This is a genomic window from Silvania sp. (assembly GCF_051656365.1).
GTDB lineage: Bacteria > Pseudomonadota > Gammaproteobacteria > Enterobacterales > Enterobacteriaceae > Enterobacter > Enterobacter hatchlandensis.
The window spans coordinates 55,764-113,434 of record NZ_JBOGBT010000040.1; the positions used below are offsets into that span (position 1 = coordinate 55,764).

Here is a 57,671-nt window from a genome sequence, read left to right on the forward strand (position 1 = left end):
CGGCGGGCAGACGTTTGATGTAGCCGTCCTGCTTGTAGTTTTTCGGCTCCGGAGCCACCTCAGGTTTGCTGAGGAGCGCCTCTAAACCTTGTTCGGTAGTGGGATAGCGGCTGTTGTCGAGGCTGTACATATCCAGCGCATTTTCGAGCGCCACGATATCGGTCACCGCTTTCTGGCGATCGGCCTGTTTTTTGTTACCCATCAGATTCGGCACCACGATACTGGCCAGAATCCCCAAAATGACAATCACAACCATAATTTCCAGCAGGGTGAAGCCCCGCTGCTGTGTCTTATGCATAACTGCTCCTTTTCAATGACTTATCATGTTGTTTAGCTGAAGAATGGGCTGGAGAATGGCGAGCACGATAAACAGCACGACGCTGGCCATACTGACCACCAGAAGCGGTTCGAAAAGGCTTAAGGCGAAGGTCATCTCCTGCTGGAGGGCGGTATCCTGGTTATCCGCAGCGCGGGACAACATGATGTCCAGCGTGCCGCTGCGTTCCCCTGACGCAATCATGTGCAACATCATCGGCGGAAAAAGCTGTGTCTGGGCCAACGCGACACGCAGGGTGCTGCCCTCCCGCACCTGCTGCTGGGCCAGCGTAAGCCGCTGGCGGGCCTCTGCGTTTTGCAGCACGTCACCGCTGATGTGCATGGCCTCCAGCAACGGAACGGTGCTGGCATTGAGGATGCTCAAGGTGCTGGCAAAACGGGCGGTGTTGATGGCACGGCTCAACCTCCCGCACACCGGCAGGCGCAGCAGCAGGCGATGGTAGCGCAGACGGTTTGTCGGCTTTTTAACCCACTGCCGCCAGCCAAACCCGGCAGCAACACACAGCGCGAGCAAACCGAGGCCGTAGCGCTGCAGCAGTGCGCTACAACCCATCAGCAGCCGGGTGCTGAGGGGTAACGTTTGTTTCATGTGCATGAACTGCTCCACCACGTTTGGCACCACGGTGACCAGTAAGATGGCGATAACACCGACCGCCACGATGGTGAGTACGCAGGGATAGACCATCGCTTGACGGAGTTTGGTGTGCATCTGCTGGCGTTGTTCGGTGTAGTGGGCAAGCCGCATCAGGACGTCATCCAGATGGGAGGACTTTTCCCCTGCTGCCACCATCGAGCAGTACAGCGCATCAAAGGCTGCTGGGCTTTCCGCAAGACTTTTTGCCAGCGTCTGCCCTTTTAGAACACCGCTGCGCACCCCAGCGATCACCGCCCGGACCCGGGCCTTTTCCGTCTGCTGCGAGACCACGTTAAGCGCCTCTTCCAGGGGAATGGACGATGCTAAAAGCGTGGCCAGTTGGCGGGTAAAAAGCGTTAATTCACTGCTGCGCATGCCGGGCGATCGTCTGCGTTCCAGGGAGAATGCGGTTCGCGCTGAAGGGCTCACTTCACTGAGCGTGACGGGGAGCAGCTGCTTCTCACGCAGCTGTTGCCGGGCATGACGCAGGGAATCAGCCTCAAGCCGCCCCTGTTTTGCTTTGCCGTTACTGTCCAGCGCCTGCCATCGAAAATCTGCCATGGTTACACTTCCCGGCTCACGTTTAACACTTCTTCCAGCGTGGTCACGCCCTGCAGAACTTTCGCCAGACCGTCGTCGCGTAGGGCGGGCGTTGTCGTGCGGATCAGCATCTCAAGTTCATCTTCGCTGGCGTTGTTATTGAGGGCTTTACGCACGGCGTCATCGACGATCACCAGCTCGTGCAGGGCGCTGCGCCCCCGGTAGCCGGAATGGTTACAGCTTTCGCAGCCCACGGCCTGCCATAGATGGGTGACCTCCCGGCCAAACTGATAGCGCTGGCGCTGGGCGTCATCCAGCGGATGCGGGATTTTGCACAGCGGACAGAGCATACGAACCAGCCGTTGCGCCAGCACTGCCGTCAGCGAAGAGGCGAGTAAAAACGGCTCAACGCCCATATCCCGCAGGCGCGCAATGGCGCCAATCGAGCTGTTGGTGTGTAGCGTGGAGAAGACCAGATGCCCGGTCAGGGAGGCCTGTACCGCAATTTTTGCCGTCTCGGTGTCGCGGATTTCACCAATCATCACCACATCCGGATCCTGACGCAGGATGGCGCGTAACCCACGGGCAAAGGTCATATCGACTTTGTTGTTAACCTGAGTTTGGCCGATACCTTCAAGATCGTATTCGATGGGATCTTCCACCGTCAGGATGTTGCGTTCGTGGCTGTTAATTTCCGATAACGCGGCATACAGGGTGGTGGATTTCCCTGAACCGGTAGGGCCGGTGACCAGAATAATGCCGTAGGGCTTACGCACCAGCGCAGCCATGGATGTCTGTAATGCATCGGTCATGCCCAGATGAGAGAGCGCCAGGCGAACGGTATTTTTATCCAGCAGGCGAAGCACCACGCGCTCGCCATGACTAGAGGGCAGCGTGGAGACCCGTACATCCACGGCCCTGCCACCGATGCGCAGGCTAATACGCCCGTCCTGCGGAATGCGTTTTTCGGCAATATCCAGCTGAGCCATGATCTTAATGCGCGAAATGAAGACGGCGGCCAGCTGGCGCTGAGGCTGAAGTATTTCACGCAAAATGCCATCGATACGAAAGCGGATCGTAAAGCGTGTTTCGTAGGTTTCGATATGGATATCGGATGCCCCAAGCTTGATGGCCTCGCCAAGCATGGCGTTGATCAAGCGGATAATCGGCGCATCGTCTTCCATATCCAGTAGGTCTTCCTGTCCCGGCAAGGAGCCTGCGAGATCCACAAAGCTGATGTCGTTACCCAGATCTTCCATCAGCTGGCGCGCCTCGCTGGCATCACGCTGATAGTCGTTGTGCAGCTGCTGCCCGAATCGCACCTCATCCACGGCGCTGATGATGAACGGCTGGCGCAGGATGCGGCGAACTTCCAGCAGGATATGCAGTTGCAGCTCGCCATGATGCACCAATACCGGTGAATCATCGTGCCATTGAAGCAGCACGCGGTGATCGCGGGCAAAGCTAAAGGGCAGTTTTTGCCATGCGGACCCGTCACTCATTGAAGAACCCTCCTTTTGGCCGCGTGCCGGGCGTGACGGGCAGCGTGAGATCGGGCGTGGGCAGCGCAAGCGGATCGTGGCTAAGACGATCGCTGCGCTGTTCGTCACGGAACTGGCCGTATTTTTCGCTGGAAATACCGCGATAGCTGTCGCCATCGCGCAGGATCACCGGATGGATAAAGACCATCAGGTTCTGCTTGCTGGTGGTGGTGCTGTTGTAGCGAAACAGATATCCGAGTAGGGGAATGTCACCGAGAATCGGCACCTTGCTGACGCTCTCGGTGGTCTGATTATTCAGCAGTCCACCCAGCACCACTGTTTCGCCGCTTCTCACGATCACCGCATTATTGATGGTGCGGGTGTTGAAGGTGGCACCCAGGTTGCTACCGGCTGAAGAGGCGTCAACCGAGCTTGCCGAGGCGACGCTGGAGACCTCCTGCTCAATATTGAGCAGCACGCTTTCACCGTCGTTGATTTGCGGGATGACTTTAAGCCTGGTGCCCACCGTTTTACGTTCAACGGTGTTGTAGACGCTGCCCGTCGAACTGGCCTGGCTACCGGTGATGACCGGCACTTCCTGACCGACATTAATGGCCGCTTCTTTGTTATCCAGTGTGACAATACTGGGCGTGGCCAGAATATTGCTGCGGGCATTGCTGGCAAGTGCGGTCACCAGTCCGCCCCAGTCACCGTTATAAAACCCGGCGGCAATGCCATTGAAGCTGGTGAGTAATGACGCTGCGTTGCCGGATATCGACCCTTTATTGTTATCCGCCGCCACCACGGCGCTAATTGGCAGTCCGGTGCCGGTAAACTGCGTCGCGCCGCCGTTTTTATTAAACCACTGCACGCCGAAGTTCAGCGCGTCGCCATCCTGCATTTCAACAATCACCGCCTCAATCAATACCTGAGCCCGACGAATATCAAGCCGGTTAATGATTTGCTCCAGCGCCTGCAGGGTATCCGGCTGGGTGGTGATCACCAGCGAGTTGGTTTGTTCATCCGCAACAATGCTGACCTCTTTGCCATTAAAGGTGATGCTGCTGGAGCCTGTCGCGATTTGCGGCGCTTCGCCTTTGGCCTGCGGCGCTGTGGGCGTGCTTGAGCCGCTCAGGACCGAGACCAAATTTTTGGCCTGGGCATATTTGAGATAAAACACGCGGGTATTGCCCTGATTTTGTTCTTCCCGGTCGAGCTGGCGAACAATAGTGATTAAACGCTGGCGCCCTTGGGCACTGCCGGAAATCACCACGCTGTTGGTTCGCTCATCCGCCACTACCCCGGGCGTCAGGCTGGCAACCTTCCCGCCGCGATCGTTTTTATTCAAACCATTAAGAATGGCGACCATCTCGCGCGACGAGGCATACTTCAATTTGATGATATCGGACTGCTGATTACCGGCGCTGTCCACGCGGCGGACAATTTCTGCCAGCCGATTCACTACCGCCGCCCGGCCAGTCACCAGCAGCACATTGGCCGATTCGTAATGCACCACGTTTCCGGCACCGGCATTATCGTTAAGCTGGCGTAACAGCGGGGCGAGTTCTTTCACGTCCACGTTGGCAACGGGGATCACGCGGGTGACCACTTCATCTCCCGTACCGGCGTGATAATCATCGGCCAGGGGAATGGCGCCCGTTTTGGCTGCGGCGGACTTCACCACTTTCAGCACGCCATTGGCACCCGGCACCACGGCAAAACCGTACACATCCAGTACGCTCAGGAAGAACTGATAATATTGTTCATCATTCAACGCATCATAGCTGCGCACGTTGACGACTCCGCGCACAGCCGGATCGATGATGATCGTTTTATGCAGGTTTTTACTGACAATATTGATGAATTCCTGCACATCGGTGCTTTTAAAACTGGCACTGTAATTGGCTCCCCATGCGGCAGACATACACGCCGCCAGAAGCATGAGTCCATGGGCAACTTTTTTTATCAGTAATGACATACCTGCCCTACTCCATTGATTTCACTGTCAAATCCAGAAATATATTTTTCTCGGCATCCTCACGTATCACGGTAATGCTGAGCTGACTGATTTCGCCTGCCTGTGCCATAAACTTCGCGGCGTCTGCAGGGATGCGCAGGTCAAATCCATTGATGACAACTGCCAGATCGTTGGGTTGCAATCCGCTTTGCTGAAACAGTGAAGCATCTTTCCCAGGGTTGAGCCGGTAACCCTGCAGTGCACCGGCTTTGCTCACCGGCGAAACAGACACTAAATCCAGCAGCGTTGCGGGATCCGTTATGACCTGGCTGCGCGCGGACGAAAGCGTTGGCGGCGAGTGGCGGGCGCTGTCGTCATACAGCATCAGCACTTCTGCCCGCCCGTCGTTGAGCAGTTCAACCCTGTCCGCCTGGATTGCCTGCACCCTGGCCTGCGTACCGCGAATCACTTCCTGAATCCCGTAACTTGCCTGCTGGCCGCCTTGCTCAATAATGACCAGCGAATCGGCGGGCTGGCTGCTGACGATAACCGCCGCCAGACGCAGGTTGAGCGAAGAGAGCGCTGCTGTAGGAACATCTGCTTTTTCCGGTGCCATAAAGAGCCTGGTTAACGGCACCTTAGGGGGTATAACTGTTGCGGGAGCCTTATGCACTACGGGCTGGATTTGTGTTGGCGCAAACAGCATGTCGTCGATACGCCAGGTCAACATCGCCATCTGAGAGCCAAGCCCACAGAGCAGGATCGCCGTGACCATCTGAGCCCAAAATGGCTGATGTAGATTGAGCCGCAATACCGGTTTACTCATCACCCTGGATGACCTTATGAACGGGGCGAGTCGCAACTCGCCCCGATTTGCTTACTGACTGATGGTGACAAAATCGCTGGCGTTGACACCCACTGGCAGCGCAAGCGCGCCTGGCGTAGTGTTGCTGACCACGATTTCCTGGCTGACGTTGAAGGTGACAGGCTCACGTCCGGTTAAGTCAGAGGACGGGGAGATCCAGGCCTTGTAGGTACCCGGCTCCACGATCCACTGGTTTTTCTGCGGATCGAAGCTGGCAAGAATTTTAGCCGGGATGGTGAAGGTCAGTTTCTGGCTGCTGCCCGGCTGCAGGCTCGCGGTTTTATCGAAGGACTTCAGTTCAAATGCTGGTTTTTTCAGCTTCACTTCCGGGGCGCTGATGTACACCTGTGCGGCCTCTTTCCCGACCACGCTGCCGGTGTTGGTCACTGAAACGCTCAGCGTTACCGCGCCTTTTGCCCCCTTATCCAGCGTCGAAGACTCTACGCTTGGGTTGTCATAGCTGAAGGTGGTATAGGAAAGTCCGTAGCCGAATGGCCATGCCACTGGTTTGCTGAAGGTCCCGTAGTAGCGATAGCCGACATAAATATCGTCGTTATAAGCAATCTCATCAGGTTGACCGTCGCCGTTGGTATCTTTACCCGGGAAGGACGCGGCAGAAGGGACATCCGCATAGTTTTGTGGGATCGTCTGGGCCAGCTTCCCGGCCGGGTTGACGGCGCCGGAAATCACGTCGGTGATGGCGTAGCCCGCCTCCTGGCCCGGTAGATAGGACAGCAGGATCGCATCCACTTTATCTGCCCATTCGGTGGTGTCCACGATGGCTGAGACGTTCAGCACCACGACCACTTTCTTACCCACGGCATGGAACGCATCCGAGGTGTTCTGAATCATGGTCAGTTCATTTTCGGTCAGCAGATAGTCGCCGCGCGTATTGGTGCGATCGATGGCTTCGCCGGCAATACGGCCAATGGTAATAATTGCAGCATCGTTATTTTGTGCCGCACTTGCAATAACACTCAGATCGATGGCCGGATCGTCACAGGTAAAGTAGGTGCCGATAGCGGCAATAAAGCCCGGATGCTCAACTTTATTATTGGCGTAGTAATCACGATAAAATGCGGTCAGCGACTCATCCACGCTATATTGCTGCTGCAGGCCTTCTGCCAGCATGATGGTGGTTTCGTTATTAACCTGACCGCTCCCCGTACCCCCTTTGATGGTTTCTATCTGGCTAACCCCAAAGCTTGCTAGCTTCTGGCGAGGGGCTAATGGCAGGGCCTGGTTCTCGTTTTTTAACAGCACCATACTTTCAGCTGCCGCCTGGCGTGCCAGGACGCGATGCTGTTCGAGATCCGGTTTGTTGGACGCGACATAATTATTGTACGAAGGCGACTGGAAGACCTGCGAGAGAATATGCTCGACGTTAACCGTAATATCCGCTTCGGTAATGTCGCCTTTGTTGTAAGACGCTTTAAAGGCATCAAGCTGGCCACCGGGCTCAATTAAATCATTACCCGCCTTGTACTGTTTCCAGGCCGTTAATGCAGGCGTACCGGCAAACCAGTCGGACATCACCAGCCCTTTAAAGTCCCACTCATTGCGTAAAATGTCCGTCATCAGATCGCGACGTTCATTGGTGTAGGTACCGTTAAGTTTGTTATAGGACGACATAACCGCCCATGGCTGAGATTCTTCGACTGCAATCTGGAAGCCACGAAGATAGATCTCACGCATGGCGCGCGCCGAGACGATAGTGTCGATGGAATTACGGTTGGTTTCCGAGTTGTTGGCGACATAATGTTTAATAGTGGTGCCGACCTGGTTTGATTCAATGCCATCAACCATCGCAGCAGCAATGCGTCCGCTGAGTAACGGATCTTCTGAGTAATATTCAAAATTTCGCCCATTGAGCGGGTTACGCTGGATATTCATCCCTGGTGCCAGGATCAAGTCCACACCGTATTCTTTAACCTCTTCACCCATCGCTTTACCTACCTGGGCAACTAATTTGGTATCCCAGGATGATGCCAGCAGAGAACCAATTGGCCAGGCCGTAGCATAATAGGTTTCAGAACTCCCTTCCCGGGCACTGTTAATTCTTAAACCTGCCGGGCCATCAGCCAGTTTTGTTGCCGGAATATCTAGCTTATCGTTTTTAACGCCATTAATGTAACCTGCGACACCCGACACATCATTTTTTAAATTGACGATCGTCGGCGCGCCATTACCCATATTCATACCAGGCCCCATCAGCATATTGATCTTTTCATCAACGCTCATGTTTCCTGCCGCTTCTTTCGCCTTTTTTTGATAATACGCGGCGTCTTTTATTTCACTCTCGGGGGCATTTTCTTGCACATCGTCATCATCGTCGTTACAACCAGAGACCATGCCAGCCAACGCCAGCGTGAGGCAGAGGGTCAGCGTGTTTATTCTTCTTTTAGTGACAGAAGGTTGCATTGTTATTGTCCTTGTTTATGTAGGGTTACACTCGGGGTTTAACCCGATTTATAGAAATAACCAAATCAGTAACAGCGGGATAATAACCTGTAAAAATCAGATTCACTTTGCAATGGAAAGCTATTTCTGTGCTCTCGGGGGCAGAACTTTTTTTTGTGATGCCTATCTCAAATTTAAATAGAGTGTTACAATAAGGTAACATTACAAAAACAATACTACCGTTCAAATTTCGCAAGGTTTCAGATGTTTACTCGAAGCGTGTCTAATTTAATTTACAGGAAAAGTCTTGAAAACTTGCGTCAAAACGGAATTGATACTAACCGTATATTGGCTCAGGTCAGCCTGTCACATCATGAACTGCATATTGCTGAGGGGCGTATTTCAGAGTCACATCACTATGCATTAATGGGTAAAATCAGTGATATAAACAAAAGCATATTTGGCGATGCGATCCCGGAATATGTTTATATTAACAGCGTTGAACTTTCCCACGCTGTCTTTCCTGAATTCATTGGCCTGTGCCTTAATGAAAAAACGCTGGAAGCAGCCATATGGCGTTTCTACGAAAGCCGATTCCTGATGGGCAACTGCGACGATCTGTTGATCGAAAAGGGAACCTCGCACACGCGAATTAAATACAACAGTAACGCACCGAAATCGATTAATAACCCTTCAGCGATGTTTAATTTAATCTTGCTGGGCGGGATTATGAAAAGCTACTGTCCTTCCATGAGTATGCAGCTACAGCTGACGGACTCAGCCATTCAGCATCATTCTGCGGTAGGCGAATTTTTTAATAACACCTGCCTGCTGCAGCAAGCTGGTGACGCCATTATTGTTGAGAACCGCTATCTGGCGACGGAGAATGGTTCATTTAATGCGTTATTAAACCGCCTGCAAACCAATCACATTGTTGCACTCAAGAATAAAATGTTCAGCGAACCGCCGCTGACGGCGGCGGTCAATACGCTGATTGAGCAGTGTTATATGGCGGGTCAGGAAATTAGCCCTAACGCGATTATGGCAAAAGTCTGTCAGCATCTGCGTATCAGCCGATGGACGCTGAACCGGCGTTTGCAGGGAGAATCTGCTACCTTTAGTCAGCTGCTTGCCCGGAAGCAACTATCCCTGTCGATGCGCTTATTACGCCAATCGACGCTTTCCATTCAGGAAATCAGCGATCGTCTGGGGTTTTCCTCACACTCGGTTTACTCGCGTTTTTTTAAACAGCATACGCAGGTCACGCCGATGCAGTATCGGGATCGGGGGCTGGGGTGATGTCATGATCTACGGGCAGGTTCATCACCCTCTTTCCGTTTATCCTGTCCTGTCAGACGCCTGCCTGGCTCTCATTTTCTCTGGTGAGATCTATGAATGTCATTCATAACGCCTATTCATTTGACGTAATTATCTTTCACACCCCTTTCGCTATGCTGACCTAATCGTCTGAAGCGCCGCTACCGCGTTAAATATTCTTATCGAAGAAGGTATCCAGCTTATTCATCGCCTGTTCAACGTAGCGAGGAACCCAGTAGGTTTCGATATGCGTTGCGCCGTCGATCAGGAACAGCTCTTTATTCTGCGTGCCGGTGGCCAGCTTGTAGGCACTTTCGGTCATGTACAGCGAGTCGGCTTTCGTACCGGCCATCATGAGCAGCGGCTGATTGATGAGATCCATATTGCTCTGCGCATCAAAGCGCATTAAATCCAGCAGGCTGCTGCTGGTATAGCGGAACGTGGAGTTGGGATGGGCGTGCGTTTTCCAGTAATACGCGTAGCCCTGGCGGTAGAGTTCAAACGGCAGTCTGGCGATTTGTGCATCGGTCAGGTTGGCGTCACCGGAATAGCTGACGTCACCGGTAGCGGCTTCTTTGGCGCGCGCCTCGCTGGCCAGCTTCAGTCGTTCCTGAATCGTGGCGATCTGTGAGTCCTGATAACCATTGCGACGCACACGACCTGAGTCAAACATGCTCAGCGTTGCCAGGGCTTTAAAGCGCTTATCCGTCTGGGCGGCTTTCAGTGAGTACCCCCCACCACCGCAGATGCCCAGCAGGCCGATGCGGGCGGTATCCACCCCGGGGTACTGGCTGATGTAGTCTGCCATACCGTGAATATCCTCAATGCGGTTGGCGGGTTTATCCACGCTGCGAGGCATTCCACCGCTGGCCCCCTGATAAGCCGCATCGGCGGTAATGGTGATGTATCCGTGTTCGGCCAGACGCTGCGCATACAGTCCGGCGACCTGCTCTTTCACGCCGCCATTAGGATGGGCCACCACCACCGTTGGGTATTTTTTGGCGGGATCGTAGTCAGCGGGCGTATAGACATTCGCCGCAATCTGGACGCCATGCAGGTCGTACTTCACCGGATGGATGTTGACCTTGCCTGTGACGTTCTCGGTGATGGCGCCGTCGTAGACGAGGGTAAACGGGTTCTTCTTGTAATCCGCCGCGCTGGCGGAGGTGACGCTGGCCATTGCCGTCAGCAGCATGGCGGTGAATAGATTGAATTTCATGGGTTCTCCCGATAAGTGATGGTTCGTGGCCTCAGATTAGGGAGAGCGGACTGTCACCAGGGTGACGGCTGGATAACATTTTTGTCAGCTAACGGTCAGCTTGATGTTGGTGAGCAGAGGATAGTCTTACCAGGTAAAAGCACATACAGAGCGGGATGGGTCATACGGCATGCGATTACTTTTAGTCGAAGATGAAGAAAAAACTTCAACCTATCTCAGCCGCGCGCTGGGCGAGTCCGGGTTTACGGTCGATGTCTCAGCGGATGGGGCCGAAGGTCTGCATTACGCGCTGGAGTTCGACTACGATGCGATCGTTCTCGACGTGATGCTGCCGGGCATGGATGGCTACCGGGTGCTGGAAGGGGTGCGGGCCAGTAAACAGACCCCGGTGCTGATGCTCTCTGCCCGGGGGTCGGTTGACGAGCGCGTCAAAGGGCTTCGGCTTGGCGCGGATGATTATCTGCCGAAACCCTTCTCGCTGATTGAGCTGGTGGCGCGCATTCAGGCGCTGGTGCGCCGCCGCGCAACGGATGGCGCGGATATCACCCAGCTGCAAATCCACGATCTGCATCTCGATCTGTTGGCTCGCCGGGTGTTTCGTCGCGGCACGCGTCTGGAACTGACCGCCAAAGAGTTTTCACTGCTGAGCCTGCTGGCCCGTCATCAGGGGGAAATCCTCTCCAAGATGATGATTGCCGAGCAGGTGTGGGACATGAATTTTGACAGCGATGCCAACGTGGTGGAAGTCGCCATTAAACGCCTGCGGGCCAAAGTGGATGCCCCGTTCGACGTGAAATTACTGCATACCGTGCGCGGTATGGGGTATGTCCTCGAAGTCAGGCCAGGAGACAAGCATGGTTAAGCGCGCGATTTCGGTTCATCTGGCCCTGATGTTTGCGTTATCCGCGCTGCTGATCGTTTCCGTCATCGGCATTCTGCTGCGCAGCTCCCTGCACGACTCGCTGCAAAAGCAGATGCACAACGAGCTATTGTTCCGGGAATCCTTGATGAGCCCGTGGATCACCGCGCGCACCTCGGCGGAGGGTTGGTCGGTGCTGGCCAATAAATTCACCGTGTTAACCAACTCTGAAGGTGAGCGGGTTCGCTACTGGATAGTGAGCGATAACCCCCAGTTCAGCGTGGGCGGAACGCCACCGGTGGGCGTTGAGTGGTCGGCGTTGCAGGAAGGTTTTAACAAAGTGCCCGGGGCATCGGAAGGCGCGTGCTCGCTTTTCATCTTAGTGAAAACTATCCCGGCGAATGGCGAAAGGCCCGCGCTGCGCTACGTGGTGGCCATCGACTCCACGCCGTACATGGGCACGCTGGAGGCGTTCACCCGCACCCTGCTGATAATTGCCGCGCTGGGGGTGTTTATCGTCGCACTGCTGGGGTATATGGTTTCACGGATCGGCCTGCGCCCGGTGGGGGCGCTCAGCAAACAGGCGCAGCATCTTGCCCCGGGCGATCATGGCCAGCGGCTGGACACCACCGCCTTACCGGAAGAATTACAGCAGCTCGCCTCGTCATTTAACGGCGTGCTGGAGCGCCAGCAGGTCGCCTGGCGGCAGCTCGAAAGTTTTAACGCCGACGTGGCCCATGAGCTGCGCACTCCGTTGACCAACCTGATTGGACAGACGCAGCTGGGCCTGTCGCGCCGACGTTCGTACGACGAGCTGGAGGAGCTGCTCGGTTCCAACCTCGAAGAGCTTGAACGCATGACCTCGATTGTTAACGACATGCTTTTCCTGTCCCATGCTCACGCGGGGGAACATGCCTCCCAGCTGACGCGGGTCTCCCTGCGTGAAGAGACCCTTAAAACGGCGGAATACGTTGAGCCGTCCTTTGCGGAAAAACAGCTCTCGCTGAACGTTGAAGGCGACGTGACCGCCCGGATCGATCGCCGGTTGTTCCACCGCTCTCTCGCCAACTTACTGGAAAACAGCGCCCGACATTCGTCTTCCCACAGCACGATCACCGTGCGCTTAAGCGAGAACAACAATCAGGCCTGCGTTGAGGTGTCGAACCCAGGCGATCCCATTGCGCCGGGGCATTTACATCGGCTATTTGAACGGTTTTATCGGGTGGATTCTTCACGCGCCAAAAGCGATACCCATCACGGGCTGGGGTTATCGATCGTTCGCGCCGTCGCCATTATGCATCGGGGCGACGTCTTCGCGCGTAGCGAAGCCGGTATCAACACCTTCGGCCTGACGTTCGCGTTAACTGAGCAAACTGACACAATTGTCAGGGGGTCGTCAGCCTGACGACATCCCCCCGTCTTTAGAATCATGACAGGCCATCCCCTTTTAACGATAAGGACGCTTTGCATGACTCGACATTTAGGTTACCTCGGGCTGTTACTGCCCCTCTTTACGTTTTCCTCCTGGGCTGCAGAGCAAAGTGCTGCCGTCCACATTGCCCCCGCCGGCAGCCAGAATGCGCTGAATGGACCTGCGGAGAATTTTACCGGGCGCGTGCGGGTTGATCCGTTGTTCAAGACGGATAACGACATCAACGTTTCAGGGGCATACGTCACCTTTGAGCCGGGGGCGCGTTCCGCCTGGCATACCCACCCGGCAGGTCAGCGGTTAATTGTGACGGCTGGCGTGGGGCTGACGCAGCAGGAGGGCCAGCCGGTACAGACGATTCGTCCGGGTGACGTTGTCTTATGTCCTGCCGGGGTTAAACACTGGCACGGCGCGGCACCGGGCAGCGCGATGACGCATCTGGCCATTACCGGAAATGTGGATGGCAAAAACGTGATCTGGATGGAGAAGGTGACAGATGAACAATACCACGCCCATTAAGGCACTCACGGCCGCGGCACTGCTGACCTTCGGCTTTGCATTCCCGGCTCAGGCTGCACCCGCCACCAAAGGAGCCACAGAGATGACGACACACACCGTTTCAGACAGGCTATCGGCACGCCAGCAGGCGATCCCGCTGATTGCAGCCGCAATGGCCAGCAGCCAGATGGATAAACTGAATGCCGCGTTGAATCAAGGTCTGGACGCCGGGCTCACCCTCAACGAGGCGAAAGAGATTCTCGTCCAGCTGTATGCCTATACCGGCTTCCCGCGCAGCCTGAATGCGCTGAATGAGCTGATGAAGGTAGTTGAGGCGCGCAAGCAACGCGGCATTCAGGACGTTGCGGGCAAAGAACCCACCCGCCCGATCCCCGTCGGGGATGAACTGCGTCGCGTCGGCACCGCAAACCAGACCACAATCTCAGGCGCGCCGGTGCAGGGGCCGCTCTTTGATTTTGCGCCAGTGATTAATCAGTTCCTGCAAACGCATCTGTTCGGTGACATTTTTGCCCGCGATAACCTCGACTGGCAAAGCCGCGAGCTGGCAACGGTTGGCGCCTTAGCCGCCACGCCGGGCGTAGAATCCCAGCTGCTGTCGCATATGCGGGCCAGCCTGCGGGTCGGGCTGACGGCAGCGCAGCTGCGCCAGCTGGTACAGGTTCTGCGTGAACACGGCGAAAATGATGCCGCCACGCGGGCGGACAGTGCGCTGCAGCAGGCGCTGGCAAACAATTAGGAGCTCGGTATGGCACATGATCCCACCCGCAGAATGTTGATTACCGCCCTGGCTGGGCTGACGCTGGCGAATGTCTCGCTGGCGTCAGCGGCGACAGGAACCACAAACGTTCAGGGCACTAGCCGTAGTCTGGTAGCGTACTTTTCACGCAGCGGGAATACGCGGGTAATTGCAGGTGTCATACATCGCAGCCTGAAAACCGATCTGTTTGAAATCGAACCGGCCGCACCTTATCCGGAGGACTATTTTCAGACCGTTGAACAGGCGAAAAATGAGCGTGAGCGGGGAATAAAACCAGCACTAAAAAATAGCGTCGCCGATATCTCACGCTATGAGACGGTGTATTTAGGCTTTCCCATCTGGGGGACCAGCGTGCCACCTGTCGTGCAAACTTTTCTTAGCAGCCACAACCTGGCGGGCAAATTCCTCATCCCTTTCATTACTCACGGCGGCTACGGTAAAGGTGACAGCGACAATATCCTTGCAAGTCTGGCGCCTGCAGCGCGCCGCGAAAAACCGCTCGCCATTGAATGCGATCAGGAGCGGAGAACCACAGAAACAGTCACCCGTTGGTTAGAGACGCTACGCGGCTGATTTATTACTAAGAGGAAATCATCTTGAAGACGCTTTTAAAAACGCTGGTCAGTTGCATGATGGCGGGTGGCCTTGTGGCTCATTCGGTCTATGCCGAGCCATTGGTTATTCAGGAACAGGGGAGCTTTTCTGCTGGTGGCACTATCATGGCCGCACCGGGGAAATTTGACGCGAAAAAGCCGCTGGAACCTGCCGGTCAAACGTATCACGGCGATCATGCCTCCGTGGTCTATCAAATCCCGGTGAATCCGCACAAATACCCGATCGTCATGCTGCACGGTGCGGGCCAGTCGTCCCGCACCTGGCAAAGTACCCCGGACGGTCGTGAAGGGTTCCAGAACATTTTCCTGCGGCGCGGGTTCTCCACCTGGCTTGTCGATCAACCCCGGCGCGGCAATGCGGGCCGCAGTACGGTGGAATCCACCGTGACAGCAAAAGCGGATGAACAGCTGTGGTTTAATCAGTTCCGCGTCGGCGTCTGGCCCGACTATTTTAAAGACGTTCAGTTCTCGCACGATAAAGAAGCCCTGAACCAGTATTTCCGCCAGATGACGCCCAACACCGGCCCCTTTGATCTCAATGTGATTTCTGACGCCATGTCGGCAGTGGTAGATAAATCCGGCCCGGCTATTCTCTTCACTCACTCTCAGGGCGGCGGACCGGGCTGGTACACGGCGATAAAAAACGACAAGGTCAAAGCCATTGTCGCCTTCGAGCCGGGCAGCAGCTTTGTCTTCCCCGAGACAGAACTGCCCGCCCCGATGCCCAGCGCGTTCGACACATTGAAAGGTGAACCTGTTCCGATGGAACAGTTTATGGCGCTGACCAAAATCCCGGTGTTGATCATTTATGGCGATAACATCCCGGATAAAACGGTCGCCATGCCCGCCCAGGACAGCTGGCGCGTGCGGCTGGCGATGGCCCGGGAGTGGCGCGATGTGGTGAACAAACATGGCGGGGATGTGACCGTAACGCATCTGCCGGAAGTCGGGATCAAAGGCAATACCCACTTCCCGTTCTCCGATCTGAATAATGTGCAGGTTGCGGATGTGGTGAGCACATTCCTGAAAGAGAAAAACCTACAGTAGGAGGAGAGAAAATTAAGCCTTCATTAATGAAGGCTTAATCCTGGCAGAAAGCTGTTAAACGTGAGTGTCTGCTGTGAGCGAAAAGCAGAATTTGCTTTTCGCGCATTTATCAGCAATTGAAAAATGGTTTGATGGAAAATCTCGATATATCAGAGCAGTCTTTTGAGGAGCCAGTAATACGCTTTCCGGAATACGTGAAAAGCGCTCTGTGTAAACGAACAATATAATCGGCATCCGGGTTAGTGCGTTTATCACCCATACGCTCCTGTACTGCCTGAACTGCAATATCCCGACGCGCGGTTAATCGTACTTTTTCCGCTGAAGCGAGCGCAGATCTCATTTCATCATATGATAGGTCCGTACAGTAGAACGGAGCACCTGGCTGTTGGCGCCATGACTCCTTGAGGGTACCCTCATCAAAGGCATCGAATCCCGTTTCATTAACAAAACCCATAATCACTTTCTTGTGCTCTTCGATATTCCCTGCCACAGGAATTGCAATACGCCCTGGCGAGCCCGCTGCTGAACCTTTCCTGGCACCTATGGCATTCCATGCCTTAACCAGGGGGCGGTTCAGGAGATCTGCCACCCACTGACTTTCGACCTCACCATCTGAGAAAGTGTCAATGATGCCATCACGATGTGGGCAATAGTTGGAGGTAACCAGGTTGAGAAGCGCAAGTTATCAGCTGAATGCGAGATGAGCTAAAAACTAACCATTTGTTTCAAGTAATTAAGAGGAAAACCGGCAATATGAATATGTGAACCCGAAGCTATATCTATGTAACGATCCAACATGAGATCTACTAGATATTTTTTGTCAGATGCTTAGTTACAATACATGTAACTAATGTAATCGGTAACATGACTCAATGGCTTCGATCAAAGATGTAGCAACGAAAGCGGGTGTTTCAACCGCCACGGTATCGAGGGTGATTAACAACCATCCGAGCGTGACGGCAGAAACCCGCCGTGCGGTGCACGAAGCGATGGATTTTCTCTGCTATGTTCCTAACAGAAATGCCGTTCAGCTGAGCGGCAAATGCTCTGGTCTGATAGGCGTCGTGTTACCTAATTTGATTAACCCACATTTCTGCGAACTGCTGGCCTCACTTGAGGAAGAGGCGCGATACGTCGGTAAATCAGTCATTGTAAAAACCCATCAAAACCAGCCATTTCAGGACAAGCAAATAGTCAGAGCACTGGCTGGGATGGGCATTGAGGCATTGATTTGGGTACCAACTGAAGCCGAATCCTCCTTGTCAGAGTGGCTGATAAGCACCGGTATTCATACCGCGGTAGTGACACAAAATTCGCGTTTCTTTAATTCGGTTTGCAACAATCAGGAACGAGGAGCAGAAACGGTAGCCGAGCATTTTATCGATATCGGCCGTATCCACCCAGGTTTTATCGGCCAGGATGGCGTAGACAACCGTAAAATGTCCGCCTTCTGCAAGAGAGCGCTCAGCCACGGTCATCAGGTGGAAAAACACCATGGCTACTGGATACCGAAGGGCGACGGTGAAATTAACCGGGGGCATATCCACTCACTGGAAAATATTGTGGACAACATCATTGCTCAGGGTGAAGAAATTGACTCCCTGTTTATTTATAACGATGTTGCCGCTAGCTACGTGATTGAAAGTCTGAGACGTAAAGGAGTCAGAATCCCTACAGATATTGCGGTGGCTAGTTTCGATAATACTATCATTGCACAAATGATGAATATTACCAGCATCGCCCAGCCTATTAATGAAATGGGGAAATTAGCGTTTGAACTTATTAATAATCGTGAGAAGAAGGATTACATTGATTCAGTGGAGTTAACGACACGATTAATTATACGTAAAAGCAGTTTAGGTATGACGATAGCTAAAAATTAGCCTGTACTACTTATTTATTAAGCATAACTATTCTTATCTATCCAGTTAAGGATGGAGTCCTTTTCGCCTGTAAATAATTCTCATCTGTTAACTAAAGAGTAATCACCATGAATAAATTAGTTTTGCCCGCAGTATCAGGCACGCGATTTGATCTGTGGCTGAAGAAAAATCACGACTCGTTTTTGCCGTTACTACAGTTTTCAGCGGCCGGAAAAATCATATACTCCATAAAAAAAGCGACCGAATATTATCAGTATTTCACCTGGACTCACTATTCTGACGAGCCGATATCGATCGAATGGGATGATGATGCGGCGGATATTTCATTATTTTACTTTTGGCAGTCCGAAACGGTGCACCGGGAGGGGGTAACGTACCTGGTTGGTGAAGCCGATACGTTAAGGCAGGTGGGGCATGGTGAAATGGAGGCCTGGTATAGGGAAGAGCCGTTGCGCCCGGCGCTGCACTTTTCACCTTTTAGCCGCTGGATGAATGACCCTAACGGGTTGTGCAAAATTGGTAATACCTATCATCTTTTCTACCAATTTCATCCGCATAGCACTGAATGGGGGCCAATGCACTGGGGGCATGCTACTAGTGACGATCTCTACCATTGGCGTCACTATCCTGTGTTTTTACAGCCAGAGCAGAATCTCGAAGCCCTTGGCGCGACCGGTGGGGCATTTTCCGGTACTGCTTTCCAGGGGGACGACGGCAATACCCGGTTCTACTTCACCGAACGTTTACCTGCATACGATCTGTATTCCGGTTATCGCGAAGTTCAGAAGTGTGCCCGGCCTGGCCGCCGGCTGGATAAAGTGGAATCCGTTAAGCAAGTGTTGAGCGAGCTGCCCCAAGGTGTGAGCTGCGATTTCCGCGATCCTAAAGTCTGGTTTGATAAACAACAACAGCGTTATTTCATGTTGCTGGGTGCTGCGGTGGACAACGATCCCGCAGTGTTGCTTTTCACCTCGCCAAACGGCGATGACTGGATATTTGACCATGTGCTCTATCGGGCAGATAAAATGTTTAGCCAACACGGAGGGCGTTGTGTGGAATGCCCGGACTTTTTCCCGATTGGGGATAAATGGGTGCTAATCATGGGGATCGTCGGCTATACGGAAGCGGAAACCGGGCGGCATAACTTGCTTTATGCCCTGACAGGCGAGTTTAGTCAAGGACGCTTTACCCCGGATGATAAAGCATTGCAGACTCTTGATTTCGGGACGGATTTTTATGCGCTGCAGACGTTCCGCGATGGGGAAAAGACTATTGGTTTTGCCTGGCTGTACAACTGGGCCAGCAAAAAGAACGCAGACTCAGTCTACAACGGTGAAATGTCGCTACCACGTCAGTTTGCACTAAATGACGCCGGGCAGGTGTGTATGCTACCCGTGCCGCCGCCAATTTCTTGTGTCATCCAACAACACGAGCATCTCCGGGCATGCTCTGAAGGGCTGTTACAGCTCACCCTGGATGCGTGGCAATCATTCTCGCTACAGCTTAAAGGAAAAGATATCCACACGTTATATCTGACGTTGCAGGGCGAATATGGGCAGCATATAACGCTACGCTATCACGAAGGTATGCTGACGCTACAAGCCGCCGGGCTGGACGATATGCGCTACAGCGTTCAAGTGACTGAACTCAGCGAACTGGATCTGTTCTTTGATGCGGGAATTGTTGAGGTGTTTGCCAACCAGGGAAGCCAGTGCGGCACGCGTCGCTACTTCCATATTAGTTCATGCCAGCACATCGCCCTGGAATACAATACGTCCGCGATGCTCACCACGGCGTTACTCTCACAATATCGTACGACATGGGGTCATCAATAATGAGCTTAGAAGCAACCATGCATGGTCAGAGTATTGTCTGCCTGGGCGAACTCTTGATTGATTTTGTTTGTACCGACATCGATCAGGGTCTTGTAAAAGGGGAGAACTTCCTCAAGAAAGCGGGCGGTGCACCGTCAAACGTTGCGGTAGCGATTACCCGTCTTGGGGGGAATGCTCGGCTGGCTGCACAGGTAGGCAACGATCCTTTTGGCGAGTTTTTGATCGAGACGCTGCGTCAGGAATCAGTGGATACTGCTCTGATTATTCGCGATAACTCTCTTCCCACAACCCTGGCTTTTGTGGGGATACAACACGACGGCGAGCGTGATTTTGTTTTCTGCCGTGGGGCTGATGGCAATTTATCGCTGCAAAGTTTGCCCACTGATTTTCTAAACGGTAGCGGGATCGTTCACCTCGGGGCGGCCACTGGCTTAATGGACGGTGAGTTGTATCGGACCTACGCCACGATCGCTCACAAGGCCAAAGAGCAGGGCAAAATGCTCTCTTTCGATCCTAATTTTCGCAGCGGTTTGTGGGGGGGTAATGAAGCTGAATTTATTCGCCGTTGCGAGCCCTTCCTGAACATGGCTGATGTTGTCAAAATGAGTGAAGAAGAACTGGAATTTATTACCGGCAAAACTGACATGATTCAGGGATGCCGATATTTACACGACCGGGGAGCCACCTTTGTTACCATCACCCTTGGCAGTCAGGGAACCTGGGCTAGCCATCGGGACAGGAATCAAACTCTGGTTCCTTCTATTGCGGTCAATTCTGTCGATTCAACGGGAGCTGGGGACGCTTTTGTTGGTGCTTTACTGCTGCGCTTTATGCAGCGGGACACCCGAGCGATAACCTTCGATGATTTCGTGGCGGATGTCACGTGGGCCAACAAAGTCGGTGCCTTAACCTGTACACGCTTCGGTGCAATCGACGCTATTCCGTCTTTGGCTGAACTGGCGTAAACGCATAGAACAACATTCCGGGATTTCTTTTCAGCCATAAAAAGAGGAGAGCTTCAAAAGCCCTCCTCTTTTTTATCAATGAACTCAAATAAAAATCTATACGCCGCTAGGCACAGGCGTAGGGCGGAACGCATTTAGCGTTTTGTCGAGCACGACTTGAGCGTCACTTCCCGAGTCCAGAACAGTATTTTGCTTCGACGCTGTCTCAACCTGCACCATGGTGACGTCAAGCGGTACCAGATCCCTGACTGACAGCATAGAACTCACCTGCGCCTCGAAACAGGAATCTGTTTTTGCCGTGTGGGAATCTGCCACGTGGGTCGTCGCCACAATACGGTTGTCAGAAATATAATTTCCGCTGCCTGAAATCACACGGATGATGACCGGTTTGGCCCCGAGTGGTTTAATAAACTGCGCGCCAATTGATTCAGAAATATGATTAGCAATCAGAGAATTATTGCTGCCGTTAATATATAGCAGGCCATACAAATCATCTAAACCGTTATCATAGGCTTGCATTGGTTCCCAGGGCTCATTCTCGCGGAAGAAATGGTTAGAAGACACCAGAACCTCGGCGCATTGATTGTCAAGCACCAGCATACCTGGATAAAACGAGTGCAGCCTGTTGCTGCTTATTGTAGAACGTACCACGCTGGAGAAATGGACGCTGCTTGAACCGCGAGGGAAGACATTATTGGCAGTCACTAACAGGCCAGCAAAGTTCTCAGCATAAATAGAATAACCTTTGTATCCAGCACCGATCAGGTTATCGGTGATTTTTGATGCCTGCCCTGACCCACGCAGCTCAATACAGTTCCCGCATTCGGCAATAAAATTGTCATGCACTGACAGGGCATCAGCATCATAGCTGATGAAGCCGTGCTCTAAATACACAAAACTCATACCGTTAACGCGAAATGAGTCCTGGGCGCTGGCAATATAAATACCAGTTTTACCGTTCACATAGGTATTTTCAGGATCGTTATTGCCTGAGCCATCATCGACAAAGTGTAAACCATCAATACAGAAATTTGTGAACTCAACGGAGCTGATACGTGGGTCGCCATCGCGTTTTACATAAAACGCGGCACCTTTATACTCTTCATCACCCGACAGCGGAGACAGGTCAACCATGACCCGGCTACCTCCAGGCCACACTTCATGCCAGTTTGAGGTGTCTGAAGTATTGAACCGAATGCTTGAGGAGGTAAAACCATGGCCGGAGCCCATGATTTTAAGAAAGCTGATGTCAATTAAGACCTGCGTCTTCAGAGGGTAATCTCCCGGTGGAATATAGATAACCGCTCCCGGTTTCCCGCTTTCATCAATATCAACTTCAGTTTGTCTCGTTTTAATATCGGAGATAATACTGTTGATTACTTCGCCAATGTCGTTATACGGATTGCCAATATTCCATTCTGTTACATCATAATAATTTGCACTGGACATTAATTTAATACTCCTGAGTCGTTAAAACACAATTAAAAATCGCGCCCCCCGCTCGGGGGCACTTTTATTAAAAATCAATGTGAGGACTGAATAGTCATAGAGTCAGCCAGTTCCGCAGGTTGCGCACGGTTATTTTCCAGTTCGCGCTTTGCCAGATCGACTTTTATTCTTTCGAGGAGTGCATTGTTTAATTTAAAGTAACGCGCTAAATATGCGCTGACAAAATAGCTTAGCATTGGCATGAGCGAGAACATGATGATAATCCATTGGACCGTCTCAGGATTCTGCTGCGGCTTATTGGCGATGTAACCGGTAGAGGACAGAACCCATGCAACGATTGCTCCGGCCACAGCTAGGCCCATTTTCAACATAAACAGGTTGCCCGCAAATGAGATGCCAGTCAGGCGCTTGCCAAATTTCCAATCACCGTAGTCGTCAACGTCGGACATCATAGCCCACAGGATGGGGCCTGACTGAATTAAGTGCAGAACATTAATGATGATAAATAGGGATAACAGCGGCGTCAGTGACGCAGGGTTAACAAACCACAATGCGAATGACAGTATTCCAAGAATAACGTTGAGTACGCGGAAAAGCTTAATTTTATCAAAGCGATCGGTAAGGGGTTTGGCAATAATACTTCCCAACATATTGCATGCAACTCCCAGCGCCATAAAGAAGGTAATAAACCCGACAGAAGCATGCATAACATAAGTTGCATAATAAATCGTGACCGCCCCACGAATAAAAGCGGGGAAAACGTTAAGGAAGGTTATAGAAATCATCAGTAGCCATTGATCATTTTTAATGATGTCTTGCAGGTCACGTTTTAACGATTCATTGGCTTTTACTGAAACAACACGTTCCTTAATACTGGAAAAACAGAAAAGGAACATTAAGGTGGCGGCCCCACCCATGATTATCATAGTCATCTGAAAGCCGGAAGCCCGGCTGCCATTACCCAGCCAGTCGGTCAGAGGTAAGATAGTCGATGAGACGATAAGCGTCGCCAGACCATTCAGGAAGAAGCGCCATGACAAACAGCTCATACGCTCTTTTTGATTAAGCGTAATGACACCGGCGACTGAGCAATAGGGAATATTGATGGCAGTATAAATTAGAGACATAACCAGATAGGTCACCCAGGCATAAATTATTTTCCCATTCATGCTCAGATCTGGCGTGGTGAACATCAATATCGCCCCCAAACCAAAGGGTATTGCCATCCACAGTAGCCACGGTCTGAATTTACCCCAACGACTTTGGGTGCGATCGCAAATAGCCCCCATCACGGGGTCGCTAAATGCATCGAAAATACGAATAACCAGAAATAACGTCCCGACAATCGCAGGATCCAGTCCATAAACATCGGTATAAAACCAGGTCAGGTAAAGTGCCAGAACGCTCCAGATCATACAGGAACCTGCATCACCCATACCGTAACCAACCTTTTCTCTCAGGCTGAGCTTCTCATAAGCGCTCTGCTTTTCAATTACTGAAGCAGACATATACACCTCATTGAATAAACTTGGATATAAAGTACTGACCGTTATGGAAGTACCCACGAAAAAATGGAAAAATTGAGCCCGCCGTGGACATGCAGAATCACGTGACACACAACAGTGTGCGTACACTATAGAAGGTGAGGAAAGCGAAAAATGTAAGCGAGGACACATGTCTTTTCGTTACATAAAAACGGATGTTGCCCTCACTATAATTTGGTTATTCGTCAGATAGTATTAACGAAAATTTTCAGAAAACCGAGCTTCAAATTTCGCTTGAAGGGAGTTTTAACTCTAATTCAGTCGGGAAAAACTCAAGGTTTCGCAGCCGGGTATACCGCTCCAGCGCTTCAGTGAACGCCAGACCGCTGACGGTGACCGGCCCCTTTTTCAGTTGTTCCAGTGGCGAAATGCGCTGCCCCTCAGGAATTCCCCGCAGCTCAGTGACGAAACATACAAGTGTGGTTGCTTCGGGCAACAGAAGCTTATTCTGAAGCAGCAACTCGGTAGCAAAATCAAACATCAGACCGGGGTTTTCATTACTGAGCCATGCACGGGGGTAAAGCAGGCGTTTCAGCCGGAAAGTCCACTGAAAATAACCAAATTCATGATAGCCGTAACACTCCATTATCTGCGCGATATGTTCCCTGCAAGTGGTTTCACGTTCGGCATAGCGAGAGAGGACTTACGGACGGCGTATATTAAGCTGTATAGCGACAAAATGCTGAACACCTGGTAGAACCTGGGTTAAATCCTTAAAGTAACATCAGCAAAGCCCGCTTCTGGCTCGGAGCGGACGGGGCGTGGAACTGAGGGACTGCATTGAGCGAGAAGCGGACATTTTGATTGCAGCAGATATGTAGAAAGGAGTCCGGGTTAGCTGCAATGATTTAAGGCTCTCAGGCTTATTGAGGTGAAAAATAAGATAAACTCATTTAAGTATTCATTTTTCATTGGAGGGCGATTTGTGAAGCCGTTATGGTGGGTACAATCAGCGGTAAATAACCCAATACCCGGTCACTGTAATGAGTATGACCGGGAGCAACACAACGCGTGTCAATCCGCCTTCTCGTTCAGTCTTTCACGCATAAATTCAATAAACACCTGAGTTTTCGCGGGTAGCAGTCGCGTTTCAGTCAGAGCATAAATCGTGACCACTTCCCCCTTCCAGTCAGGCAATACCCTGATCAGTTTATTATCCGCAACGTCTTCCCCGACAATTTTGTCAGGCAAAATCGCAATGCCTGCACCCATTGAGGCAAAACGACGCATCATACCAATGCTGTTCATCTGAAAACGCCCGGAAACTCTGAGGCTAATCCGGTTCCCTTCGCGCTGTAAGTTCCAGTGACCGGGTTTATCCTGCCGCATACCAATACATTCATGATCCGTCAGCTCATCAGGGTTACCGGGAGTGCCATTCAGAACTAAATAGTCGGGGGATGCGTAAAGGCCGCGCGTAAGCGATCCGAGCTTACGCGCAATGAGGCCAGAATTGGGCAGACTTCCCATGCGAACAGCCAGGTCATAGGGCTCTGACACCAAATCAACATTTCTCGGTGTTAAATCAAAATCGAAGCTGATACCCGGATAGCAGTCCGAAAACGCTTTGATAATCGGCGCGAGAATAACGACTGCAAAATCGGCCGGTAAAGAGACCCGCAACATGCCTTGTGGCTGAGCAAGGAGAGAACCCAGTTGTTCATGCGCCAGACGCGCTTCATCAATGATGCGCCGGCTTCGTTCGTAATAAATCTGACCGGCTTCGGTCAGTTCAATCTTACGTGTCGTCCTGTGTAACAGTCTGAGGCCGATAAACTTTTCAAGCTCGTTTATTTTACGCGATAGCGTGGAATTAGGCATGCCGAGGGCTTCAGCTGCACCACGAAAACTGCGTGCTTTGACGACCTCGACAAAGTAAGACATGTGGTTGAGAAGTTCCATGTTGATTGTGCCATGAGTGGAATATTCAATTCTGATATTAGCTATTTATCCCAAAAACTAACAGGCTATACTTTAATCATTCGCAGGGGAGATGAAAAAAGCCTGCTTAAACCCTGATAAGAGCTCTTAAGTATCAGGTACTTAATTATAATCCACAGGATAAATACCATGAGCTTTGAAAAATTCACCGCTGATAACGCTGCCATGCTGTTAATTGACCATCAGGTCGGCACCATGGGCTGGGCCAAATCCATGCCTTTTGAAGAACTTAAACGTAATGCACTGATGCTGGCCAAATCTGCTGCAATTCTGAATATGCCGGTGGTACTGACCTCAAGCATGGAAGAGTATGCACAGGGCCCACTAGTTGAAGAACTGAAAACCATTCTGCCAACAGAGTTTGAAGCAAGAATCAAACGCCTGGGCATCGTTAACGCCATGGACGATGAGAACTTTGCAGCCGCGGTTAAGGCGACTGGCAGGAAAAAACTGATTATTGCGGGCGTGACCAATGACGTGTGTACGGTATACCCGGCACTGACGCTGGTTGCAGCAGGCTTTGATGTGCAGGTCGTAGCTGACGCCGGTGCTTCACCAACCAAAATGGCTGATGACATTGCGCTACGCCGCATGGACAAAAATGGCATTACCCTGACCACAACCAATCAGCTGATTGCTGAGCTGGCAGGAAGCTGGGCAACACCTCAGGGGGAGAAGCTGGTCCAGGTATTAATGGAATCCTTTCAGTAAGGAATAAACCGGCATGCCCGTTCGGTCGCGTTTTACGCCATACGTTCGGGTTTGCGTTCCCGGACAGAAGGGTAATGACAATGCTTAAAATAGAAAACAGCAGTAAACATCAGCATGGCTCGGGCGGTTTCGGTATCGATATTCTCTGGCCGGGAATGGTTCAAAATTCAGACGACAGTGGTATTGGTGCAATTGGCCGTATTGACCAGGCAAATGTCAAAGCAGGCACGGTGATTTCAATGCATCCCCATAAGGATGATGAAATTCTCACCTATATGCGTAAAGGCAGAATGCTGCATCTGGATACGGTCGGTAATGAGGAAGAAATTTCTGATACCCGACTGATGCTAATGAACGCCGGACACACCTTCCAGCATGAAGAGCGCATTCTGGGGGAAAACGGCGAGACAATGCAATGTCTGCAGATTTTCATTCGCCCCTCAGAAAGCGACCTGGCACCACAGGTTCAGTTCCATGACTTTGGCACGCCTTACAGTGACAATAACTGGCGGCTGATTGCCGGCCCTGAAAACGCGCCGTTAACTTTCCGTTCTCAGACGTGGGTACAGGACACGCGGCTTGCGAAAGGTAGCGAGCTGAAGCTGCCAGCTGTTCCGTTCAGAAACGTGGTGCGCCTGCTCTATGTCTTTGAAGGCACTGCACGGATTGGTGAAACCGCCCTTAAGGCGGGTGAGAGTATTATTATCGAAAGCGACGACGTTCACACCGTCACCGCACTGGACACCACTGATCTGGTGCTCTTCACCACTGACCCGACGGCAAAAGTGTTCCGTGGCGGCATGTTCAGTGGAAATATGCGCCCGCGCCTGTAATGGTATTTATAAAATTTCACAGGCAGCTCAGTCATTTTTCAGTTAACCGGCGGAATACAGCACTTTGAATTGATTACTGCCCAACGCCGGATGATTTTTATCACCCTGCATCCGGATATTGATTTTTCATTTTAATTCAATATTCAAAATAAGATATTACTGAATCTATTTATGTATCCAGTCAGCATGCTGAACAGCTGCATTAATTTTGTGTTCTTTATTAATGCAGCCCTGTTCTATCGACCTATCTTCTTATCAGGACACAGGAAAAGAAAAATGGATAAATTATTCACCCCGTTCAAACTCGGGCATTTAACGCTGAACAACCGTCTGGTGATGGCTCCTATGACCCGTAGCCGTGCTGAATATGACGGCACGCCAGCTGACCTTGCGGTTGAATACTATGCACAGCGCGCCGGGGTAGGTCTTATCGTTGCAGAAGGGACACAGCCCAGCGATGACGGACAGGGTTACTTAATGACGCCTGGTATTTACACTGACGCGCACGTGGCTGGCTGGAAACAAATCACTTCAGCCGTTCACAATAAGGGGGGTCATCTGTTCATCCAGCTTATGCATACTGGTCGCATGAATCATCCTGACAATACGCCGCACCATCGTCAGGGCGTGGCTCCTTCCGCTATTGCCCCCGGCGTACAAATGTTTACTGCAACCGGCATGCAGGATATTCCAGTGCCTCGCGAACTGACGACGGAAGAAATCCACAGCACGATTGCTGATTTCCGCTATGCGGCAAGGCGTGCTGTTGAGGCCGGTGCCGACGGCGTAGAAATCCACGGTGCTAATGCCTATCTGATACACCAGTTTTTAGCACCAAGCGCCAACCAGCGTACCGATGAATATGGCGGCTCCATTGAGAATCGTGCCCGTTTTGCGCTGGAAGTGGCGGCAGCCATTGCAGATGAGATTGGTGCAGGCAAAACCGCGATCCGTCTTTCCCCGGGCAGTCAGATTTGGGGTATTAACGAAGGTGAAGAAGGTCCGGCGCTTTATCGTTACCTGGTTGCTGAGCTGAATAAGCTCGGACTGAGCTACCTGCACATTATGCATATGGGCAATGAGGCACTGCTGGGTGAACTGCGGGCGTTATGGGCGCAACCGCTGATACTGAATCGCCCCGGGAAAAGCAGAGAAAGCATCGGTGATGATATCCAGTCCGGATTTGCAGAACTGGAATCTTACGGCCAGATGATTCTGGCTAACCCGGACTTCACCAGCCGTGTTAAAACAGGGGCTCCACTGAACAGTGCCGATCCGGCGACCTACTATGGTGGTGGTGTCGAAGGATATATTGATTATCCTTCAATTTAGTAATTTATTATGCCAATAAAGAGGATAAGCCTTTAGGCATATCCTCTTTTTAATTTCAGTGCCCGACCATATTGCTCTTGTCTTGCAGGTTAATGATATTACTGACTCATCATTAACCCCACTACGTAGACAGTTTCGTCATACCCACGTTTATACTTAACCAATATGTAACTTAAAATATTGATGAGTTGGGCTGATAGCAACGTCCGCTTCTGGCACGAAGCCGTCCTTCAGCCCCCTCAAATTGATGAATCCACCTAATAAACCCTAGCGAATTACCCCCTCTAATCAACTAAATCACTCTGCGTTATCCTTTATCGACACAACAACTGAAGGGTAACGTCATGCAAACGGTAAAACTGAACAACGGTCTCGACATGCCCCTGCTGGGCTTTGGTGTCTTTCAGATGACGAATGCCGCCGAGTGCGAGCGCGCCGTCATCGATGCTATCGACACGGGATATCGCCTGATTGATACGGCGGCGTCCTATATGAACGAAACCCAGGTCGGGAACGCGCTGAAACAGAGCGGGATTGCACGCCATGAACTCTTTGTGACCACCAAGCTGTGGCTGCAGGACACGAGCTACGACGGTGCGAAAGCACAGTTCGAACGTTCCCTGAACCGACTGCAGCTGGACTATGTTGACCTGTATCTGATCCACCAGCCCTACGGCGATGTCCACGGTGCCTGGCGTGCCATGGAAGAGCTGCAACAGGCTGGCAAGATTCGCGCGATTGGCGTCAGCAATTTCCATCCGGACAGACTGGCCGATCTTATCGCCTTCAACAAAGTGACCCCTGCGGTTAACCAGATTGAAGTAAATCCCTTCAATCAGCAGCTGCATGCCGTGCCGTGGATGAAAAGCCGCGGCATTCAGCCGGAAGCCTGGGCACCCTTTGCAGAAGGTAAAAACGGGCTGTTCCAGCATCCTGAACTAACCGCCATCGGTGAGAAATACGGCAAAAGCGTGGGCCAGGTTGTTCTGCGGTGGATCTTCCAGCGCGGCATCGTTTCGCTGGCAAAATCAGTGCGTATAGAACGCATGCAAGAGAATATCAATATCCTCGATTTCGAGCTCAGTGCAGAAGATATGCTACAGATTACCGCGATAGATACCGCAACCAGCGCCTTCTTCTCCCACCGCGATCCGGCACGCGTTGAATGGCTGGCAGGCCGCAAACTCGACGTCTAAGCCACGGCAAAAAGGAACGCATGACATGCAAAAACGTTATTTGGGTAAATCCGGGCTTGAAGTGTCGGCCCTCGGACTCGGTTGCATGGGGCTCAGCCACGGCTACGGCCCGGCAACAGACACCCGCCAGGCGGTCGAACTTATTCGTGGAGCGGTTGAACGTGGTGTGACCTTCTTTGACACCGCCGAAGTGTATGGCCCGTTTCTGAATGAAGAGGTTGTCGGCGATGCGTTAAAACCGTTTCGCGATCGCGTGGTTATCGCCACCAAATTTGGTTTTACCTTCGGTGCGGACAACAAGCAGCAGATTCTGAACAGCCGTCCGGAGCATATCCGCGAGGCCGTTGAGGGATCGTTACGCCGCCTCAAAACAGACGTGATTGATCTGCTGTATCAGCACCGCGTCGATCCCAATGTGCCGATAGAAGATGTTGCCGGAACGGTGAAAGACCTGATTGCGGAAGGTAAGGTTAAGCATTTCGGTCTTTCCGAAGCGGGTGCCCAGACCCTTCGTCGCGCGCATGCCGTCCAACCGGTGACAGCCCTGCAGAGCGAATATTCCATGTGGTGGCGCGAACCTGAAAAAGAGATCCTGCCGCTGCTGGAAGAGCTGGGCATTGGATTTGTGCCCTTCAGCCCGCTGGGCAAAGGCTTCCTCACCGGATCGATTACGTCTGGCACCACCTTTGGCAAAGATGATTACCGCAGCACGGTACCGCGTTTCGCCGCTGAGGCCATTGAAGCCAATGAAAAGCTGGTGAAGTTATTGAGTGAGCTGGCCGCTGAGAAAGGGGTGACGTCGGCACAAATCGCGCTGGCATGGCTGCTGGCGCAAAAACCCTGGATTGTGCCTATCCCGGGCACCACCAAACTGCATCGGCTGGAGGAAAACCTGGGTGCCGCTGAGATTCTCCTGTCTCAGGAGGATTTGCTTCAGGTTACCCAGGCGCTTGAAACGGTAAAAATCGTTGGCGAGCGCTATTCGCCAGAGCATCAGGCGCGCGTAGGGCGTTAATCCACAAGCGGGCCCGCGGCGTATTGTGGGCCCGCTATTCTGAATACCGCAGCGCATCGATCATCAGCGCAAACGCGGGAGGATGCTGCTTGCGGCTGGGGTAATAGAGGTAGTACCCGGGGAACGACGGACACCAGTCCTGCAGAACCTGAATAAGCTCGCCTGAATGGATATATTCCTCAACCCTGTCCTCTGGAACACAGGCGACGCCAAAACCCGATAACACCGCATCAATTCTTTCTGCCAGCAGATTAAAGGTTACCTGCCCTTCAACCCTGACACGTAGCGGCTTCCCTTCCCTCTCGAACTCCCAGTGATACAGACCACCGGCTGTCGGCAGGCGCATATTGATACACCGATGGTACTGCAGGTCGTGCGGCGTTTCAGGAACCGGGTTGAGGGCAAAATAGTCTGGCGATCCCACCACCGCCATCCGCATATCCGGCCCAATCCTGACGGCAACCATGTCCTTATTAACGCTTTCTCCCAGTCTGATCCCGGCATCAAAACGTCCTTCAACAATATCGACAAAGCCGTTATCGACCACCAGTTCGACATTGATTTGCGGATATTGCCTGAGAAAGGGTTTTAGCTTTGGCCAGACCAGACTCCGCGCGGCATGCTCGCCCGCCGATAAACGGATATTGCCGGAGGCGGTGCCATTCAGTTGCACCAGTGATGTCAGCTCCTGCTCGAGATCGGCAAAGCGCGGTTCAAGGCAGGCAATGATTCTCTCGCCCGCTTCTGTGGGGGCAACGCTGCGGGTCGTGCGGGTCAAAAGACGGATGTTTAAGCGTTCTTCAAGCGCTTTCATCGCGTGGCTCAGCGCCGACTGGGACACTCCGAGCTTGCCTGCCGCCTTGGTAAAACTTCGCTCCCTGGCGACCACAAGGAAGATCTGCAGTTCATTGAAGTTTTCTTTAAGCATGGGCTGTTTCCTTTTTAGCGCCGTTACTGACATGGCTGTCATATCGCCGTCAGTCTGCTGACAGCCCGGATCGGTATAGTGCCAGATAAGGTCATGGTGAAGCACCCATGGCAATAACAACCTGATGCTGATATTGAGTTAAAGAGGTAAACAACATGAAAGCAACACGCGCAACGCTCCTTTTCATGGGGTTAATGACGATGAATGCCGCATCTGCGGCCGTTCACATTACCCAGACCGATGGCAAAGAGAAGATCGGCGTGGTCTCTGCCAGCAATGCTTATACGCTGAATGAGTTATCGAATGCCCTTTCTCGCAAGGCCGATGAACAAGGGGCCAGTACCTACAAAATAGTGTCAGCTACTGGCAAGAATCGCCTGCATGGCGTGGCAGAAATCTATAAATAAACCGTTATTGTCCTGGCAGGGATGATGTCATCGAAAATGGACTTTCCTCAACACTTAACACTTCAAGCCATTTCCCTTCATCATCACTGCGCATAAATCACCCATCCCCGATGATGACTTTTACCCGGTTAATCCTCTCCTTCCAGTGTTTCTAAACGTAACCCAATGGAAAAAAAATGTTTCGTTCGGGTTAATTCGTTCATATCAAAATTAAGAATATTCCTGGTTTTCCATTAGCCATTGTCATCAATTGATCGCGCTCAAAAAAATTTTAAAATATAAAAAATAGTATAGCCACGAAACAATTCACCACAGTTAAAGCACGTCATATTGTAATTGCCACTTCAATACAAAATATTCATCTGGCATGACAGTATTTCATTTCACCCACTGTCCGTTAAGTGTTGCTTCTCTCCGCTGACTGGCAGGCGAAAAGGTAAGCTGCAATGAACAAAATTTACCGCGTTGTCTGGAGCACCGCCCTGGGGCTCTGGGTAGTTGCATCCGAAACAACCCGCAGCCGTAAAAAAGGACGTGTGCGCCGTGCGCTCCGCGTGGCGGCCGCCAGTACCCTCGCCAGCCTGCTGCTCTCTTCCACGGTACTGGCAGATGAAACCCTGAACTGGAGCCAGGCGGGCAGCTATCAACCTGCGCCGGATAAAGACGGGGTGTATGACGACTACGGCTATTTTGCGACGCTCAGCGACGCCATTGCCTCCCTGCCGGATGCGCAGCACAAAACCTATGCTGGCGGCACGAAGTTGACCATTAATGGCCCGGTACCGAACATTCAGATGGGGAACAACGGCACTTCCGTCAGTAAAACCCTCAAAGAGCTGCTGACATCGGGCGCGATGAAATCGATCACCGACAGCCAGGGTAATAAAATCACCCTCGCCAATATCGATCAGTTCGTGGTCTCTTCGGGCTACAACGAGCCGAATGCCAATAAAAACATGAACCTGACTTTGCCGGGCACCAGCGGCGGGGTTGAACAGATCAACATCTTTGATTCAGCAGATTTTCAGGACGCCGGGACTAACACCCTCGGGGATATCAGCGTTCGGATCTACGATTTCGACAGCATTTATCAGTACAACCATTTCGGCATCAGCCATATCACCGACGACGGCGGTGATGTCACCCTGGATATCGGGGCGGATACCACCGGCAGCACGGCGATTGCCGATGCGCAAAATACCCTGCGTCTGTACACCAAAAACACCGAGCTGACCCGGGCAGAAGGCGCAACGGGCAACACCAGCCAGACGCACTGGCAGTCAGATAACTATATTCAGTTTGGCGGGGCGATCGCGCTGCCGACCGAAACCACCAGCGGCAGCGGTTCGCTGAACGCCTGGAACAAAACCATCGAGTTGCCGACCTACACCCAGGATGCCGACGGCAACGTGGTGGCCGGACCGGGCAAAAGCTTCACCATCAATTCCCTGAGCGATATCGCTACGGTGAATAATTTCCTCACCCAGTCTGCAAACGGCACGCCGTCGCAGCTACAGCTGTGGCTGCTCGGCGAAGAGACCATTAACGGCAACAAAGTCACCGACGGTGCCGGGGTGCAGGATGCGTACCAGGCGATCATCAAAGAGCTGCTCGATGCCAAGCAAACTCAGGACGTCAACTGGACCTATAACCTCTGGTCAGACGATCAGAACCACAGCGGCAACGCCACCCAGGGGGCGGGCACCATCAGCGTAATTTTCGCCACCGGAAAAGATGCGCTGGGTGAAATCACTAAACAGGGGAGCCTGGCGGTTTCCGGGAGCCATCTCGGGGTAATGCATGCTGAGAAGGACGCGCAGATCGTTAACAACGGCGCGCTCAACACCTGGAATGACACCGGCTATCGCGCCGACGGCATGTATGCCAGCGGTGCCACCGCAGTGAATAACGGCACCCTGAACGCCGGGCTGTTTATGGAAAAAGACGGGTCGCGGGTCAGCCATATTGACGTCAGCAATGTCGATCTTAGCAATCAGGGTTCGACAGGGATTTACGCCACCGGCAACAGCAGTGTCACCAACAACGGCACGCTGAACGTGGCGCTGGCGGATAACAGCAACGGGCTGGCAGAGGGGATCCACGCGGAAGGCAACACTACAGGAGTGAATAACAGCCTGATCAACGTGGTCAACAATCCGCGTAATGCGCTGGGCAATGCAACGGCGTATGGCGTCAACGTTCTCGGCGACTCCTCCTTCACCAACGCCAGCAGCGGTGCCATTACGCTGGGTAGGGAAATGGAAGGCGCAACCAGCACCAGCAACGATGCAGTGATGGAAGGCGCCAGCGCGCTAAGCGCGGCGATCCGCAGCCAGAGCACCGGCGATGTGATCAATGACGGGATGATCCTGCTGGCGAAATATGTCCGTAACGCCGTCGGGATGCTGTCGGACGGGGGCGCGGGTAACGTCATCAACAACGGCCGTATCGACGTGCTGGGCACAGCGCTGCCGGGCACCGGCAATATGGCGGGTAACTTTGGCCTGTACGCCCACGACGCAGCCGGGGTGATTAACAACGGGGCAATTAACGTGGGTGGCGCGGGGAATAACGGCCTGCGCGTGTATGCCGATAATGCCGATGCTCATGCGGACTCTACCGCGACCGGGGCCATCACCGTCATCAAAAATACCGACGGCTCCGACGATCTGAAATACCGCAACTATGCGGTGTATGTGGCCAGCCGCGATCAAAGCCATCAGGCCACGGCGAATATCGACTCCGGCATTACCCTCAACGCCCAGGGCGCGATTGGCGTTCACGTGCGCAATAACGCCGAGGCAAATTTAGGTAAAAACACCACCGTCTCCTTCAACAACAGCGATCAGATTGGCTACTACGCGTATGGCGAAAACGCCCGTATCAACCTGGATAACCTGACGCTGAATGACAACCAGCAGACCAACACCACCCTGTTTATGCTCGATCACGGCGCAAGCTTTGACGGGGATAACATCGGCTACGATTTGACCCTCACCGGGGATAAGTCGGTTGGCGTGCTGGCGAACGGCACGGGCACGACGGTCAGTACCGGTAAAGCCAAAATTCATGTCAGCAACGAAGGCGGCGTCGGGGTGGAAGTCACCGGCGGAGCCAGCGGCACCATTGCCAACGGCGCGATTGTGCTGGATCACGACAACACCACCGCCGTGGTGGTTGACGGCCAGGGTCACGATCTCGACGGTTCTGACAGCAGCCAAACCTTCGCCACCTCGGTAACATCTGATGCCGGGATCGCGACGCTCGACAGCCAGAGCGGCGTCACCGGCTATTATGTCAGTCATCAGGGCGTGCTGACCCTGAACGGCACCTCGAGCCTCGATATTCGCGGGCAGAACAATATCGGCGTCAATCTGGATACCGACGGCACGCTGGATAATCAGTCCTCCTCTGCGCTGACCGTCAGCGGCAATGGCCGTCAGTCCGGCAACATTGGCGTGCTGGTCAACGGCGCGAACGCCAACGTCAAACAGCTCGGCACCGTGACCGCCAACGGCGGCGAAGCGGCGGTCAAACTGCAAAACGGTGCGACGCTGAACATCTCCGGGACCAACAACCACATTACCGCCGCTGACGGCGCGGATGCGATCCTGTTGGCGAGCGGGGCAAAACAGCTCACCGCATCGAATACCCGGATTGACGTCACGGGCTCCGGGGCGGGTATTCAGAACGATGCCAATAACTCCGATATCCAGCTCAATAACGTTGTCATCAATGCCGGTGACGGCCCGGCGATCAGGACCTCTGTCTCCCTGAACGCAGGGGGTTCAAATAACATCCTCAACGTGACCGGGAATGATGCATCGGGCAGCGGTGCGGGTTTTGCCTTTGAAAATAAAAACTCCAGCGATCTGATTCAGGGTAAAGATCTGAATATCGGCGGCAGCTACGTCATTAACGTCGGCAATGCAGCGGGCGATGCCAACGGCAGCGGTATTCGCGCGAGAACGACGGGGAATGTGACGACCTCCACCACCATTAACATCAACGACAAAACCGGCGGCAGCGCACTGCTGGCCGAGAATGCCAAAACGGTCACCAACAGCGGCAAAATCACCACCGCCAGTGACGGTGCAGCAGCCATCAACGCCAAAGCCGCCACCACCTTCACCAACACCGGCGATGTGGAATCCACCAGCACCCGCAGTACCGCTTCACTGGTGGATCTCTCCGGCACTGACGATGACACCGGCAACAGCAAAACCGTGCTCAATAGCGGCGCCCTGAAAACTGCCAGCCAAAACTCCGTGGTGCTGAACGTCAGCAGCGATACCAACAACAGCATCACCAACCGCGGAGACCTGATCGCGGCGAACGGTGGTACTGCACTTTTAAGCGCTGCAGGCAGCGACACGATTTTATTTGAAGCTGGAAATGTTACCGGTAACGTTCTGGCCGGTGACGGCGATGACAGCTTGCAGATTACCGGGGGCAGCGTCGCCAGCCGCATCAACATGGGTAACGGCAGCGATACCTTCGCCTGGAATGCAGGCACGCTCGCAGGCAGCGTGGACTTCGACGGCAGCCAGGGCAACGATCGCGCGAACATCGGTAACGTCGATTTAGGCCAGCTGACGCATGCGATCACCGCCTCCAGCGGCGGCAACGCGCTGACCTTCACCGACACCCACGGCAGCGCCGCGAAAATCGGCACCTTCGCCAGCGACGATCTCAGCAAAGGCACCAACATCGGCAGCGGCTGGAACAGCCTCACGGTGACGGGCAGCCAGGCGGATATGCGCGTGGTGGATAATCTTGCTGGCGTCAGCACACTTAACATCAACGATGGCGCAACGCTGCGTGCGGGGGATAACGCAGTCACCTCCGGCCAGCACAGCATCGGCAATCTGGATGTCACCACGGCAGGTGCGGACAGCAAACTGGTGCTGGACGGCGACAGTGATTCGGTTTACAGCGGTGTTATCGGCGGTGATGGTCAACTCGAACGCGCGGGTTCCGCCACCACCATGCTGCTGGGCGATAACACTTATACCGGCCAGACCACCATCGACAGGGGAACGGCGCTGCAGGTCGGGAACGGGGGTATTGCCGGGGCGCTCTCCACCGTGACCCGCATTCTGGATAACGGCCTGTTCACAATTAATCTCAGCAAAGAGCAAACCCTCGGCGGCGTAATCAGCGGCAGCGGCAGCTTCCATCAGGACGGCAGCGGCCTGACGCGTCTTAATGGCGATAACGCGTATCAGGGTAAAACGAAAGTGAACCAGGGGTCGTTGATCATCAACGGCAACCAGAGCGCCGCCACGGGCGATGTGACCGTGGCGGATAACACCCTGCTCGGCGGGCACGGCACGATTGGCGGCAACGTGGTGATGGGCGACAACGCCACGCTGCAACCGGGCGACAGCGGCACCGGCACGCTGTTCGTCAGCAACGGCAAATCCCTGACCCTCGGCACAAATACGGTCTCTGATTTCGAATTCGGCGAAGCCTATAAACCGGGTGGCAACCTGAACGATCTGGTCGACGTGGCGGGCGATCTGACGCTCGGCGGGACGCTGAACGTCAGCACCGCATCCGGCGGCAGCTTCGGCCCTGGCGTCTATCGCGTCTATAACTACGGCGGCGCACTGCATAACGACGGTGGCCTGGTGCTCGGTTCATTGCCAGGCGGCACGTCGGACGACCACTACTATATCCAGACCGATATTGATCATGAGGTCAACCTGGTCAACGACGGTGGCATGTACCTGCAGTTCTGGGACGGCGTGGAAAACACCAGTACCCACGACCACGGTCCGAGCGGGATCGAAGGGGACGGACACGTTGACGGCGGGAACGGGGAATGGACATCCCGGGGCGATGTCGGGGATAACAACTGGACCACCGCCTCCGGGAAAGGTAACGCCCCGTGGGCGCAGTACGCTTATGCCATTTTCCAGAGCACGGCGGGTACGGTGACGGTGGACGACAAACTCGGCGACGTGCATTTTGCCGGGGGCCAGTTTGCCAGCGACGGTTATGTCGTGACAGGCGATGCGCTGTATGCCGTGGACACCCTCTCGGCGGCCTCCAAAGATGGTTCCGTTCCGGTCGATCCGTCGATTAAAAAAGGCGATCTGTGGCTGAACGTCGGCGACGGCACCGCCAGTTCTGAGAACTGGAAGGCGACCATTGAGTCCGACATCGTGCAGGCCAATCCGGGCGATAACATCGAGCTGGTCAAAGGCGGTACCGGGGTGCTGATCCTCAAAGGCGATAATGACTATCTCGGCGGTACGCGCATCGAGGGCGGCACCCTGCAGGTGCAGGGCAACCAGAACCTGGGCGCGGCGGATACCCGCATCACCATCAACAACAACTCCACCCTGCAGAACGGTGCCGACTGGCAAACCACGCGCGAGATCGTGCTTGGCGACGCGGGCGGTCAGCTCGATCTGAACAGCCATGCGCTGAACGATGACGGCGTAATTAGCGGCAACGGTAAACTGACGGTGCGCAGCAGCACGTCTACAGGCGACAGCCTGCTGACGCTGCTCGGCGACAATACTTATCAGGGCGGCACGGCGATTGTTGGTACCGATCGCCTTTCTTCGGTAGTCGTCGATGCTGAGACCTCCGCGGCGCTTGGCGTGGGCAGCAGCAACGTCGATCTGACCCACGGCGCGACGCTGAACATCAATAATGACAGTTCAACCCTGACGCACCACTTCACCGTCGACGACAGCCTGCTGACGCTAAACGACACCAGCGTGGCGGCAGATTCAGTGATCGATATCAGCAATAAAGGCGAGGTGCGGTTCAACGACACCGCCCAGGGCGACAACGTAAAAATTAACGTGGGCTCTGGCGCAGCGCTGGCGATGAACAACCGTTCGGATGCGGGCCAGGCGCAGATCGTCAACAATGGTCTGGTGAGCTTCAACAATGCCGCACAGGGCCGCAACGCGACGGTCAATAACCAGGCTGGCGGGACGGTCAGCATTGCCGCTGCCGACGATGAAACGGATATCGGTTCGCTGTTTGGCGCCGGTAACGTAGACCTTGGCGCGAAGACCCTGAACGAAGGCGCACTGAACCGGGACGATGCCATCAGCGGCATCATCAGCGGGGCGAACGGCAGCCTGGTGAAAGAAGGCGACGGCACGCTGACCCTGAGCGGCGACAACACCTACACCGGCACAACGCACGTTGAACAGGGCGTGCTGCTGGTCAACGGCGATCAGCACGCGGCGACGGGTGATGTGACGGTTGACGCGGGCACCACCCTGGGCGGGAACGGCATTATCGGCGGGGCCGTCACCGTTGCCGATAACGGCCATATCGCTGCGGGCGCGGATCTCAATAGCGTCGGTAAACTGACCACCGGTAGCCTGACCCTGGCGCAAAATTCGCAGCTCGACTATCAGCTTGGCGAGGCGTACATCGTCGGCGGTAAACTGAACGATCTGATCGACGTCAATGGCGACCTCAATCTCGACGGTAAGCTCAACATCACCCAGACCAGCGGCGGCAACTTTGGCGTCGGCGTTTATCGCCTGATTAACTACACCGGCAGCCTGCAAAACAACGGGCTGGATATCGCCAGTGCCCCGGAAGCCGCAGACAGCCTGTATGTGCAGACCTCGGTGAATCATCAGGTGAACCTGGTCAACCGTGCGGGACTCCAGCTGCGCTTCTGGGACGGCGCGGGCGGTAACGATGGCGTCATGAAAAACAACGGTGCCATCGACGGCGGCGACGGCATCTGGCAGAGCGGCGCCGGGAACGATAACTGGACCACCGACGGCACCAACCCATCGGGGGCGCTGAATGCGCAGTTCGATGACGATGCGTTCGCAGTGTTCGAAGGCGCAAAAGGCACCGTCACCGTGGATAAATCGCTGGGCGATGTGTGGTTAAGCGGAGCGCAGTTTGCGACCGACGGCTATGTGGTCCAGGGCGATGCGCTCAATACCCATACCGCCGATACCATCCTGCGCGTTGGCGACGGCACCATTGACGGCGCAGAGATGACCACCACCATCAACAGCGTGATTCAGGGAACGGGAGGCATCGACAAAACCGATATCGGCACCCTGGTGCTGAACGGCGATAACACCTATAGCGGCGGCACCACCGTCAGCGGTGGTGTCCTGAACGTTAGCGCGGACAACAATCTGGGCGTGCATGACACCACGCTGACCCTGAACGGCGGTACACTGCAATACGGTACAGGTTTCGACACCGACCGCCAGGTGGTGCTTGGCGAATTCGGCGGCGGCATCGATACCAACGGCAACACTGCCACGCTCTCGACGGCGCTGATCGGTACCGGCAATCTGACCAAACTCGGTAAAGGTACCCTGACGCTGACCGCCGACAGCCAGGCCACCGGCGGCACCACCATCAACGGCGGCGTGCTGCAGCTTGGCAATGGCGGCACCACCGGGGCGGTTATCGGCGACATCGAAGATAACACCGCGCTGGCGGTAAACCGCAGCAATACCCTGACCCTGGACGGCAACATCAGCGGCGAAGGGGAAGTGCAGCAGATCGGCAGCGGGACCACCGTGCTGACGGGCGATAACAGCTACAGCGGCATGACCCGCGTGACCAACGGCACGCTGCAGGCGGGCGGAACACAGACCCTGAGTGAAAACTCGGTGCATACGGTGTATGAAGGCGCGCTGCTGGATACCCGGGGCTTTGATCAGCACATTGCCGGTATGAACAACGCCGGTACGGTGAACCTGACCAGCGATCGCATTGGCGCGGCGTTGACGGTGAAAGGCAACTACGTGGGCGATAACGGCACGATCAATCTTGCCGCGCAGCAGAAAGGCAATGAAGGCACCGCGGATAAACTGGTTATCGACGGCGGTACTGCGGCGGGCCAGACCCGACTGAATATCGATATCTCACGTCTCGGCGCACCGACGCAGGGCGACGGTATTGAAGTGGTGGAAGCGCTTAACGGCGCAACCACCACCGCGCAGTCGACCCGCGATGCCTTCACGCTCGGGGCCGATCATCTGGAAGCCGGTGCCTTCGAATATCATCTGTTTGCAGGCGATCTGAACGCGCAGGGCGAAAACTGGTATCTGCGTACCGACTACCGTTCAGAAGTACCGCTGTTTAACGGCGTGGCGCAGGCGGTGCGCACCGGCGATATGGCCGTGCTGGGCAATCTGCATAAACGTATGGGGGATGAAAACAGCTTCAGCAAACGCAATGCCGACGACAAACGCGTCTGGGCGCGTTACATCGGGGAAGCGGGTCGCACCCGTCTGAACGATGCGGCGCACACCGCCCTCGACACCCATATGAACGGCGTGCAGGTGGGTAGCGATATCTGGACCAACGACCACTGGCAAACCGGGTTGTACGCCAGCCTGCTGGATAACAACACCTCGGTTTCTGGTCAGGCAGGCGGCAATAACGGTTACGTGGGGGATATCAAAGATCACGCCCTGTATCTCGGGGGCTACGCGACCTGGACGGCGGACAACGGTTTCTGGGTCGACAACGTTCTGCAATACGGCCGCCACTCTCTGCGCCTGAAAACAGAGGGTAAAACCTATGAACCTGACGGCAACAGCCTGACGGCGTCGGTGGAAATCGGCAAACCGTATCAGCTGGGCGAGAGCCGCTGGCAGCTTGAACCACAGGCGCAGCTGATCTGGCAGCACAGCAGCTTTGACGATATCGACGTTAAAGGGGATACCCGCACTAAAGCGCATATTGATGCTGGCGATTCCGTCACCGCGCGTATCGGTACCCGTCTGGTGGGCCATTACCAGACCCGTGATGGTGAAATGACGCCATATGTACGTGTCAATCTGTGGCAGGGAATGGGCGGCTCGGATGACACTCGTTTCAGCAACAATACCGCCACCACGCACCTTTCTGCCGGACAGCGCTACTCCAGCACTGAAACAGCAGCAGGTGCGACCTGGAGCGTGAAACCGAACCTGCAGTTCTACGGTGAAGTTGGGCGCGAATGGAGCAACAAAGGCCAGCAGAGTGAGGTGAGCAAGGATGTCACCGGTAGCATTGGCTTGAAGGGGAGTTTTTAAGTTCCTGGGGTGATTTGCCGGCGGTAAGCCCGCCGGGATATGTCCATTTGGGCCGGATGCGCGTTTGCGCTATCCGGCTTTTTTTATGGGTAATGGCTGGGGTTGCTATGTTGACTGCGGTGTTTTATTCCGGGCAGCGATACACATTGCCCGTCAGGGTTACATTGGTTTGCTCTGAAGCGCCAGAACCGGCATAGGCACTACCGGTTTGCCCGGCTCTCTGGGTGAGGATAGAGACGACATTTCCTCCCATATCTGCGGCTTTATTCTTGAGATCGTTGTGAGCACCCGTTTCTAAATTGCTGTTGGATGTCCAGCCGCCGGTCAGAAAGTTACCCTGACTGCCCGTGACATCGCCCAGGAACTGGCACTCATGGCCGGGTTCATTATTTGTCACGCGAACACGAGAAGCATTGTGATGCACACTATTGGCACTGCAACTTGCCATTACGGTTACAAACAGGATGATTAATGTCTTTTTCATGATTATTTATCTATTGCTGGTCACTATTTAAAGGTGAATAAATCAAATTAACAGGGATCAGAAACTGCATATCGGTCCACACGTTAAAGCATCCTGGCTCTTATTAACGTAAGGTGCACTCTTTAGCTTTTAGCGCCAGAAGCAGGTGGAACCATTATCTGCCTGACTTCCACCGACGGCTTCGCAATCGGGAAGCGTGACACCATCACGGGTTATCATCCGTACCCCATCGGCACTGGTATAATCCCCTGCCGGTTGATTGTCGCTATGATCGCTGTGCTGATGGTGGTGCTTATGATGATGACCGGACTCGGCATAGCTATCGTTATTGCTGTCGGGAGGCGGAAGTATGCATCCAGATAAAGATGCAGCAACCGCAGCCGTCATTAACCAATAAATCACTTTCATGGCAAACCTCTGAAATAAATCAACTAAACGTTATAGGTATAAAGGTGTAATGCAATAAACTGACTTTATTTATCCCGGGGTTATTCCCCATCATCCGGCTGTATGGCGACTTTCGTGATTCGATTATCTTCACGGGTTATGCGCAAAGATGCCCCCTCCCCCGGCTTAATAAATAATGTTGGGTCTGCACTCTGTTTCCATCCGGCGGCACGTAACCGACCGTAAGCAATATCAACAGGCATGCCTTCAACACGATAAATCAACGCCTGTAGCTGCTGGGCTTTGGTCGGGGTGTGCGCCGCATTTTGCGCACGGGTTTTATTGATATCACAGGTTACGCCTGCATTAACTTCTGTACAGCCGCTGCGTTCAAGTTGCGCGCGATAGTTATGACTGATTGCATATGCACTGGTGCTTGCGGCACTGGACATCAGTAACAAAACCAATGCAGTGCTTATTTTAGTTTTCACAGGAAACTCCTGACTTAGCGATATAACTGACGGAAGAGAATTATCGATCTTCTGTTGATGATACTGATATTTATCTATTGGACGTGTTTCACGCCATCCTCGTTACCTGGCTTTCCCCTTGTCAGCCATGAGAATAAAAATAACAGCGCCCCAACAATCAGTAATGGAACAAAGACGATAACACCTCCTGCCGCAATCCCAACGTTGGTTGCCAGTTCGTTCTCGGCGGTAGGATGAAAATGCTTTACTCCCTGATAGAAACGGTAAATTTCTACAATAAAGAATAATGAATAAGCCCTAAAAATCCACAGCGCGATATGCCCCAACAGCTTGCGGGGAGGTTTTTGTTTGCTCATATTTATTTCACACTCCGTTATTTCAGGAACCTGGAAAACATCAATCCAGGAAAGCTATCAGTGGTCTGATGAGCTCATTCTATTTTAATTTATTAATTATTCAACAAACGCAATTAGAATTATGTGTTGTTTTATCTCATTGTTTTTACTGATGGTTATTGTACGCAACGATCTTTATGTTGAGCGAGTGTTGCATTGTCGTTTATTTTTAACAGGTATTACCACTGTGTTATTGTTAATTCTCTTTTAGCTTGTGATTTAATTGTCACGCCTTAAAAAATGCCATCACATTGGTTTTATCAGAATAATCTGGTGTGATTATCAAAAAATAATTGAGCCGATATGGCACCCAGGAAATAATAACCCATTGTAGGTACACATTATGGGATTGAGTATTTTGTCTTATGAATGAAATTCAAATTCATTTAGGTTGAAACCTTGCCACACACAAAGTAAAGCTTATGACGACGCGTGAAAATAACAGGTATTTTTTAATTATTAAAAATTAGTTTTATTTCAAACTCACTATTCTGACAACGCAGAATGTGCGGCGAAAACGCAAAAGTTCAGGAAAACAGCGCGGCCCGAAGTCGTTGATTTACTGTAGAAATCCAATCACTGATCGGACCAGGCATTAGCAAAGTTGCATCACCTATGCATTTTCATAAAAAACTTTCATAGGAATATCTTTAGTGGCGATTGATTAACTGGTCAGACCGGAATAATATTATTTCACGACGAAAAAAAGATAAGCAGACTAATGTTTTAGTTGAGCGAGTAAATGACAGCGCCTTTGTTTATGCCTCATTAAAACTTACGACACCATTTGTTAAAAAAGTGTTTTGTGGGTTTTGTTTCAGATAATTAATAAATCGGTTAAAAACCGCTAACACGCAAAATGACACAACTTTATTTCATCATATGGGCTGCCGTTTGTTTTATAGCCTGGTTAATTAGTCTGGTGATCCTATGAAATACTTTCCGATTTTTACTGCATTCGTTCTGTTGCCGACGGGGGAACGGGTTTTGCAGAAGATCAACATCGCTGCAACTTATTACGCTTTTTCGCAACATCAAGGATGACCTTACGCGGTAATAATATTGATACCGCGAGAAACGCGACTCATATTACAAGGATGATGTTCATGCGATGCCTGTCAGTGGTACGGGAATGTGTTCTATTACCTTTAGTAAAACATAGATATTAATTCTGGTGATGCATGAAACGTTTTATTTTCTGGTCTCTGTTCGGCGTATCATTGCTGATTAATTTATATTTTCTGTTGCTGGTTCTGTTAAGCGGGATTTAAGACTTATCTCAAGCGCAAAGATGATGTAAGTCATATTTTCTGTCTAATATTGAACGCTAAATTACAGTCGTAACGTTCTTTTTAATGAGTGAAATAAATGAAAAAGTTTAAAGTTTCTGGTCTGGTTATGGCAATGGGTTTAATTATTTCTTCAATTGCTCCTGCTCATGCAATCAGTGAATCATACCGTCGCCAGTTAGAGCATTCTGGATGTACACAAGTTACGGACTCTAATGGCACCTGTGATATTCATAAAAGCCGCGGACAAAACATGGCGGCATCTGAACAACAAGCCCGTGAAATGGCTTCGGATGATGATCAATCACCTCAAGAAGCCGTCGCTTCTAAACTCGAACAGCATGTCGTTGGCAAGTATCAGGGTGAAGCCGTAGACGTAATGCAGCGCCTGGGCTGGAAGCGTAAAAGCGAGGATGGCTTGCAATGGTCGAAAGGCGGGTTTCATGCCGCGCTTGATATGAATGAGTCAACCAGCCAGGTCATGGGCGTGGTGGTACGATAAAGATAACGTTAACTCGCCGTTATTGTGGAGCCTGTCCGTAATTCTCTGTAACGGCCATCGTATTAAGGTGACCGCTCAGACGGTCACCGAACTCGATAATAAAACGACTCATCGCCAGTTCTGGATCGGCATACTCCATTTTTTTTGACGTATCATTGATCGCCAGATAAACAACTTTCCGTATCGAGTCGTCCATCGGGAACACTTAGCGTTTCTTTATGGCTGCATGGATCACGCTGTTCAGCGATTCGATCGCATTTGTGGTGTAGATAGCCTAGCGAATATCGGGTGGATAGCCGAAGAGCGTATTAAGATTTTCCCAGTGCGCGCGCCAGTTTTTGCTGATTTGTGGATACTTGTCGCCCCACTAATTCGCGAACGCATCCAGGGCCATCTTCTGTTAGCGCCCGGTAGACAGTTTTCAGCCCGCTGGTGATGGCTTTCTAGTCCTTACTTGAGACGTATTTCAGGCTGTTACGCACCATATGGATGCTCTTTGAAGATGGCGACGATTTCGCGGGTCGTCATGCCTCTGACGTAAAGGGATAAAATCTGACTGTCCATCTGCGTGATACGTGTCTGGTGCTTCTTAATCAGTTGCGCTTCGGAGGTGTTTTCACGGTCACGCGGCGTGTTCAGTTCTATCTCGCCGTTTTCGCACAACAGCGTTTTTGATGAGTAGCCATTGCGGGTGTTTGAACCTGTTTCGGGTGCATTTTACTCATGCCCGAGATGGTCAGTCAGCTCTGCATTGAGCGCCGTTTCGACGGTTAATTTCGTCAGCAAACGGGAACACTGATTGAGGTCGGCTTCGGTTTTAAGGCCTTTAACCAGTTCAGCAGCGAGCTCTTTGAGTTTCTTTTCGTCAATAATTTGCCTGTCTCCGTTATTGGAGTGAACATATCAAAAACAGGCAATTACACAATTTTGATTACAGTCCAAGAACCGGCGTTAGCGCTCGCGCTGTGCAACGCAAGCAACGGTAGAACCGTCCGAAACCCTGCCATGACAGGCAGCCAACTACATTTGCTTATGATGTGGATCAGGGCGTTGAAATAATCGAGGGGGCGCAATGCCCCCTTTCTTTATGCTGTTAGGCTTGTTTCTTCTCGTTCCAGGCATCAGAGTGAAGAATGTTCCCATCTTTATAAAGATGGGTAATTTTCTCATAACTCAAGGAAACATCTTCCATGTGTCCTGTACCTGTTACGTTGCGGGTATCGTGCATAACAGGGCTATGGCTAACCACTTTCACATTCTCTAAAGTGATCGTGTAATAAATTTCTTCTTGTCCACTGTAATTAATCCGGTAGAAATTAAATTCAGCGGTTTTAAGTGTCTGCCCTGTGGAAACTGCCTTAAACAGGTACGGCGATGAACTGTCAATTTCTTTAGTGAAATTGAATGAGCAGTGTTGACGGGAACCAGTAACTTTACCAGTGAGCGGATCTGTGGGGATAACTACGCCGTGCTGCAAACTGCGTAATTCTATGCTTCCATCACGTCCGTGAATATCACAAGATCCCATAATCTGGGAACCGCCATCGTCTTTTAAAATTAGGTGAACAGGTACAGCCATTTATTAAGCTCCTTACAATTAGTCGTATAACCATTTCCCGGCTTTAGCCGACTGAATAAACATATCAACAGTGAAATCTGGAACATCTACGGGTTCGGGCTTCTTAAATGGATTCCATGAATGTTTTACTTCGGGGTAGTAGGTTTCAATATTGAAATTAGACATGTCAACGCCAAATTCTTTTGAAAAATCTTCGTTCAATTCTTCTACTTCCTCCTGATCTAACCTCACATCAAAGTGAATACTTGATTCAGCCGTGAACGTGTCATACTTCTGTTTCCTGAACGGATAATAACTGCTGTGTTTGGTGATAAGAGCAATCACTCGATCTTCAATGTTATCTACCATAGCTTATCGTTGCCTCTCGCTATGGTGTTGTATTCCTTAACTGAGTTGTAAGCTATCTGTGATACGTCAGCCAGCAACACCACTTCACCGACAAGGGGAATAGTTCGCCCTACCCATGTTGTAATACTTCTCACCATCCTGAGTTCTACAGTCCAAGGGGTGTAACCACCAATCCACGTAGGTAGTTTTATTCCCCACGGGAAGAACCGTTTTCCGAACGTTTTTCTAATGCCTTTGGATAGTTTGGACGTACCTTTAATAGCTGTTCCAGGCTTTGTGCGTGTAGCCTGATCGTTTATACCAGCATACAAACCATAAGCAGCGGCAATGTCTTTAATGCCGAACTGATCAGCCGTATTGAAGATAAACACCATGAAAAAAAGTTCAGAGGCAGTAAGATTCGATTTTCCCGCATAGAAGTACGTTCCGTTTAGCTCTTCAACTGTATCCATCAGTAACCCTATAATATATAATGATTTGCTCGCTTATCGTACACCTATGCAATCTGATAGGGGAAAAATTTCTTCCGGGAAAATTCTGATTCTGTGAAACAGAATGAGGGTGATAAATCAGATCAGAACATCGTATTAGCGGCCCTGGCTAATTTGATCTCTGCTTCTTCTTCCTGCTTTCTCGCAAGCCAGGCTTTAGCCTCTGGAGTTGCCAGAAATTTACGGGCATGGATCTTACGGTTGTTACGCTTTGTCGCGGCGCTTTTGGTCGCGTTTGTCATGTTCTCACCTCGATTTATTAATTTTTCTAAACGGATCAGGACACTGGAGGCTATCCAAAATTGAGGAACAATGACAAATACAAAACCTTAAGGTAATACCCCAACTTTATGTGCCGTGATGGGCACATAAGAAAACGGGGAGCAGGTCATTGCCTTATCGAGCTCTCCACCATCATCAGCAAGTTTCTTTGCAATTACTACAGCTTTATCAATGATCCCAACAGCAGCAGCTGTGCTAGTTAACATTCCAGACATTGCTATTCCCTCAAACTCTTATTAATATCATATATTGGTTTATTTCTGTAATCTTTTGGAGTGCATTATATTTCTAGCTTCCCAATAATCACTTAGTTTGAATCGCGTGTGATGTATCAAAGTAAGAATATCGTTTAGGGAATCAATGCTAAACTGAATATATTCTTGGTTAATTCCTTCCTTGGTAATTTTAACCCCCAAGTAAGTATATCTTTCAAGGTCCGTATTATTCCAATCTGCATGTACAGTGAGATTCCGTAACCGACCACATTCCCTAAGATCCTTTATCAGTGAGTCATACTCACTATAAGATTCTTGTAAAGCGAGATGCAAGAGGTCAGAGTACCTTTTGAAAAGGTCTATCTTCGCTGAGTAGTTCATACTGCCTATAACAATAATACCTAATTGATCAGAACGGTCACTGAAACTTTCGTAGATTATGCTATCCAAGTCCTTTTCTAATGTATTGAAATACATCACAATCTGACCAATCAAGGGGAAGGCCGCCTCTAGATATGCCTCTTCCAAATCCCCACTTAGCTCTTCTATGTCGTGCATTAAGAATTGCTCAAAGGGCTTTCGCTTAATTTTCATACACTCATTCCATAGTCGCTTTTATTTGATAACATCATCTTTCAGGCAATGATACCCATTTAGCGCCGTGTTAGGCATACCAACATTCAGCGCCGAAGGCGTATCATCATTTTCTTGTCAGTTAACCGCTCTCTTATCGAGTACCGATCATTTTATGGCTCGATGAACACCACGGCAGAGCCAGCCCCTTTCCCGGACTGGTTAGGCTTCCCAACATTTGCTCATTTATCCTCTGCGTGTCATCACGACAGGCAGGAACGGGACACCGCGCTAAGTGTGGAACGGTTAAAAGTTGTGGGATTGATTAGAGACGTTGGCAGCGTCATTGGCTTCGAGTTGATAGCGGTTCGTGTGGACTATTCACGCCTTGTACCTGTTCGAGCTTTACAACTACAGGCCGCTACGTGCTAACATCCCTGAGTAGCCAGTGTTAACCATAGCGGCAACTGTTGGTCATAGAAACCCTTAAAAAAAGATCGTAGTTTGAGACTGAAAGTCTATGCAACTGATTGCTTTTAATGGGTTTTGTTGTGTGAGTGCCGATAATAGGAGTCGAACCTACGACCTTCGCATTACGAATGCGCTGCTCTACCAACTGAGCTATATCGGCCCTGAAAGGCCGGTTACGAATGTAACCACGGGGCAAAAGGTTAAAACTAAGTGGGTGATGCGTCAATGGCCTTATGAATCAAGTGCCTGTTTTTGCATCACCCCTTTTTTATTTACGCACGAATCGTATCATCGCCAAAGCCGACCCACTTGTAGGTGGTCAACGCTTCCAGCCCCATCGGGCCGCGCGCGTGCAGCTTCTGGGTGCTGACCGCCACTTCTGCACCCAGGCCAAACTGACCGCCGTCGGTGAAGCGGGTGGAAGCATTCACGTAAACGGCAGAAGAATCCACTTCGTTCACAAAACGGTTCGCGTTGCTCAGCGTGCGGGTGAGGATTGCATCCGAGTGCTGGGTGCCGTGCTCGCGGATATGGGCGATCGCGTCGTCCAGATCGCTGACGATCTTCACGTTCAGATCCAGCGACAGGAACTCGTCGCCGTACTGTTCCACTTTTACCGGCACCACGTTTGCCGGGCCGGACTGCAGCTGCGCCAGCGCATTTTCATCTGCATGCAGGGTGACGCCGCGCTCGGCCATCTGCTTACTGAGTGCAGGCAGGAAGGTGTCGGCAATACGCTGATGTACCAGCAGCGTCTCCACCGTGTTGCAGGTGCTTGGGCGCTGGGTTTTGGCATTGACGATGATCTTCAGGGCCGGGTCAAACTCGGCAGTTTCATCGACAAATATATGGCACACGCCGATACCGCCGGTGATCACCGGGATCGTCGACTGCTCGCGGCACAGCTTATGCAGCCCTGCCCCGCCGCGTGGGATCAGCATGTCGATGTACTTGTCCATCCGCAGCATTTCATTGACCAGCGCACGATCCGGGCTTTCGATCGCCTGCACCGCACCGGCTGGCAAGCCGCACTCTTCCAGCGCCTGCTGGATCACTTTTACCGTGGCGGCGTTGGTGCGCCAGGTCTCTTTCCCGCCGCGCAGAATGGCGGCGTTGCCGGTTTTCAGGCACAGAGAAGCCACATCCACGGTCACGTTCGGACGCGCTTCATAGATTACGCCGATCACCCCAAGCGGCACCCGGCGACGTTCGATGCGCAGGCCGCTGTCCAGCAGTCCCCCATCGATCACCTGCCCGACCGGGTCGGCCAGGTTGCACACCTGGCGCACGTCGTCGGCGATGCTTTTCAGCCGTGCCGGGTTCAGCGCCAGGCGGTCGAGCATCGCCTCGCTCAGGCCGTTTTCACGCGCTTCGGCTAAGTCCTGCTCGTTGGCACGTAAAATCTCAGCGGATTGCGCTTCTAAATACTCTGCGATTTTCTCCAGCACGCGGTTTTTCTCGCGGCTGGAAAGGAGCGCCAGTTTGTACGAGGCGGCTTTGGCGGCTGCGCCCATTTGTTCCAGCATTTTCTGGCTCCTTTAGCGAATAATCATATCGTCGCGATGGACGGCAACCGGGCCATACTCGTAGCCGAGAATGGCGTCGATCTGCTGTGAGTGGTGGCCTGCAATGCGGCGCAGCGCGTCGCTGTTGTAGCGGCAGACGCCGTGGGCAATGTCGCGCCCTTCCAGACTGCAGATACGAATCACTTCACCACGTGAGAAGTTGCCTGTCACGTTTTTAATCCCTTTAGGAAGCAATGAGCTGCCTCTTTCCAGAATTGCGGCGGTGGCACCTTCATCAACGGTGATCTCGCCCGCAGGCGGTGCGCCGAAAATCCAGCGTTTGCGGTTTTCCAGCGGGGTGGCTTCGGCGTGGAAACGTGTCCCGACCGAAATGCCTTCCATTACGTCGCCAATCACGCCCGGGCGGCTGCCTGCGGCAATGATAGTGTCGATCCCGGCGCGGCAGGCGACGTCGGCCGCCTGCAGTTTGGTGCCCATCCCACCGGTGCCCAGACCGGAGACGCTGTCGCCCGCAATGGCGCGCAGGGCATCGTCGATGCCATGTACGTCCTGAATCAGTTCAGCCTGCGGGTTAGTGCGCGGATCGGCGGTAAACAGCCCTTGCTGATCGGTGAGCAGCAGCAGTTTATCGGCTCCTGCCAGAATCGCGGCCAGCGCCGAGAGGTTGTCGTTATCGCCGACTTTAATTTCTGCGGTAGCGACTGCGTCGTTTTCGTTGATGACCGGCACGATGTTGTTATCCAGCAACGCGCGCAGGGTGTCGCGAGCGTTGAGGAAGCGTTCTCTGTCTTCCATATCGGCGCGGGTCAGCAGCATCTGCCCGACATGAATGCCGTAGATGGAGAACATCTGTTCCCAGAGTTGAATCAGGCGGCTTTGGCCAACGGCAGCCAGCAGCTGCTTGGAGGCGATGGTGGCCGGGAGTTCGGGGTAACCCAGGTGCTCACGTCCGGCGGCAATCGCCCCGGAGGTGACAATCACAATACGATGCCCTGCGGCATGCAGCTGTGCGCACTGGCGCACCAGCTCGACAATGTGGGCGCGATTAAGGCGGCGCGATCCGCCTGTTAACACACTGGTACCGAGTTTTACCACCAGCGTCTGGCTGTCACTCATGATTCTCTGCCGTTTAACTATAGGGAAATGATATCAATCAGACTTTTTATCAGGACTGGCGCCCGTTGCCAACCGCCTTCGCACAAAGCGAAACACTTTGTTGCGCGCGATCAGCAAGCGTAGCGGCAGAAGTTGACAGTTTTATTACTGAAATAAATAAACACAGATATTTAAAATAATTCTGAGATTGTCATAAAACTTTCATTGCAAAAAGTTACAACCCTTCCTGTTTTTTCACGGAACAAAAGCATGAGCTTACTGTTCAGCGAATTTTAGCGCGTTTTTAAATATCAGGATTGAAAATGAAAAAGAGTCTTCTGGCATTGATGGTAATGGGCGTCGTTTCTTCCGCATCTGTACATGCAGCTGAAGTTTTTAATAAGAACGGAAATAAGCTGGACGTGTACGGTAAAGTGAAAGCTATGCATTACCTCAGTGATGACAACGCCAAAGATGGCGACCAGACATACGTGCGTTTCGGCTTTAAGGGCGAAACCCAGATTAACGATCAGCTGACCGGTTATGGTCGCTGGGAAGCAGAATTCTCTGGCAACAAAGCCGAAAGCGACGCAACGCAGAAAACTCGTCTGGCCTTTGCTGGTATTAAGCTGAAGGACTTCGGTTCATTCGACTACGGCCGTAACCTCGGTGCCCTGTACGACGTTGAAGCCTGGACCGATATGTTCCCGGAATTCGGGGGCGACTCCTCCGGCCAGACTGACAACTTCATGACCAAACGCTCAAGCGGGCTGGCAACGTACCGTAACTCCGACTTCTTCGGTGCTATCGACGGTCTGGATATGACCCTGCAATATCAGGGCAAAAACGAAGGCCGCGACGCCAAGAAACAGAACGGCGACGGCGTCGGCACCTCTCTGACCTATGACTTTGGCGGCAGCGACTTTGCTATCAGCGGCGCGTACACTAACTCTGACCGCACCAATGCCCAGAACCTGCTGGCGCGTGGCCAGGGCGATAAAGCCGAAGCCTGGGGCACCGGTCTGAAATATGACGCTAATGATATTTATCTGGCAGCAATGTATACCGAAACGCGTAATATGACGCCAATTTCAGGTGGCTTCGCCAATAAAGCGCAAAACTTCGAAGTGGTTGCGCAATATCAGTTTGACTTTGGTCTGCGTCCGTCCCTGGGTTATGTCCAGTCTAAAGGCAAGGATATTGAAGGGATTGGTGCGGAAGACCTGGTGAAATATATTGATGTCGGCGCGACTTACTATTTCAACAAAAACATGTCTGCGTTCGTGGATTATAAAATCAACCAGATTGATGACGATAATGCGCTGGGCGTAAGCAGCGATGATATCGTGGCTGTGGGCATGACCTACCAGTTCTGATACTGGCGTAATAAAAAACCCGGCTGCCTGTGCGCCGGGTTTTTTTATGTCTGTCGCTTATGGCAAAGGTTACGCCGTCAGCTTCACCGGTTGGTTGGTGAAATCATCTGCGGGCTCCAGCTTGAGTTCGAAGCTCGCCAGCAGAACGCGGGCTTTTTCGTGGAATTCGCGCAGGGTATGCTCAAGACGCTGTAACACTTCCGGATCCTTAATGGTCGTTGCCTGCCAGTGGCCCTCTTTATTGAACAAGCCAAACTGGTAGCTGTAGGTGAAGCGTGATTTTTCCGCTTCCATTTCCATCCACCATCCCCAGAACTCCCGGCTCTCCGGGGCGGGTTTCACATTAACGCAAACGGCCAGGCAATCGAAAAAAAAGCGCGTCTCTTCGCACTGTTCTTCACGGATGTAGGGGCCAAGAGCCATAAACTTCTTGATCATTCTACTTTTCGGATGTCCACTCGGTAACGTCATTGCGATCTCCTTTTGTGAAGCCACTGTTTTACCAAACCACCAAAAATTAGCAATCTTCTAACACAATCTCTGATGGATCCAACGTGTGATCTGCTTCAATGCCTTGTCAAAATTCTCATATACCGGACTGAACGGCACTTCCAGTAGCTTGCCATCGACAGATGACGACGTGATTAAACGGGATTCTTCTTCCGGGCTGAACGGATCGTTTTTCCAGAAGCCGGACAGCATCGGCGTCGGGCAGCGTCGGCCCAGCAGGCCCTGAGTCTTCAGCGAATAGCGATTAAGCTCCACGCGCAGCGCCTCGTCTGAGGCATCGTGCATCCCCAGACGGCTGGCCAGCACGTCGAGGTACATTTCCGGCACGCTGCCCTGGCGAACGGGGTCGCTTAATAATGCATGTACTACCGGCCCCAGACACGCTACCGCTTTCAGCCGCGACGACTCGAGATACGCCAGACGCACCGCCACATTGGCACCAAAGCGGAAGCCAAACGCCGCCACCCGGGTGTGATCCACCCACGGGTTTTGTTCCAGCGCCTTCAGGGCATGTTGATGGAGTAAGCTGGAATCCTGCGTCAGCTTCCACTTCGACGAGAAGCCGATCGAGGGCATGTCGAGGGTCAACATCGCCATCCCCTTCGGTGCGAAGTAGCGCTCATACAGGCTGTAATAATCGGTTTGCAGGGAATCGAGGCCGCCACACATCATCACCGTCGGGAACGGGCCGTCGCCATCGGGCATATGCAGAAAACCGGTGACCGCCGGGCCGCCTGGGATGGTAAAGCTGATTTCGCGCATCCGGCCAGGCAGGTGCTGGGCCGCTTCCTGGTAGGCACGATTCGCCAGCGCCTGCGCCTGCTCCGCCAGTTCGTCACCTTTCAGATGCGGATAGGCGGCGATGCTGTAGAGATTGGAGGCGTGCAGCCAGTGCTTACCGCTCAACAGGGGATCCGGCTCCTGACTGGCTTTTTGCTGCCAGACCATCGCCTGCGTGGCCCACTCGTAAATCCAGTTGCCGCCGCGATAGCCCACGACCGTGTCGTAGAGCCCTTCATCGGTGCGCCCGGCGTCGCTCATGACGATACGCGCCTGCACATCCAGAATTTCACGGGGATCGATACCGCGCCAGATCCACATCAGGCGGTTGACCATGCGGTACCAGTGCGGGATGTTTTTTCCATCAAGCGTGGATTGCACTGCAGGCGGGACGCCAGGATTGAAACGACGAACCAGCGTCGAGGTTTCCGGGTGCTTGAATTTGGGTTTAAACAGAATTTCGCTGAGATTCGCCTGGGTCATTGCGCTGCCTCTATAGATACGTCAGAGGAGGCTATTGTAACGCGGCAGGGACGAAAACAATAACGCCCGGCGGTGCCGGGCGTTAAAAATGTGAGGATTAGCGACCAGAGATTGGCGGTACGAAGACCACGCCCATATCCCACGGCTGTTCAATCCAGGTATCCTGCGGGATATCAATCACATAATCATCCACCAGCGGCTGACCAGCAGGCTTAGCGAAGATGGTGACGAAATGCGCTTTTGGGTACATTTCACGGATTGCCACCGCAGTGCCACCGGTATCGACCAGGTCATCAATCACGATGAAACCTTCGCCGTCGCCTTCTGCGCGTTTCAGCACTTTCAGCTCGCGCTGGTTGTCGTGGTCATAGCTGGAGATGCACACGGTATCGACATGACGAATACCCAGCTCGCGTGCCAGTAATGCGCCCGGTACCAGACCGCCACGGCTAACGGCAATGATGCCTTTCCACTGTTCAGAAGGCATCAGACGACTTGCCAGCTTGCGTGCGTGAATCTGCAACATGTCCCAGGTGACGATGTATTTTTCGCTCATGTGAAATATCCCAGCCTGTTTATTTACGGCTTAAAAAGTGTTCGAGGGGGAAAATGGTTGCGCGAGATTATAGAGATCTGAAGCACTAAAAACCAGTGCTAAGCGGTTCAGCGCAGAGTTTTTACTTGCTTACCCCTACCAGCAGCCAGAGAAAGTGGTATTCTCAACCCCACCTCGCAAGTCTGACTTGTGGTGACTCTAAACCCGCTAACCCCGTGACCTGCAACACTGTCTGCAGGGCATCGACAAGGAGACTTACTGTGTCTGAACTGTCTCAACTATCGCCACAGCCGCTGTGGGATATTTTTGCCAAGATCTGCTCCATCCCTCACCCGTCTTATCACGAAGAACAGCTTGCCGAACACATTATGGGCTGGGCGAAGGAAAAGGGCCTGCATGCCGAGCGTGACCAGGTTGGCAATATTCTGATCCGTAAACCTGCTACCGCAGGCATGGAAAACCGTAAATCGGTTGTGCTGCAGGCGCACCTGGACATGGTTCCACAGAAGAACAACGACACTGTCCACGACTTCACTAAAGATCCGATTCAGCCGTACATCGACGGTGAGTGGATCAAAGCCCGCGGCACCACGCTGGGCGCCGACAACGGCATCGGGATGGCCTCTGCGCTGGCGGTGCTGGCGGATGATCGCGTTGAGCACGGTCCGCTGGAAGTGCTGCTGACCATGACCGAAGAAGCGGGTATGGATGGCGCGTTTGGTCTGAAGGCGAACTGGCTGCAGGCTGACATCCTGATCAATACCGATTCCGAAGAGGAAGGCGAAATCTACATGGGTTGCGCCGGCGGTATCGACTTTATCTCTACACTGCCGCTGACCCGCGAAGCGATCCCGGCCGGTTTCCAGACCTATAAGCTGACGCTGAAAGGGCTGAAAGGCGGTCACTCCGGCGGTGATATTCACTTAGGTCTGGGCAATGCCAACAAGCTGCTGGCCCGCTTCCTGGCCGGTCATGCTGCTGAGCTGGATCTGCGTCTGGTGGACTTCAACGGCGGTACGCTGCGTAACGCGATCCCGCGTGAAGCCTTTGCTACCGTGGCGGTTGCGGCAGATAAAGTCGATGCGCTGAAAAGCCTGTCTGCCGTTTATCTGGAGATCCTGAAAAACGAGCTGGAAGCGAAAGAGAAGAACCTGAACGTGGTTCTTGAAGCGGTCACCACGGATAAAGCCGCGCTGACTGAACAGTCCCGCGACCGCTTTGTTCAGCTGCTGAACGCCACGCCAAACGGCGTGATCCGCAACTCTGATGTGGCGAAAGGCGTGGTAGAAACTTCCCTGAACGTCGGCGTCGTGACCATGGGTGACGACAGCGCAGAGATCATCTGCCTGATCCGCTCCCTGATCGACAGCGGAAAAGAGTACGTGGTGAGCATGCTGGAATCACTGGGCAAACTGTCTGGCGCGAAAACTTCCGCCAAGGGCAGCTACCCGGGCTGGCAGCCGGACGCGACCTCGCCGGTGATGGCGCTGGTTCGTGAAACCTATCAGCGTCTGTTCAACAGCACGCCGAACATTCAGGTGATCCACGCCGGTCTGGAATGCGGTCTGTTCAAGAAGCCGTACCCGGAGATGGACATGGTGTCTATCGGGCCAACCATTACCGGTCCGCACTCCCCGGATGAACAGGTGCATATCGAAAGCGTGGGCCATTACTGGACCCTGCTGACCGAGCTGCTGAAAGCTATTCCGGTGAAGTAACCAGCCGTCTGTGGCCCGGCGGCGCTACGTTTGCCGGGCTAACAGGTTAAGCGGTCTTTGTAGGCCC

47 protein-coding genes, 1 tRNA gene and 2 pseudogenes (1 of these 50 only partly in view) are annotated in these 57,671 nt (G+C 52.7%); 20 read left to right on the forward strand and 30 right to left on the reverse strand.

Annotation, left to right across the window (positions count from 1 at the left end):
• The 6 genes from gspG to ACRDD5_RS08610 form a co-directional block, all read right to left on the reverse strand.
• A protein-coding gene (gene gspG / locus ACRDD5_RS08585; protein ID WP_438676490.1) for a type II secretion system major pseudopilin GspG crosses the window boundary here: on the reverse strand, positions 1 to 298 show its 5' portion. 140 nt of this gene lie to the left of the window's left edge; 298 of the gene's 438 nt are visible here — the first part of the coding sequence; its start codon is at positions 296 to 298; the stop codon falls past the left edge of the window.
• A gap of 12 nt (positions 299 to 310) precedes the next feature.
• Positions 311 to 1,531, reverse strand: a complete 1,221-nt coding sequence (gspF, locus tag ACRDD5_RS08590) for a type II secretion system inner membrane protein GspF (protein ID WP_438676491.1) — start codon at positions 1,529 to 1,531, stop codon at positions 311 to 313.
• Positions 1,532 to 1,533: 2 nt separating this feature from the next.
• Complete coding sequence (gspE, locus tag ACRDD5_RS08595; RefSeq protein ID WP_438676492.1) at positions 1,534 to 3,012, reverse strand: type II secretion system ATPase GspE; 1,479 nt, start codon at positions 3,010 to 3,012, stop codon at positions 1,534 to 1,536.
• Positions 3,005 to 4,915, reverse strand: a complete 1,911-nt coding sequence (gene gspD / locus ACRDD5_RS08600) for a type II secretion system secretin GspD (RefSeq protein ID WP_438676493.1) — start codon at positions 4,913 to 4,915, stop codon at positions 3,005 to 3,007. Before gspD ends, gspE begins: the two co-directional genes overlap by 8 nt.
• 61 nt (positions 4,916 to 4,976) lie before the next feature.
• The gene (gspC, locus tag ACRDD5_RS08605; protein ID WP_438676494.1) at positions 4,977 to 5,774 is read right to left on the reverse strand and encodes a type II secretion system protein GspC; all 798 of its coding nucleotides are present in this window, start codon (positions 5,772 to 5,774) and stop codon (positions 4,977 to 4,979) included.
• A gap of 51 nt (positions 5,775 to 5,825) precedes the next feature.
• Positions 5,826 to 8,234 carry a beta-glucosidase gene (locus ACRDD5_RS08610; protein ID WP_438676495.1) on the reverse strand — a complete coding sequence of 803 codons (2,409 nt, stop codon included), beginning with the start codon at positions 8,232 to 8,234 and terminating at the stop codon, positions 5,826 to 5,828.
• Positions 8,235 to 8,477: 243 nt separating this feature from the next.
• Here ACRDD5_RS08610 and ACRDD5_RS08615 point away from each other — a divergent pair, with 243 nt between their 5' ends.
• Complete coding sequence (locus ACRDD5_RS08615) at positions 8,478 to 9,512, forward strand: helix-turn-helix transcriptional regulator (RefSeq protein WP_438676496.1); 1,035 nt, start codon at positions 8,478 to 8,480, stop codon at positions 9,510 to 9,512.
• Between the two features lie 187 nt (positions 9,513 to 9,699).
• Here the strand turns inward: ACRDD5_RS08615 and ACRDD5_RS08620 are convergent, their stop codons facing one another.
• Positions 9,700 to 10,749: an alpha/beta hydrolase gene (locus ACRDD5_RS08620; RefSeq protein ID WP_438676497.1), complete on the reverse strand. Its 1,050-nt coding sequence runs from the start codon at positions 10,747 to 10,749 to the stop codon at positions 9,700 to 9,702.
• 169 nt (positions 10,750 to 10,918) lie between these two features.
• On the opposite strand from ACRDD5_RS08620, the gene ACRDD5_RS08625 reads away from it, so the two are divergent.
• From ACRDD5_RS08625 to ACRDD5_RS08650, 6 genes are all read left to right on the forward strand, one after another.
• Positions 10,919 to 11,611 (forward strand): heavy metal response regulator transcription factor, encoded by a 693-nt coding sequence (locus ACRDD5_RS08625; RefSeq protein WP_271280811.1) that lies wholly within the window; start codon positions 10,919 to 10,921, stop codon positions 11,609 to 11,611.
• On the forward strand, positions 11,604 to 13,013 hold the full coding sequence (locus ACRDD5_RS08630) for a heavy metal sensor histidine kinase (protein WP_438676498.1): 1,410 nt from the start codon (positions 11,604 to 11,606) through the stop codon (positions 13,011 to 13,013). Before ACRDD5_RS08625 ends, ACRDD5_RS08630 begins: the two co-directional genes overlap by 8 nt.
• Positions 13,014 to 13,076: 63 nt before the next feature.
• Entirely contained in the window at positions 13,077 to 13,556 is a 480-nt protein-coding gene (locus ACRDD5_RS08635; RefSeq protein WP_438676499.1) for a (R)-mandelonitrile lyase, read from the forward strand.
• Positions 13,534 to 14,292, forward strand: a complete 759-nt coding sequence (locus ACRDD5_RS08640) for a carboxymuconolactone decarboxylase family protein (protein ID WP_438676500.1) — start codon at positions 13,534 to 13,536, stop codon at positions 14,290 to 14,292. The genes ACRDD5_RS08635 and ACRDD5_RS08640 overlap by 23 nt, the downstream gene beginning before the upstream one ends.
• 9 nt (positions 14,293 to 14,301) lie before the next feature.
• Complete coding sequence (locus ACRDD5_RS08645) at positions 14,302 to 14,886, forward strand: flavodoxin (RefSeq protein ID WP_438676501.1); 585 nt, start codon at positions 14,302 to 14,304, stop codon at positions 14,884 to 14,886.
• Positions 14,887 to 14,909: 23 nt separating this feature from the next.
• Positions 14,910 to 15,974, forward strand: a complete 1,065-nt coding sequence (locus tag ACRDD5_RS08650) for an alpha/beta hydrolase (protein WP_438676502.1) — start codon at positions 14,910 to 14,912, stop codon at positions 15,972 to 15,974.
• Between the two features lie 109 nt (positions 15,975 to 16,083).
• On the opposite strand, the gene ACRDD5_RS08655 is transcribed toward ACRDD5_RS08650, so the two are convergent.
• A complete protein-coding gene (locus tag ACRDD5_RS08655) occupies positions 16,084 to 16,563 on the reverse strand; it encodes a hypothetical protein (RefSeq protein WP_438676503.1) in 480 nt (159 codons plus the stop codon).
• 283 nt (positions 16,564 to 16,846) lie between these two features.
• Here ACRDD5_RS08655 and ACRDD5_RS08660 point away from each other — a divergent pair, with 283 nt between their 5' ends.
• The 3 genes from ACRDD5_RS08660 (at position 16,847) to ACRDD5_RS08670 (ending at position 20,657) form a co-directional block, all read left to right on the forward strand.
• Positions 16,847 to 17,857: a LacI family DNA-binding transcriptional regulator gene (locus ACRDD5_RS08660; protein WP_438676504.1), complete on the forward strand. Its 1,011-nt coding sequence runs from the start codon at positions 16,847 to 16,849 to the stop codon at positions 17,855 to 17,857.
• 107 nt (positions 17,858 to 17,964) lie between these two features.
• Positions 17,965 to 19,692 carry a GH32 C-terminal domain-containing protein gene (locus ACRDD5_RS08665; protein WP_438676505.1) on the forward strand — a complete coding sequence of 576 codons (1,728 nt, stop codon included), beginning with the start codon at positions 17,965 to 17,967 and terminating at the stop codon, positions 19,690 to 19,692.
• On the forward strand, positions 19,692 to 20,657 hold the full coding sequence (locus ACRDD5_RS08670) for a carbohydrate kinase family protein (RefSeq protein WP_438676506.1): 966 nt from the start codon (positions 19,692 to 19,694) through the stop codon (positions 20,655 to 20,657). The genes ACRDD5_RS08665 and ACRDD5_RS08670 overlap by 1 nt, the downstream gene beginning before the upstream one ends.
• A 96-nt stretch (positions 20,658 to 20,753) precedes the next feature.
• Here the strand turns inward: ACRDD5_RS08670 and ACRDD5_RS08675 are convergent, their stop codons facing one another.
• The 4 genes and pseudogenes from ACRDD5_RS08675 to ACRDD5_RS08690 form a co-directional block, all read right to left on the reverse strand.
• The gene (locus tag ACRDD5_RS08675) at positions 20,754 to 22,106 is read right to left on the reverse strand and encodes a NosD domain-containing protein (protein ID WP_438676507.1); all 1,353 of its coding nucleotides are present in this window, start codon (positions 22,104 to 22,106) and stop codon (positions 20,754 to 20,756) included.
• 74 nt (positions 22,107 to 22,180) lie between these two features.
• Positions 22,181 to 23,614, reverse strand: coding sequence for a glycoside-pentoside-hexuronide (GPH):cation symporter (locus ACRDD5_RS08680; RefSeq protein ID WP_438676508.1), 1,434 nt, complete (start codon positions 23,612 to 23,614; stop codon positions 22,181 to 22,183).
• A 304-nt stretch (positions 23,615 to 23,918) separates the two neighbouring features.
• Positions 23,919 to 24,371: pseudogene (locus ACRDD5_RS08685) on the reverse strand (DUF4158 domain-containing protein); the annotation flags it as partial.
• A gap of 293 nt (positions 24,372 to 24,664) precedes the next feature.
• Positions 24,665 to 25,552 (reverse strand): LysR family transcriptional regulator, encoded by an 888-nt coding sequence (locus ACRDD5_RS08690; protein ID WP_438676509.1) that lies wholly within the window; start codon positions 25,550 to 25,552, stop codon positions 24,665 to 24,667.
• A 168-nt stretch (positions 25,553 to 25,720) separates the two neighbouring features.
• Between ACRDD5_RS08690 and ACRDD5_RS08695 the strand changes: the two genes are divergently transcribed.
• The 5 genes from ACRDD5_RS08695 (at position 25,721) to ACRDD5_RS08715 (ending at position 30,678) form a co-directional block, all read left to right on the forward strand.
• A complete protein-coding gene (locus ACRDD5_RS08695) occupies positions 25,721 to 26,302 on the forward strand; it encodes an isochorismatase family protein (protein ID WP_069476036.1) in 582 nt (193 codons plus the stop codon).
• 80 nt (positions 26,303 to 26,382) lie between these two features.
• Positions 26,383 to 27,135, forward strand: coding sequence for a pirin family protein (locus ACRDD5_RS08700; RefSeq protein WP_438676510.1), 753 nt, complete (start codon positions 26,383 to 26,385; stop codon positions 27,133 to 27,135).
• Between the two features lie 171 nt (positions 27,136 to 27,306).
• Positions 27,307 to 28,467: an alkene reductase gene (locus ACRDD5_RS08705; RefSeq protein WP_438676511.1), complete on the forward strand. Its 1,161-nt coding sequence runs from the start codon at positions 27,307 to 27,309 to the stop codon at positions 28,465 to 28,467.
• A 344-nt stretch (positions 28,468 to 28,811) separates the two neighbouring features.
• Positions 28,812 to 29,663 (forward strand): aldo/keto reductase, encoded by an 852-nt coding sequence (locus tag ACRDD5_RS08710; RefSeq protein WP_438676512.1) that lies wholly within the window; start codon positions 28,812 to 28,814, stop codon positions 29,661 to 29,663.
• Between the two features lie 25 nt (positions 29,664 to 29,688).
• Positions 29,689 to 30,678 (forward strand): aldo/keto reductase, encoded by a 990-nt coding sequence (locus tag ACRDD5_RS08715; protein WP_438676513.1) that lies wholly within the window; start codon positions 29,689 to 29,691, stop codon positions 30,676 to 30,678.
• A gap of 34 nt (positions 30,679 to 30,712) precedes the next feature.
• Here ACRDD5_RS08715 and ACRDD5_RS08720 read toward each other — a convergent pair whose 3' ends face one another.
• On the reverse strand, positions 30,713 to 31,606 hold the full coding sequence (locus tag ACRDD5_RS08720; RefSeq protein ID WP_438676514.1) for a LysR family transcriptional regulator: 894 nt from the start codon (positions 31,604 to 31,606) through the stop codon (positions 30,713 to 30,715).
• Between the two features lie 155 nt (positions 31,607 to 31,761).
• Here ACRDD5_RS08720 and ACRDD5_RS08725 point away from each other — a divergent pair, with 155 nt between their 5' ends.
• Together ACRDD5_RS08725 and ACRDD5_RS08730 are read left to right on the forward strand one after the other, a co-directional pair.
• Positions 31,762 to 32,013 (forward strand): DUF1471 domain-containing protein, encoded by a 252-nt coding sequence (locus tag ACRDD5_RS08725; RefSeq protein WP_438676515.1) that lies wholly within the window; start codon positions 31,762 to 31,764, stop codon positions 32,011 to 32,013.
• Between the two features lie 446 nt (positions 32,014 to 32,459).
• Positions 32,460 to 42,053 carry an autotransporter-associated beta strand repeat-containing protein gene (locus ACRDD5_RS08730; protein ID WP_438676516.1) on the forward strand — a complete coding sequence of 3,198 codons (9,594 nt, stop codon included), beginning with the start codon at positions 32,460 to 32,462 and terminating at the stop codon, positions 42,051 to 42,053.
• A 124-nt stretch (positions 42,054 to 42,177) separates the two neighbouring features.
• On the opposite strand, the gene ACRDD5_RS08735 is transcribed toward ACRDD5_RS08730, so the two are convergent.
• The 4 genes from ACRDD5_RS08735 to ACRDD5_RS08750 all read right to left on the reverse strand — a co-directional run bounded on the left by ACRDD5_RS08735 (position 42,178) and on the right by ACRDD5_RS08750 (position 43,771).
• Positions 42,178 to 42,537, reverse strand: coding sequence for a DUF4156 domain-containing protein (locus ACRDD5_RS08735; RefSeq protein WP_438676517.1), 360 nt, complete (start codon positions 42,535 to 42,537; stop codon positions 42,178 to 42,180).
• A gap of 129 nt (positions 42,538 to 42,666) precedes the next feature.
• Positions 42,667 to 42,945 (reverse strand): hypothetical protein, encoded by a 279-nt coding sequence (locus tag ACRDD5_RS08740; RefSeq protein ID WP_438676518.1) that lies wholly within the window; start codon positions 42,943 to 42,945, stop codon positions 42,667 to 42,669.
• An 80-nt stretch (positions 42,946 to 43,025) separates the two neighbouring features.
• Complete coding sequence (locus tag ACRDD5_RS08745; RefSeq protein WP_438676519.1) at positions 43,026 to 43,415, reverse strand: hypothetical protein; 390 nt, start codon at positions 43,413 to 43,415, stop codon at positions 43,026 to 43,028.
• Between the two features lie 74 nt (positions 43,416 to 43,489).
• Entirely contained in the window at positions 43,490 to 43,771 is a 282-nt protein-coding gene (locus ACRDD5_RS08750) for a hypothetical protein (RefSeq protein ID WP_438676520.1), read from the reverse strand.
• Positions 43,772 to 45,178: 1,407 nt separating this feature from the next.
• Here ACRDD5_RS08750 and ACRDD5_RS08755 point away from each other — a divergent pair.
• Positions 45,179 to 45,601 carry a hypothetical protein gene (locus ACRDD5_RS08755; protein WP_438676521.1) on the forward strand — a complete coding sequence of 141 codons (423 nt, stop codon included), beginning with the start codon at positions 45,179 to 45,181 and terminating at the stop codon, positions 45,599 to 45,601.
• A 19-nt stretch (positions 45,602 to 45,620) separates the two neighbouring features.
• On the opposite strand, the pseudogene ACRDD5_RS08760 reads toward ACRDD5_RS08755, so the two are convergent.
• The 10 genes and pseudogenes from ACRDD5_RS08760 to proB form a co-directional block, all read right to left on the reverse strand.
• Positions 45,621 to 46,471: pseudogene (locus tag ACRDD5_RS08760) on the reverse strand (transposase).
• Between the two features lie 223 nt (positions 46,472 to 46,694).
• Complete coding sequence (locus tag ACRDD5_RS08765; protein WP_438676522.1) at positions 46,695 to 47,180, reverse strand: Hcp family type VI secretion system effector; 486 nt, start codon at positions 47,178 to 47,180, stop codon at positions 46,695 to 46,697.
• Positions 47,181 to 47,198: 18 nt separating this feature from the next.
• Positions 47,199 to 47,528, reverse strand: a complete 330-nt coding sequence (locus ACRDD5_RS08770; protein ID WP_438676523.1) for a DUF1493 family protein — start codon at positions 47,526 to 47,528, stop codon at positions 47,199 to 47,201.
• Positions 47,522 to 47,980, reverse strand: a complete 459-nt coding sequence (locus ACRDD5_RS08775) for an STM2901 family protein (protein ID WP_318382386.1) — start codon at positions 47,978 to 47,980, stop codon at positions 47,522 to 47,524. The genes ACRDD5_RS08770 and ACRDD5_RS08775 overlap by 7 nt, the downstream gene beginning before the upstream one ends.
• A 122-nt stretch (positions 47,981 to 48,102) precedes the next feature.
• Positions 48,103 to 48,261, reverse strand: coding sequence for a hypothetical protein (locus tag ACRDD5_RS08780; RefSeq protein WP_438676524.1), 159 nt, complete (start codon positions 48,259 to 48,261; stop codon positions 48,103 to 48,105).
• Between the two features lie 87 nt (positions 48,262 to 48,348).
• Entirely contained in the window at positions 48,349 to 48,516 is a 168-nt protein-coding gene (locus ACRDD5_RS08785) for a hypothetical protein (RefSeq protein WP_438676525.1), read from the reverse strand.
• Positions 48,517 to 48,555: 39 nt separating this feature from the next.
• Complete coding sequence (locus tag ACRDD5_RS08790; RefSeq protein ID WP_438676526.1) at positions 48,556 to 49,110, reverse strand: hypothetical protein; 555 nt, start codon at positions 49,108 to 49,110, stop codon at positions 48,556 to 48,558.
• A gap of 537 nt (positions 49,111 to 49,647) precedes the next feature.
• Positions 49,648 to 49,720 (reverse strand) — tRNA-Thr (locus ACRDD5_RS08795).
• A gap of 112 nt (positions 49,721 to 49,832) precedes the next feature.
• Positions 49,833 to 51,086 (reverse strand): glutamate-5-semialdehyde dehydrogenase, encoded by a 1,254-nt coding sequence (gene proA / locus ACRDD5_RS08800; RefSeq protein ID WP_438676527.1) that lies wholly within the window; start codon positions 51,084 to 51,086, stop codon positions 49,833 to 49,835.
• Positions 51,087 to 51,098: 12 nt separating this feature from the next.
• The gene (gene proB / locus ACRDD5_RS08805) at positions 51,099 to 52,202 is read right to left on the reverse strand and encodes a glutamate 5-kinase (protein WP_271280792.1); all 1,104 of its coding nucleotides are present in this window, start codon (positions 52,200 to 52,202) and stop codon (positions 51,099 to 51,101) included.
• Positions 52,203 to 52,504: 302 nt separating this feature from the next.
• Between proB and phoE the strand changes: the two genes are divergently transcribed.
• On the forward strand, positions 52,505 to 53,557 hold the full coding sequence (gene phoE / locus ACRDD5_RS08810; protein WP_438676528.1) for a phosphoporin PhoE: 1,053 nt from the start codon (positions 52,505 to 52,507) through the stop codon (positions 53,555 to 53,557).
• Between the two features lie 69 nt (positions 53,558 to 53,626).
• Here the strand turns inward: phoE and crl are convergent, their stop codons facing one another.
• From crl to gpt, 3 genes are all read right to left on the reverse strand, one after another.
• The gene (crl, locus tag ACRDD5_RS08815) at positions 53,627 to 54,028 is read right to left on the reverse strand and encodes a sigma factor-binding protein Crl (protein ID WP_438676529.1); all 402 of its coding nucleotides are present in this window, start codon (positions 54,026 to 54,028) and stop codon (positions 53,627 to 53,629) included.
• Between the two features lie 57 nt (positions 54,029 to 54,085).
• Entirely contained in the window at positions 54,086 to 55,330 is a 1,245-nt protein-coding gene (gene frsA / locus ACRDD5_RS08820) for an esterase FrsA (RefSeq protein ID WP_438676530.1), read from the reverse strand.
• A gap of 97 nt (positions 55,331 to 55,427) precedes the next feature.
• Positions 55,428 to 55,886, reverse strand: coding sequence for a xanthine phosphoribosyltransferase (gene gpt / locus ACRDD5_RS08825; RefSeq protein ID WP_271280788.1), 459 nt, complete (start codon positions 55,884 to 55,886; stop codon positions 55,428 to 55,430).
• 260 nt (positions 55,887 to 56,146) lie between these two features.
• Between gpt and pepD the strand changes: the two genes are divergently transcribed.
• Positions 56,147 to 57,604, forward strand: a complete 1,458-nt coding sequence (gene pepD, locus ACRDD5_RS08830; protein WP_438676531.1) for a cytosol nonspecific dipeptidase — start codon at positions 56,147 to 56,149, stop codon at positions 57,602 to 57,604.
• Positions 57,605 to 57,671 lie beyond the last annotated feature (67 nt).

What these genes read in the sequence shown, in the direction of transcription:
- ACRDD5_RS08620 (WP_438676497.1), bottom strand. Translation starts at nt 10,749, where the DNA reads ATGAAATTCAATCTATTCACCGCCATGCTGCTGACGGCAATGGCCAGC.
- gspC (WP_438676494.1), bottom strand. Translation starts at nt 5,774, where the DNA reads ATGAGTAAACCGGTATTGCGGCTCAATCTACATCAGCCATTTTGGGCT.
- ACRDD5_RS08785 (WP_438676525.1), bottom strand. Translation starts at nt 48,516, where the DNA reads ATGTCTGGAATGTTAACTAGCACAGCTGCTGCTGTTGGGATCATTGAT.
- ACRDD5_RS08615 (WP_438676496.1), top strand. Translation starts at nt 8,478, where the DNA reads ATGTTTACTCGAAGCGTGTCTAATTTAATTTACAGGAAAAGTCTTGAA.
- ACRDD5_RS08750 (WP_438676520.1), bottom strand. Translation starts at nt 43,771, where the DNA reads ATGAGCAAACAAAAACCTCCCCGCAAGCTGTTGGGGCATATCGCGCTG.
- ACRDD5_RS08630 (WP_438676498.1), top strand. Translation starts at nt 11,604, where the DNA reads ATGGTTAAGCGCGCGATTTCGGTTCATCTGGCCCTGATGTTTGCGTTA.
- ACRDD5_RS08790 (WP_438676526.1), bottom strand. Translation starts at nt 49,110, where the DNA reads ATGAAAATTAAGCGAAAGCCCTTTGAGCAATTCTTAATGCACGACATA.
- ACRDD5_RS08780 (WP_438676524.1), bottom strand. Translation starts at nt 48,261, where the DNA reads ATGACAAACGCGACCAAAAGCGCCGCGACAAAGCGTAACAACCGTAAG.
- ACRDD5_RS08610 (WP_438676495.1), bottom strand. Translation starts at nt 8,234, where the DNA reads ATGCAACCTTCTGTCACTAAAAGAAGAATAAACACGCTGACCCTCTGC.
- ACRDD5_RS08625 (WP_271280811.1), top strand. Translation starts at nt 10,919, where the DNA reads ATGCGATTACTTTTAGTCGAAGATGAAGAAAAAACTTCAACCTATCTC.
- ACRDD5_RS08635 (WP_438676499.1), top strand. Translation starts at nt 13,077, where the DNA reads ATGACTCGACATTTAGGTTACCTCGGGCTGTTACTGCCCCTCTTTACG.
- ACRDD5_RS08695 (WP_069476036.1), top strand. Translation starts at nt 25,721, where the DNA reads ATGAGCTTTGAAAAATTCACCGCTGATAACGCTGCCATGCTGTTAATT.
- ACRDD5_RS08715 (WP_438676513.1), top strand. Translation starts at nt 29,689, where the DNA reads ATGCAAAAACGTTATTTGGGTAAATCCGGGCTTGAAGTGTCGGCCCTC.
- ACRDD5_RS08675 (WP_438676507.1), bottom strand. Translation starts at nt 22,106, where the DNA reads ATGTCCAGTGCAAATTATTATGATGTAACAGAATGGAATATTGGCAAT.
- gspD (WP_438676493.1), bottom strand. Translation starts at nt 4,915, where the DNA reads ATGTCTGCCGCATGGGGAGCCAATTACAGTGCCAGTTTTAAAAGCACC.
- ACRDD5_RS08670 (WP_438676506.1), top strand. Translation starts at nt 19,692, where the DNA reads ATGAGCTTAGAAGCAACCATGCATGGTCAGAGTATTGTCTGCCTGGGC.
- ACRDD5_RS08765 (WP_438676522.1), bottom strand. Translation starts at nt 47,180, where the DNA reads ATGGCTGTACCTGTTCACCTAATTTTAAAAGACGATGGCGGTTCCCAG.
- ACRDD5_RS08725 (WP_438676515.1), top strand. Translation starts at nt 31,762, where the DNA reads ATGAAAGCAACACGCGCAACGCTCCTTTTCATGGGGTTAATGACGATG.
- ACRDD5_RS08645 (WP_438676501.1), top strand. Translation starts at nt 14,302, where the DNA reads ATGGCACATGATCCCACCCGCAGAATGTTGATTACCGCCCTGGCTGGG.
- proA (WP_438676527.1), bottom strand. Translation starts at nt 51,086, where the DNA reads ATGCTGGAACAAATGGGCGCAGCCGCCAAAGCCGCCTCGTACAAACTG.
- ACRDD5_RS08680 (WP_438676508.1), bottom strand. Translation starts at nt 23,614, where the DNA reads ATGTCTGCTTCAGTAATTGAAAAGCAGAGCGCTTATGAGAAGCTCAGC.
- crl (WP_438676529.1), bottom strand. Translation starts at nt 54,028, where the DNA reads ATGACGTTACCGAGTGGACATCCGAAAAGTAGAATGATCAAGAAGTTT.
- ACRDD5_RS08770 (WP_438676523.1), bottom strand. Translation starts at nt 47,528, where the DNA reads ATGGTAGATAACATTGAAGATCGAGTGATTGCTCTTATCACCAAACAC.
- ACRDD5_RS08720 (WP_438676514.1), bottom strand. Translation starts at nt 31,606, where the DNA reads ATGCTTAAAGAAAACTTCAATGAACTGCAGATCTTCCTTGTGGTCGCC.
- proB (WP_271280792.1), bottom strand. Translation starts at nt 52,202, where the DNA reads ATGAGTGACAGCCAGACGCTGGTGGTAAAACTCGGTACCAGTGTGTTA.
- gspF (WP_438676491.1), bottom strand. Translation starts at nt 1,531, where the DNA reads ATGGCAGATTTTCGATGGCAGGCGCTGGACAGTAACGGCAAAGCAAAA.
- ACRDD5_RS08705 (WP_438676511.1), top strand. Translation starts at nt 27,307, where the DNA reads ATGTATCCAGTCAGCATGCTGAACAGCTGCATTAATTTTGTGTTCTTT.
- ACRDD5_RS08730 (WP_438676516.1), top strand. Translation starts at nt 32,460, where the DNA reads ATGAACAAAATTTACCGCGTTGTCTGGAGCACCGCCCTGGGGCTCTGG.
- ACRDD5_RS08665 (WP_438676505.1), top strand. Translation starts at nt 17,965, where the DNA reads ATGAATAAATTAGTTTTGCCCGCAGTATCAGGCACGCGATTTGATCTG.
- ACRDD5_RS08735 (WP_438676517.1), bottom strand. Translation starts at nt 42,537, where the DNA reads ATGAAAAAGACATTAATCATCCTGTTTGTAACCGTAATGGCAAGTTGC.
- gspE (WP_438676492.1), bottom strand. Translation starts at nt 3,012, where the DNA reads ATGAGTGACGGGTCCGCATGGCAAAAACTGCCCTTTAGCTTTGCCCGC.
- ACRDD5_RS08775 (WP_318382386.1), bottom strand. Translation starts at nt 47,980, where the DNA reads ATGGATACAGTTGAAGAGCTAAACGGAACGTACTTCTATGCGGGAAAA.
- gpt (WP_271280788.1), bottom strand. Translation starts at nt 55,886, where the DNA reads ATGAGCGAAAAATACATCGTCACCTGGGACATGTTGCAGATTCACGCA.
- phoE (WP_438676528.1), top strand. Translation starts at nt 52,505, where the DNA reads ATGAAAAAGAGTCTTCTGGCATTGATGGTAATGGGCGTCGTTTCTTCC.
- ACRDD5_RS08710 (WP_438676512.1), top strand. Translation starts at nt 28,812, where the DNA reads ATGCAAACGGTAAAACTGAACAACGGTCTCGACATGCCCCTGCTGGGC.
- ACRDD5_RS08640 (WP_438676500.1), top strand. Translation starts at nt 13,534, where the DNA reads ATGAACAATACCACGCCCATTAAGGCACTCACGGCCGCGGCACTGCTG.
- ACRDD5_RS08690 (WP_438676509.1), bottom strand. Translation starts at nt 25,552, where the DNA reads ATGGAACTTCTCAACCACATGTCTTACTTTGTCGAGGTCGTCAAAGCA.
- ACRDD5_RS08755 (WP_438676521.1), top strand. Translation starts at nt 45,179, where the DNA reads ATGAAAAAGTTTAAAGTTTCTGGTCTGGTTATGGCAATGGGTTTAATT.
- ACRDD5_RS08740 (WP_438676518.1), bottom strand. Translation starts at nt 42,945, where the DNA reads ATGAAAGTGATTTATTGGTTAATGACGGCTGCGGTTGCTGCATCTTTA.
- ACRDD5_RS08660 (WP_438676504.1), top strand. Translation starts at nt 16,847, where the DNA reads ATGGCTTCGATCAAAGATGTAGCAACGAAAGCGGGTGTTTCAACCGCC.
- frsA (WP_438676530.1), bottom strand. Translation starts at nt 55,330, where the DNA reads ATGACCCAGGCGAATCTCAGCGAAATTCTGTTTAAACCCAAATTCAAG.
- ACRDD5_RS08700 (WP_438676510.1), top strand. Translation starts at nt 26,383, where the DNA reads ATGCTTAAAATAGAAAACAGCAGTAAACATCAGCATGGCTCGGGCGGT.